Genomic DNA, 57,671 nt, shown 5'->3' with positions numbered 1-57,671 from the left:
ACACCTGCTGGTTTTCCTGAGTGCGTACCGGTCGTCCCTGAGGATAATCAATACAGCAGGTCTGGCACTCATCTTTGCTGCGGTTTTCAGAACGGGCAGTAAAGCAGCGTGCAGACCAGGCCAGCGGCAGATGGCCGTAGCTCAGGACCTCCACTTCAAACTGCCGGCGAATGCCCAGTTCTTCGCACTGCTTCAGCAGCTGTTCCAGCCAGTCACGCGACAATTCGACCGGCATACACCAGCGAGTCATACCCATTTTCAACAGAAGCTGCAGCGCAACGCCGTTATAGACGTTGAGCGCAGGCCCGGCAACAAACGGTATGCCGGCTTCGTTAGCCAGCGTCACTGCACCCACATCGTTGGCTTCGATAAGAAACTCACCGTTATCGATATAGCGCTTGAGTTCCGTCAGCTCGGAAGGGGACTGCACCAGCGCCAGAGTACTGAGCACCACCTGTTTCCCGGCGTCTGCCAGCGACTTAGCCATGCTGAGCCAGTCCCCGCTTTTGGTGGCGCGGCGCTTGCTGCATACCGACTCACCCAGATAGATCACATCCGCTTCGCTGGTGGCTGCGGCCTGATAAAATGCCGCCAGCGTTTCTTTCGGCCAGTACCACAGTACCGGCCCCAGTGAGTATTTCATCATTCCTCCTACTGCCACTGGCGGTGATAAGCGCCGAGTGTTGTCTGCGTACCCTCACTGAGCGCACTGAGCGCCGCCATCCACTGAGGATGTGCGGTGAAATGGTCGGGGTCAGCTTTACAGCGGTCGATAGCCTGACGCCAGATCCGCGCGACCTGCTCAACATAAGCCGGGCTGCGTTGACGTCCTTCGATTTTGACGGAGACGATATTTGCCGCCATCAGCTCAGGCAACAGCGCCAGCGTGTTCAGGCTGGTGGGCTCCTCCAGGGCATGATAGTGCGCTTCGTCAACCTTATAACGGCCCTTACACAGCGTGGGATATCCCGCGTTTTCTCCGGCGTCATAACGGTCAATCAGCACTTCATTCAGCCGCGACTCCAGCCCGGCCGGCGTTTGCTGCCAGCGAACAAAACGTGCGGGAGAGCAGGCTCCCACGGTATTAGGGGATTCACCGGTCAGGTATGAGGAGAGGTAGCAGCGGCCTTCCGCCATAATGCACAGGCTGCCAAAAGCAAACACTTCCAGCGGAACCGGGGTATCGCGCGCCAGCTGGCGCACCTGGTGCATCGACAGCACACGCGGCAATACCACGCGGGATACCTCAAAGTTACGCTGGTAGAAACGCACGGCGGCCGCATTGGTGGCGGAGGCCTGCACCGAAACATGGCGTTCGATATGAGGATATTTTTCAGCGGCATACGCCAGTATGGCAATATCTGCCAGGATTAAGGCATCGGCGCCGGCCTCGGCCGCCATATCCACGGCGCGCTGCCAGCGCACATAGCCGTCGGGGTGGGCAAAGGTGTTAATCGCGACGTGCAGTTTGCGCTTACGCTGGTGGACGTAGCGTGCCGCCTCCTGCAGGCGTTTATCGGTGAAGTTCAGGCCCGCGAAGTGGCGGGCGTTGGTCTCATCTTTCAGGCCGATATACACCGCGTCGGCACCATTTTCGATAGCCGCCTTCAGTGCCGGAAGATTTCCGGCCGGGCAGAGAAGTTCCATAAGGGTCGGTCCAACTAATCAGAAGAGTTGATGAGTTTAGTGAGGAAGACGGTGACAAATTTTGATTTAAGGCAGCTAATGGCGTATTGATGGGATTCAGATTCCCTGATAAAACTCCTGTAGTTCGCACACTTTGTTGATCCAGCCGTCAGACGCATTTTGCTGATGTGGCAAAATAGCTGAAATTTATTCGTAAGGAGTAATAATGGTGTTGAACCCACTACGCACCCACTGCGTCCGAAAAGGGCCGCAGCTGCTGCGCTTCCCGCTCCGGCTTACCCCGTTTGCCGTGAAGAAGCCGCTGTTGCGGGCGCTGTTACGCTGGCAGTTTCAGCAGGCACTGGCTGAAGGTGAGCTGGACTTCCTTGAGGGGCGCTGGCTTGGGGTCGAGGTCACGGATCTCGGGCTGCGTTGGTCAATCACGCTGGAGCAGGGGCAACTTCAGGTTGCCAGTCGCGAAGACGCCGATGTCTGGTTTCGCGGCAATGCCAACGATCTGTTGTTGATAGCTGCCCGCAGGCAGGATCCGGATACGCTGTTCTTCCAGCGCCGCCTCCTGATTGAAGGTGATACCGAGCTGGGTCTGGAAGTGAAAAACCTGATGGACGCGATTGATCTGGAATCCATGCCGACGCCGCTGCGCATCGGACTTATGCAACTGGCTGATTTTGTTGAGGCCGGAATCAAAGAGGACGCGATTTCCCCGGCGGGTCGCGCAGGTGCAACATGTTAATTCGTTCAGAAATTGGTATCGATGCAGCGAGCATCGACAGCCTGCTGCGTCGCAGTTTTCCGACCGCAGCAGAAGCTGAGCTGGTTCAGCAACTCCGTGAAGACGGGTTGCTCACCCTCGGCGTGGTGGCGACCGATGATGAAGGTCAGGTGCTCGGCTACGCCGCCTTCAGCCCCGTCACTCTCAACGATGAAGATAAACAGTGGGTGGGTCTGGCGCCGCTGGTGGTAGACGAAAGCGTGCGCAGGCAGGGCGTGGGCAAGCAGCTTATTTATGAGGGGCTCGATACCCTGAATGAGTTTGGCTATGCCGCCGTCGTGGTACTGGGCGACCCGGCCTACTTCGGGCCTTATGGCTTTGAACCGGCTGCCCGTCATCAGCTGCACTGCCGCTGGGAGGGCAGCGAAGCGGCTTTCCAGGTGTACAAACTGGCAGATGATGCGTTTAGCGAAGTGGAAGGGCGTATCGCGTTTTCTGCGCCGTTTAACCGTTTCTGAGCGCGGCAAGCCACTGTTCTAATGAGACAGGCTGGTGTTCGACCAGCCTGATCTTCTGCGGCTTTTTCAGCTGCTTGACCTGATATTCCAGCTTAGACGCCAGCGATCGATCCCCTGCCTCACAGTGATACATCAGCTCCAGCGGCCCTTTACCGCGCAGCGCCTTCGCGCCTTTTCCGCTCTGATGCTGGGCAACGCGTCGTTCCACATCATTGGTAATGCCGGTGTACAGCATCCCGCCGGCGGTTCGCAGAATATAAAGACGCCAGTCGGCAGATGTAGCAGAACTCATAGCGCTTTCCGGTTCAGACAGTGATGGGGCTACTTTAGCGCATATTGGAGGGTAGCGGGAATCTCAGAAGAGGAAACAGGCCAGCCGCAGCTGGCCTGGTACAGCATCAGGACGCGTTCAGAATACGCAGAGATTCACGATTAAAAGCGGGCAGGTCGTCCGGCGTCCGGCTGGTCACCAGCCTGTCGTTATCGACAACCACCTCTTCGTCATAAAAATCGGCACCGGCATTTTTCAAATCAATCACCACCGGCTTCACCGTGGTCATTTTGCGTCCGCGTACCGCATTCGCACTGATCAGCAGCTGCTGGCCGTGGCAGATGGCAAAGACCGGCTTACCCAGCGCAACAAAGGCTTGGGTAAATTCAACGAACCGATCGTCGCCGCGTAGCGTATCCGGCGAGTGGCCTCCGGGCAGCAGCAGCGCATCAAATTCTGCCGGATGAACATCATCGATGGCTTTATCAATCGTCACCGTCGCCTGACCCTGTTTACCGGTAATGGTTTTACCCGCTTCAGTATCAATCGTCACCACCTGATGACCGGCTTTGGTATAGGCCCCTGCGGGAGAAGTAAATTCTGAGTCTTCAAATTCATCGGTGATCAGCACCGCAATCTTCTTGCTCATATTTCCTCCTGTCAGCTTTTGTTGAGAGCGGGGATAAGTGTGGTTCACTGACACTGAAAATCAACCCGGTACAGCCGGTAAATTTATAGGTTCATGATTTTTCGGGAAATGCAGGGGCACAGAAAGGTAAAGAAGATGCAGCCTGCTGGTGTTTACCTGTACAGCCCCTTATGATAATCCCCCTATTTAGCTCCCTTAATTCAGGACGATTTCATGGCTACGCTGCATCTGTTACTCGCTTTCGGCTCTTACTTTTTAACCAGCTGTGCAATGGTGCTGATATTTCTGTTTATCTACACGCGCATCACTCCACATAACGAATGGCGTCTGATTAAAGAGAATAATCTTGCTGCATCTCTGGGGTTTGTTGGCGCACTTTTAGGTTATATTATTCCGCTGGCAAGCGTGGCGATTAACTCCGTTAACCTGGTCGACTATGTCGTATGGGGGGCGGTGGCGCTGGTCGTTCAACTGCTGGTGTTTGGCCTGGCGCGCATCTATATGCCGAAAATCAGCCAGCACATTGAAGATAACCATCTGGCTGTCGGACTGTTCCTCGGCGGGGTTTCCCTGGCCGGAGGCATTATTAATGCGGCCTGTATGACCTACTAAAACTCCTGACGCAGGGATGCAGTTTACGTGAAAAAGAAACGTCGCCGTTCCAGGATAGCGGTAAAAAGTTCGGAGCAATTGAAATCTTATTCACGCGGGGTGGCTTTAGATAAAGCCCCGCGCAAAAGCCCCTCGTGGCTGACGCTGGCCATTATGGGCGGTGCGGGAGTGGCGATACTGCACAGCTGCCACGATGAAAAAAGTGAAAAAGACACCCTGTTTGCCAATAGTAACGAGTGTGTTCAGGCGGGTTACTCCGTCAGAGTCTGCGAGGCGCGGGAACAGGCGGCGCAGGAGCAACTGGATGCCAGCTCTCAGGCGTTTGATGACAGCTATGCCTGTCAGAACTGGTACGGCGTTGGTAACTGCCATTACAGCCTGGCTCGCCATCAGTTTCTGCCGCTGCTGGCCGGCTTTTCAATGGGGAAACGCCCGCAGGAAGAGCAGCAGGGCACGTCCTCTTCGGGGGGCGGTTACTACGGCGGCGGGCGGGCCTTCTATCGCGATCGCGATGACCGCAGTGCGCTGAGAACGCCGGACAGCGAGACGCGCTGGACGCGTTCCGCCAGTGATTCACACAGCATCAGCGGACGTACCGTATCCCGCGGCGGTTTTGGCGGTGGCTCGCACCGTTCAGGTGGCTGACGGTGATCCGCATTACCTGTGCCCCACGGCGCGACCTGCCCGCCATCGCCGCCCGTTACGGTTTTAACTTTCATATCATTGACGATGAAGTGTACTGGGATGAAACCCGCGCTTATCGCTTTACCCTGCGCCAGATTGAACAGGATATTGAAGCGCCGACCGAAGAGCTGCACCAGATGTGTCTCGATCTGGTGGATCGCGTAACCGGCGACGAAGAGCTGCTGACCGCGCTGGCAATCCCGCCGCTCTACTGGGATGCGATTGCCCGCAGCTGGCAGCGTCGTGAACCGTCACTCTACGGGCGGATGGATTTCAGCTGGGGTGGTCAGGGGCCGGTTAAGCTACTGGAATATAATGCTGATACGCCCACTTCGCTGTATGAGGCCGCCTTTTTTCAGTGGCAGTGGCTGACCGATGTGGCAGGAAAAGGGCCTGTCCCGCATGATGCCGATCAGTTTAATTCGCTGCAGGAAAAGCTGATTTCCCGGCTGGCCCTGTGGCGCAATCAGCACCCGTTGTATTTTTGCTGCTGTCAGGGGTCGGCGGAAGATCGCGGCACGGTACAGTATCTGGAAGACTGCGCAAAACAGGCGGGTCTGGCGACGCGATTTCTCTTTCTGGAAGAGATCGGGATGGGGGTTGGCGGCGTGCTGACCGATATGCAGGACCGGGTGATCGAACAGGCCTTCAAGCTCTACCCGCTGGAGTGGATGCTGCGTGATGAGTTCGGGCCGCTGCTGCGCAAGGGGCGCGAGCAGTGGATCGAACCCTTATGGAAAACCGTTCTCAGCAACAAAGGGATTTTGCCGCTGCTGTGGCGTTGGCATCGCGGGCACCCTAATCTTCTTCCGGCCTGGTTTGCCGGTGAAGTGGAAAAACCCGGCTGGCGGCTGGCGGAAGAGATGGGCAGCCAGTGGCAGGGGTTTGTCAGTAAGCCGCTGTTCTCACGCGAAGGGGCGAATATCACGCTGTACGCCGATCGCGATGGCCGGCAGACGCTGGCCAGTGAACCAGGAGAGTACGGCGATGAACCGCGCATCTGGCAGGCCAGCGCACCGCTACCGCGTTTCGGCAACGACCACACGCTGATTGGCAGCTGGATTGTCGGGGACAGTGCGGCGGGCATCGGCATTCGCGAGGATAACGGCCCCATCACGAAAGACAGTTCGCGTTTTATCCCCCATTTTATTGCCGGTTAAGCTCCGCGTAGCTGATGGATGACCTGGTTGCTGCTGCCGCGCCACAGCAGCGCCGGGTCTCTCAGCGCCTGAATGTATTTTCCGTCAATCAGCACGTCCACCTCCGCCACCACACGCTGCTGCTGCGCACTTAACGCCTCCAGCCGGTAGCCGGTCCACATCCAGATATCCTTTCCTGCACATTCGCGCCTGACCCGGCGCAGCAGCCGCCCGACATCAGCGAGATTGGCGGGATGCAGCGGGTCACCGCCGGACAGCGACAGTCCCTGGCGCGGAATACGCGTATCGTTCAGATCGGCAATCAGCTGTTCTTCCTGCCCGATGGTAAACGGTACGCCGGAGTTCAGCCGCCAGGTGCTTTTGTTATAGCAGCCGGGGCATTCGTGTTCGCAGCCGGAGACAAACAGCGTACAGCGCGTACCGGGGCCGTTAACGATATCTACCGGATAATACTGGTGGATGTTCATAGCTGACCGTTGTGCAGATGTTTCACCCGGCGTTTCACCTCTTCCTGTTTCCCGGCGTTAAACGGTCGCGCATCCGGGCTGCCGAGATAGCCGCACACCCGGCGGGTGACAGAGACGCGGGTGCTGTCATGATTGCCGCATTTCGGGCAGGTAAAGCCTTTACTGGTGCAGTCGAATTCGCCGGTGAAACCGCACTCATAGCACTCGTCGATCGGCGTATTGGTGCCGTAATAAGGCACCCGGCTGTAGCTGTAATCCCAGACGTCTTCCAGCGCTTTCAGGTTGTGCTGAATGTTGGGATACTCGCCGTAACAGATAAAGCCGCCGTTAGCGACCGGAGGATAAGCGGCCTCAAAGTCGATTTTATCGTACGGATTCACCTTTTTCTCCACGTCGAGGTGGAAGCTGTTGGTGTAGTAACCTTTGTCGGTCACGCCCGGCACCACGCCGAATTCGGCGGCATCGAGGCGGCAGAAGCGGTCGCACAGATTTTCGCTTGGCGTACTGTACAGGCTGAAGCCGTAGCCGGTTTCCTCTTTCCAGGCGTCCACGGCGGCGCGCAGGCGGGTGACAATCGCCAGACCTTTTGCCCGCAGCTGCGCATCATCGTAAGGATGAACGCTACCGCCGCTCAGCGCATTCAGCGTTTCATGGATGCCGATATAGCCAAGAGAGATCGACGCCCTGCCGTTGCGGAAAATAGAGGCCACCGGGTCATCGGCTTTCAGACGCACCCCGCAGGCCCCCTCCATATAAAGGATCGGTGCCACGCGGGCTTTCACATTTTCCAGCCGCGCAATGCGCGTCATCAGCGCCTTTTTCGCCAGCAGCAGGCGCTGGTCCAGCAGCGCCCAGAAGCGCTCTTCATCTCCCCGGACCTCCAGCGCAATACGCGGCAGGTTAAGGCTGATCACGCCGATATTGTTGCGCCCCTCGTGGATCTGCTCGCCGTTCTCCTCATACACGCCGAGGAAGCTGCGGCAGCCCATCGGCGTTTTAAACGATCCGGTGACTTTCACCACCTGATCGTAGTTAAGGATATCGGGATACATGCGCTTGCTGGCACACTCCAGCGCCAGCTGTTTGATGTCATAGTTGGGTTCGCCCGGCGAGCGGTTCAGCCCGTCCCTGATGGCAAACACCAGTTTCGGGAACACCGCCGTTTTGTGATTTTTCCCCAGCCCGGCAATGCGGTTGCGCAGAATGGACTGCTGAACCAGCCGCGCCGCCCAGCTGGTGCCAAGACCAAACCCGAAGGTGACAAACGGCGTCTGACCGTTGGCGGTATGCAGCGTATTGACTTCATACTCCAGCGACTGGAAGGCGTCATAGCACTCTTTTTCAGTACGCGAGCGGGCATAGGCTTCGACATCCGTGACCTGCCACTGCTGTGCGGTAGCACGGTGCTTCACCAGGCTGGCCTCCACAAACGGGGCCAGCACTTCGTCGATACGGTTGATGGTGGTGCCGCCGTAAATATGGCTGGCAACCTGTGCGATGATCTGCGCGGTGACGGCAGTGGCCGTCGAGATCGACTTAGGCGGTTCGATCTCGGCGTTGCCCATCTTAAAGCCGTGCGTCAGCATGCCGCGCAGGTCGATCAGCATACAGTTAAACATTGGGAAAAACGGTGAGTAGTCGAGATCGTGATAGTGGATCTCACCGCGCTCATGGGCGCTGACCACGTCGCGCGGCAGGATATGCTGGCGCGCATAGTGTTTCGCCACAATCCCGGCTAACAGATCGCGCTGGGTCGGGATCACCTTGCTGTCTTTATTGGCATTTTCGTTCAGCAGCGCCGGGTTACTCTGCTCAATCAGACCGCGAATTTCATGGTTCAGCCGGCCGCGCAGTTCACGCGCCACGTCGCGGTCGTGACGATACTCAATATAGCGGCGCGCCAGCTGCGGATAGCGGCCCGCCATCAGCTGGTTTTCCACCGCCCGCTGCACTTCGGCGATGTCCACATGTGGGCGGGTTGTCAGCAGATCGCTAATCTGGCTGGCGGCGGTGGCACAGTAATCGTCATCGTCAATTTTGGCGGCCTGTGCGGCGGCGCGGATTGCCGCGTTAATACGCGCTGGATCGAAGGCGACCTGACAGCCGTCCCGTTTGATTACCTGAGTTGCCACCGCTGTTCTCCTGTGTGGAAGACTATATGTAGTTTGCGATGGCTATGTTAATCGCTATATGTAGTGTTTGCGCGTGGAATAATGGCGATTTTATTGATTTGCAGCAAAGAACATCCGTGTCGGGAATTTCTTTCAGCGGCCGACCCGCATGATGGCAGTTGTTACTGCGCCTGAGATTTTTTGCCGCTCTGAAGTGCTGTCGCGGTTGCATTCAACCCTGAGGAATTACTACTATTGTCGGTTGCTGTGGAGCGAACCCTGCTTCGCTCTGGTTACTCAGGATACTGCCCGATGTCGTCCGTCGCTTATAACGAAAAACAGATCATGCGCTGGCTCGGTGCCCGCACCGTTGCCCGTGCGCGCGATCTGGTCGCCAGCGTACAGAACTTACAGTGGCAGAATAACCTGCTGACCGCGGAAGTGCCGGGGCGTAAAGCCGAACCTTTCAACGTGATCGTGCATTTCAGCCGCCCGCAGGGCAGGCTGCTCGCCAGCGGTGAATGCAGCTGTGCGGTGCAAAACAACTGCAAACACGTCGCGGCAGTGATGCTGGCTAATCTCCAGCCGCGCCAGCCTGAAACTGCGGTCGCACTGAAAACAATCCAGGCGACGCCCGTGCCGGTGCTGCAGCTGCAGTCGCGGGCAAAATTTATCAGCGGTTACGGCCACTATGGTCACCGTCAGAAACGTCTCGACTTTGCCTCAGTAAGCTTTGATTACGCCGGAGTCAGCGTGGATGCCTGCAGTCGCGCAGAGAGCTTCACCGACCGCACGGGGCTGCGCTATCACGTCCGGCGCCAGACGGATGAGGAACAGTCCTGGCTGGCACAGATCGATGCCGCCGGACTGAACGCCATTCCTGCCGGGCATATCTATACGCCGGCACCGCTGCCGCCCGCTATCTTTGCCCCGGCCACGGCACCCCAGTGGCGCGATTTCATCAAAAAAGGTCTGCCCGCGCTGCGTAAACGCGGCTGGCGCATCAGCATGGATGACGACTTTACCTGGAATGTTTCCGAGGTGGACGCGATAGAAGGGCGTGCCATTCAGGGGGAGGATGGCTGGTTCGATCTGGAACTGGCGATGAAAATAGGCCGTCGCCGCGTGCGCCTCGAACCGCTGCTGGCGAAGCTGTTTGCCCGCGATCGCCGCTGGATGTCGGGAAATCTCAGCCTGATTGACGATGATGAACAGTTTGAACTGCGCGATGACCATAACCAGCGCCTGCTGTTCCGTGCCGCGCAGCTGAAGCCGCTGGTGGGCAACCTGATCGATCTGTTTTCCTCACCGCAGCCGCTGCGCCTGGCTGCCTGGGATGTGGGCCGGCTCAGCGAGTCTGGCGATCGTCAGCGCTGGATTTTTGACGGTGACAACGCCGTGCATCAGCTGGCGGAACGGCTGAACGGCCACAGCGGCGTTCAGGCGATTGCTCCCCCGGCGGGTTTGCAGGCCACTCTGCGAGATTATCAGCAGCAGGGGGTCAACTGGATGCAGTTTCTGCGTCAGCATCAGCTGGCGGGCGTGCTGGCTGATGATATGGGGCTGGGGAAAACCATCCAGACGCTGGCGCATCTGCTGCTGGAGAAAGAAGCCGGGCGTCTCGACCGCCCGGCGCTGATCGTGGTGCCCACCACGCTGGTGCACAACTGGTGCTGCGAGGCCAGACGTTTTACACCCGGCCTGCGCGTGCTGGCGCTGACCGGCCCGCAGCGCAAAGATTTCTATGACCAGATGGAACAGTATGACGTGGTGATCACCACCTACTCTCTGCTGTGGCGCGATCAGCCGCAGCTGGTGGCGCACTATTATCACATGCTGATCCTCGATGAAGCCCAGTACGTCAAAAACAGCGCTTCCCGCGCCGCGTCGGTGATCCGTACCCTGAAGACGCGGCACCGCCTGTGCCTGACCGGGACGCCGCTGGAAAATCATCTCGGCGAGCTGTGGTCGCAGTTTGATTTTCTCCTGCCCGGCTTCCTCGGTAGCGAACGCGACTTTACCCAGAACTGGCGAATTCCGGTAGAGCGTAACGGCGATAAAGCGCGTCGCGAACTGCTGGCAAAACGCGTGCGGCCCTTCATGCTGCGCCGCCGCAAACAGGAAGTGGCGAAAGAGCTGCCGCCAAAAAATACCATTGTACGCAGCGTGCCGCTGGACGGGGCGCAGCGCGATCTGTATGACCAGGTGCGGGAAGCGATGCAGGACCGGGTGCAGCTCGCCGTGCAGCAGCAGGGGCCGGGCCGCAGCCACCTGCTGGTGCTGGATGCGTTGCTGAAACTGCGGCAGATCTGCTGCGATCCGCGCCTGCTGTCCGACCCGCGTGCGGAACGGGTGAAGCAGTCAGCCAAGCTGGCACTGCTGCGCGAGATGCTGCATGACCTGCTGGCAGAAGACCGGCGTATCCTGATCTTCTCGCAGTTCACCACCATGCTGGGCATTATCGCGGAAGAGTTACAGAAAGCGCGCATTCCTTATGTGATGCTGACCGGCAGCACCCGCGACCGAAATGAACCGGTGCGCCGTTTTCAGGAGGGGGAGGTGCCGGTGTTCCTGATCAGCCTGAAAGCGGGCGGCGTCGGGCTGAACCTGACGGCGGCAGATACGGTGATCCACTACGATCCCTGGTGGAACCCGGCGGCAGAAAATCAGGCTACCGACCGTGCGTATCGCCTCGGACAGGACAAGCCGGTGTTTGTTTACAAGCTGATCGCCGCCGATACCATCGAAGAGAAGATCGTCGCCATGCAGCAGCAGAAAGCGGATCTGGCTGGCGAGATCCTCGACGACGAGCTGAGCGAACCGGGCCAGTTCAGCCCCGACGATCTGACGGCGCTGTTTTCCTGAATCATGCGGGGCGACCGGAAGAGAAGGTCGCCCCTGCGGCATCCCCTAATGGGTTTTCTGATACCACCATACCGCTTCCCACGGGCGCAGCATCACTTCGCCGGGGGTGACGTGCGTATCCGGATAATTACTGATTAACACCTCCCAGTGTCCGCTCCAGGCGGGCGGATGCCAGACCTGCGTTTCGCCGCTAAAGTTGGTCGCCACCACCAGCGTTTCTCCCTCTGCGCGGCGGCAGTAACACCACAGGCGTGGATGTTCAGGCAGCAGGTCGAGATAATCCCCGTAGGTCAGAATGTGGTAGGTTTTGCGCAGCGCAATCAGCTTCTGATAGCAGTAAAACACCGAGTCGGGGTCAGCCAGTGCGGCCAGCGCATTCACGCTGTCCACATTGTCGCCCATACCAATCCACGGCGTGCCCTGGGTAAACCCGCCGTTGTCACTGCTGTCCCACTGCATCGGTGTGCGCCCGTTGTCGCGCGACTTGCTGGCGAGAATGGCCAGCAGGTTATCGCTGTCACGCCCCTGAGAACGCAGCTCGGCATACATATTGTGGCTTTCAATATCGCGATAATCGATGATGCGGGTGAAATGCGGATTGGTCATTCCCAGCTCTTCCCCCTGGAAAATATACGGCGTGCCCTGCATGCCGTGCAGCGCCAGGGCCAGCAGCTTGGCCGACTCCACCCGCCAGGTTACCTCATCGCCCCAGCGCGACACCACCCTGGGCTGATCGTGGTTACACCAGAACAGCGCATTCCACGCCTGGTTGTGCATACCCTGCTGCCAGTGGGTAAATATTGCCTTCAGCGCCACCAGGTTGAGCGGCGTCAGCGTCCACTTCTGGCCCTGGTAGAAATCCACTTCCACATGGTCGAAGCTGAACACCATCGACAGCTCTTCGCCACTCAGCGCGCCGTATTGCTGGCAGTGTTCCAGGGTCGCCGATGACATTTCGCCCACCGTGACCAGCTGGCGGGGAGTAAACACCTCGCGGCTCATCTCCTGCATAAATTCATGAATACGCGGGCCGTCGGTATACAGCCGCAGGCCATCGCCACCGGGATCGTCAGGGAAGTCCTGCTGCTTGGAGACCAGGTTAATCACATCCAGGCGCAGCCCGTCGATGCCGCGGTCGGCCCAGAAGTTAACCACCTGCTTCAGTTCCGCCCGCACGCTGTCGTTTTCCCAGTTCAGCTCCGCCTGCTCCGGTGCCCACAGGTGCATATAGTACTGACGGCTTTCAGGGTGCCAGCGCCAGGCGCTGCCGCCAAACTTTGACAGCCAGTTATTTGGCAGCTGGCCGGGAGCGCCGTCGCGCCAGATATAATAAGAACGATAGGGGCTTTGCGGATCCAGCGCCTCGTGGAACCAGTGATGCTGAGTTGAAGTATGGTTAAACACCATATCCAGAATAATGCGCATCCCGCGACGGTGAGTTTCTGCCACCAGATTATCGAAATCATTCAGGGTGCCAAACTGCGGATCGATGGCGGTGTAATTTGCCACGTCATAGCCGTTATCCACCTGCGGTGAAAGATAAAACGGCGTCAGCCAGATGGCATCGACGCCCAGCGTTTGCAGATAGTCCAGCCGCTGGATCACGCCCTGCAGGTCGCCCGTACCGCTGCCGGTAGTGTCCTGAAAGCTCTTGGGATAGATCTGATAAATCACGCCGTTCTGCCACCAGTGGGGAGCGTTTGTCATTAATAAATCCTGATATCCGGTAGGTTGCTGAGAGCGTTGTTCCCTAAGATTAGCCACAGAGAGACAATTACGCACAGTATGTACCGATATAAGACAGCGCTGAGCAGGAATCGGGTGCCGGGGCCGCTTTGATGATGTGTAACTTGATGTGAATCGCGAATTATGTTTTAAGAGTGCATCACAAAAAAAGGATGTTCTGATATGCCATGGTCCCTGCGCCCCCTGCTGCTTACCTGTTCTCTGCTCCTGTCGTTCACCGTCTCTGCCAGCCCGGCAGGATCGCTGCCGCTGATGCCGTGGCCGCAGCAGGTGGAACAGCCGCAGGGTGGGGGAGAGCTGGCCCTGACGACCCCGCTGGCGATTCAGGTTCAGGGCGACAATCTGCAGGAAGCGCTGCCGCGCTGGCAGAAACGGCTGGCGCGCCAGACTGGCAACCCGGACCTGCCGGTTTCCGCCAGCGCCACGTCATTACAGATTCGTATCGCGCATCAGGTCGCGCCCATCCCGCAGCTGGAGAGCGATGAGAGCTACCGGCTGGTGGTCAGCGCCGACGGCATCGTACTGGAGGCGGCAACCCGCTTTGGCGCGATGCGCGGCATGGAAACGCTGCTGCAGCTGGTGCATAACGGCAGCGTACCGCTGGTGACGATTAACGACCGTCCGCGCTTCCCGTGGCGCGGTATCCTGATTGATTCTGCCCGCCACTTTTTGCCCGTCGAGACGCTGAAGCGCCAGATTGACGGCATCGCTGCGGCGCGTATGAATGTCTTCCACTGGCATCTGACCGACGACCAGGGCTGGCGCTTTGCCTCAACCCATTATCCCCAGCTACAGGAAAAAGCCAGTGACGGCCAGTGGTACAGCCAGCAGCAGATGCGCGACATCGTCAGCTATGCGGCCAGACGCGGCGTGCGCGTGGTACCGGAAATAGACTTCCCCGGCCATGCCTCTGCGCTGGCGGTGGCGATGCCGGAGCTGATGTCAGCACCGGGACCTTACCAGATGGAGCGCGGCTGGGGCGTATTTACCCCGCTGCTCGACCCGTCAAATGAGCAGGTTTATCAGTTTATCGATACGCTGGTGGGGGAAGTGGCCGCCATATTCCCTGACCCCTGGCTGCACATCGGCGGCGATGAGGTTAATCCCAGCCAGTGGAATGAATCCGCCACGATCCGCCAGTTTATGCAGCAGAAAGGGCTGGAGGACAGCCATGCGCTACAGGCGTACTTTAATCAGCGGGTGGAGAAGATCCTGGAAAAACACCAGCGGCGCATGGTCGGCTGGGATGAGATTTACCATCCCGACCTGCCGCGCAGCATACTGATCCAGTCCTGGCAGGGGCCGGATGCGCTGGGTGAAGTGGCAAAGAATAACTATCGCGGCATCCTCTCTACCGGGTTCTACCTTGACCAGGCGCAGTCAGCGGCCTTCCACTACCGCAATGAGGTCTGGCCGCAGGGGCTGAACGACGCGGACCGGCTGCGGGACGGGGAAACGGCGCAGAGCTGGCAGTTTACGCTGCCCCGTCTGAAGGGCAATCCGCTGAGCGGCAGCTTTACCCTGATCGATGCCGTTGGCGGCTGGCGCGGTTTTATTGATTTTGACGGCCGCGCGCGCCGCATGGTGCGGGAAATTCGCTGGCTCTCGCCCACTCAGTTGACCTTCCGCGTTGACAGCTGGATGGGGGAGCTGCGTCCGGTGATGACCCTGACCGGGGACAGAATGAGCGGCTACTGGCGCATTGCTAACGTGCGTTACCCGACGGTCGGTAGCCGTCTGGCGACGGTTCCTGCGGGGATCCGGCCTGCGCTGCCGGACGACGCGCAGCTGAGGAATAATCTGCTGGGCGGAGAGGCGGCACTGTGGAGTGAAATGGTCGATGAGAACGTGATTGACGTGCGTCTGTGGCCCAGGGCGTTTGTGGTCGCCGAACGCCTGTGGTCGGCTTCTGACGTCACCGATGAACAGAATATGTATCAGCGCCTGGCGGCGGTGGACGGCTGGTCGGCGGTATCGGTCGGGCTGCAACAGCATACGCAGGCGCAGGTGCAAATGACGCGGCTGGCCAACAGCAGTGACACCCTGGCGCTAGAGATTTTCGCCCAGGCGCTGGAACCGGCGCAGTGGTATACCCGCCAGCATCTGAAATATCGCGCCGGGCACTACACTCAGGCAGAGCCGTTAAACCGGCTGGCCGATGTGTTACCGGCCGAGAGCAACAGCGTGCGCGAACTGGACCGTCAGGTGGATGCGTTAATCGCTAACCGGGGGGACACCAGAGCGGCGCAGGCCATCCGGCGTCAGCTGGAGCAGTGGCGGCAAAATATTCCCCAGGTTGCCCCTGTGCTGACCCGAAACCCGCAGCTGCGGCCGCTGATGCCGGTGGCCGGGCAGGTAGCAGAAATCAGCCAGATCGGCCTGTCACTGCTGGATGCGATGGAAAATGAGCGAACGTTCGGGGCGCGTGAGGTGGCTAAAATGCATCAGCGTCTGGATCAGGCCGCGCTGGTGCAGGATGAAGTGGTGGTCGCGCTGGTCTATCCGATCGAAAAATTACTGCGCTACGGGAAATAACGGCGGGTCGATCGTTGATCGGCCCCTACAAAGGGGCCGTGAAGCAAGCGCCGCTTAACGACGAACGGCAATCGCTTCGATTTCGATTTTCACATCTTTCGGCAGACGCGCCACTTCCACGCAGGAACGCGCCGGGAAGCTGGCCCCGTGCCCGGTAAAGAAGGCTTCATAGGCGGCATTCATCGTGGTGAAGTCGTTCAGATCCTTCACAAACACCGTCGTCTTCACAATATCGCCAACTTTCAGGCCTGCGGCTTCCACAATCGCCCGCACATTTTCCAGCGACTGGCGGGCCTGAGCGGCAATATCGTCCGGCACAGTACCGGTTTTGGGATCGACCGGGATCTGACCGGAGGTGATAATCATGCTGCCAAGATCGACACCCTGAACGTAAGGACCGATAGCGGCTGGCGCGTTTTCTGTACTGATTTCGCGAGACATAGTTTCTCCTGAATGTGTCTGATAGTCGTGGGCGTTCCCATCCTGCCCACCGTTGCGGGGAAATGCAAACGGCTTCAGCCGTTCGCCATCACCACATAGTGTGCGAATTCTTTCTCGCAGTATTTGCACTTCAGGTGCAGTTCATCCTGACGCTGTTTCACCGCAAAGCTGGAAAACACCGGTTCCGTGCGGCTGATGCAGTTGCTGTTCGGGCAGGTCAGCACGCGCTCAATACGATCCGGCAGCGTCGGGGCAATCTTCGCCACCACGTTGTAATCATCAATGCGGTTAACCGTGGCATGCGGGGCATAGACCGCCAGCTGGTTGATCTGGTCATCGGTCAGGAAGGTGTTCTCGATTTTGATTAAATCTTTGCGTCCCAGCTCGCCGGAGGGCAGATTCAGGCCGATGGTGATGCGCTGGTCGGTTTCCGTCAGGCGGAACAGGGACAGCAGCTTAAAGCCGACCTGGGCCGGGATATGGTCAATCACCGTGCCGCGTTTAATCGCTTCAACCTGTAATTTATTATCTTGAGTCATGTGGTTATCCCCTTACAGAACCGGTTCGCTGTTCAGTACCAGCGCCAGAAGCGCCTGGCGTGCATAAATCCCGTTACCCGCCTGCTGGAAATACCAGGCGTGCGGCGTGCGGTCAACGTCGGTGTCGATTTCGTCAATGCGCGGCAGCGGATGCAGCACCTTCATATTTTCACGGGCACCGGCCAGGTCGGCGGCGCGCAAAATAAACTGGGCTTTGACGTTGGCGTATTCGGACGGATCCAGACGCTCTTTCTGCACGCGGGTCATGTAAAGAATGTCCACCTGCGGAACCACTTCTTCAATACTGTCGTGACGCGTCCAGATAATGCCTTTTTCGTCGAGCATATCGGTGATGTAGGCGGGCATCGCCAGCGCATCCGGGGCGATAAAGTAGAAACGGTTGCCCTCAAACTTCGCCAGCGCCTGCGTCAGCGAGTGTACGGTGCGGCCATATTTCAGGTCACCGACCATGGCCACACTGAGGTTGTTCAGGCGGCCCTGGGTTTCCTGCAGGGTAAACAGGTCGAGCAGCGTCTGTGTCGGGTGCTGGTTAGCACCGTCACCCGCGTTCAGTATGGGCACGCCGCCGGAAAACTCCGTGGCCAGACGCGCCGCGCCCTCCTGCGGATGGCGCATGACAATCGCATCGACATAGGTGCCGATAACCGAGATGGTGTCCGCCAGGGTCTCGCCCTTCTTACCCAGCGAGGTGTTGCCGCCGTCGGCAAACCCGACCACCGACGCGCCAAGGCGGTGCATCGCCGTTTCAAATGAGAGGCGGGTACGGGTAGAGGCTTCAAAGAAGCAGCTGGCGATCACGTTATGTTTCAGCAGCTCAGGCTGTGGATTCGCCTTCAGGCTGGCGGCGGTACGCAGCACCAGCTCCAGCTCTTCACGGTTGAGATCGTTAATTGAAATAATATGTTTGTGATACAGGGGGTTAGCCATTTCCACTCCTTACTCTACGCGGGCGGGCCTGAAATTCGGGCAAAAAAAAGCCCCTCAATGAGGGGCTTTTCTTAACGATCGTTCATGCTACGGGAGGAAAAACGGTGCTGCCCGCCGGTAAAACGGCGCGTCAGTACGGCTTGATTAACGTGACTCAGTTTCATGCATCCTCCCGGCAAATCGCCGCAAAGTATACGTCATTTATCGCCGACTTCAAGATGCAAACTCACGGTTTGTTGACGAGTCATGCCAGGTCTGGCTGCCCGTCGGGGGCATAACCAGTGCCAGAACCGCGCGCTGGAGCTGAAGGGTTCTGAGCGTATTACGCGGGGCGATCCAGATACTGTTATTAGTGGCCACAATACCCAGCACATCCTCTAAGTGAGCATGTTCAATCACTCTGGCGACGGCGCGAGCGTAGCCAGGTACCACATGAGCGATAACAAATTTTTCGTTGTAATCGACACTCAGCACCATCGCGGACAGCGGGCTGATAGCGTCAGGTTTGCTCTGGAAATGCGGGCTGAGAGTGTAAGTCCGCTCTCCTCTGGCGTTGACGGTTTTAATGACGTCAAGCAGCGCCAGTAATCTTGATACGGTGGACTGGCTGATCTCAGGGTAGCCCTGCTGCTGAAGGGCCAGCCTGATTTGCTGCTGGCTGTGAAAGCTCTGGTTCGCAATCAGCTGGCGACAAATCATCAGCTGAGCCTGCTCTCTCTCTCGTGTTGCCGTAGATTTTTTAGACATAACATTCAGGCTCGCTTATCAGGCTAAAGGACAGCCCCCAGAGAAAGAACGGCAAGAAGTAACACCAGCAGGATCAATAACAAAGGGAAAACCCATTTCACCCAGCGCACATAAGGCACGCGGGCAATGGCCAGCCCCCCCATGACGACGGCTGAGGTGGGGGTGATCAGATTGACCAGGCCGGAAGCGGACTGATAGGCGGTGACCACCAGCTCCCGGCTGATGTGCGCAAAGTCGGCGAGTGGCGCCAGGATAGGCATAGTTAATACGGCCAGACCGGAGGAAGAGGGCACCAGAAATGAAAGTACGGCTTCCAGCATAAACATCACGCCGATAAAGGAGACCGATGGCAGCCCTGTGACGACCTTTTCTGCAGCATGTAACACGGTGTGGGTAATCATGCCGTTGTCCATCACCACCACGATGCCCCTGGCAATACCGATGATGAGCGCCACGCCCAGCAGATCGCGTGCGCCATCAATAAAGGTGCCGGTGAGCTCCGCTTCGCTCATTCTGGCAATCAGTCCGATGATGATAGCGGCCACCAGAAAGACGCCAGAAATCTCGGCCATCCACCAGCCTTGAAAGGACACGCCGTAAATCATCACGGCAAAGGCAATGGCGAAAATCAGCAGAATAAGCTTGCGGGTGGGGGTAAATTCCAGCGAACCGCCAGAGAGCGGAGTCCGCAGAAAGAACGCGCGATGTTCTTCCTGAAGATCGGCAACGATCGACTGCGAGGGATCGTGGCGCACTTTTTTGGCATAGCGCATCACCCAGGCCACACAGATGACCCAGCCCACCACCAGTATTACCAGGCGTAAACCGCTCCCGGCGGTGAAAGAGATACCGGCTGCATTGGAAGCAATCACCGTGGCGAAAGGATTGATGGTCGATCCCAGCGTGCCAATCCCGGCCCCCAGCATGACGGTAGCGGCGGCGACGACCGAATCAAAACCGGCGGCCAGCATGATGGGAACCATCAGGGAGTAAAAAGGCAGCGACTCTTCGGCCATGCCGTAAATGGTGCCTCCCGCGGCGAAAAGAGCCATCAGGATCGGTATCATCCACTCCTCTTTACCGCGCAGGCGCTGCGTGACTCTTTCAATCCCGGCATCAATCGCGCCGGTTTTGTTGACGATGCCTAGAAATCCCCCGATGAACAGGATAAACAGCGCGACGTCAATCGCCCCGGCCTCGTTAGTTTTATGGTTGTAGAATCCATCCCCAGGTGCCAGGACAATGTCTGCCAGCCCCTGAGGTTGCTGAACGACAGGTTGCCAGGTTCCTGCAATCGGGACTTCCTTATTCAGAACCGTGTTCATCTCCATCTGGTATTGTCCCGCCGGAACAATCCATGTCAGACCGGCGACCAGCGCAATTAACACCAGCAGAATGCTGTAGGCCGACGGAAAAGTGAATTTATGCATAACGTCTTATCCTTTGTCGTTATCCTGACGCCACTGCGGCACATGTCGCAGTGGCGACGAACAGGCATTACATGCCCAGCGTGGCGACCATCACGGCCTTGATGGTGTGCATACGATTTTCGGCTTGTTCAAACACGATGGAGTGGGGCGATTCAAACACCTCCTCGGTGACTTCCAGTCCCTTCAGACCAAAGGTCTGCTCGATCTCCCGCCCTGTCAGGGTGTGTTCATTGTGGAAGGCTGGCAGGCAGTGCATAAACTTCACCTGCGGGTTTTGCGTTGCCTTGAGAACGCAGGCATTCACCTGGTAAGGTTTCATCAGCGCCACGCGCTCAGCCCAGGCGCTTTTGGACTCACCCATCGACACCCAGACGTCGGTGTAGAGGAAATCAACGCCGCGTACCCCTTCCTCCACCTGGTCGGTCAGGGTGATTCTGGCGCCCGTCTGTCTGGCTATCTCCTGGCAAACCGTCACCAGCTGTTCGTCAGGCCAGAATGATTTCGGTGCCACCAGGCGGATATCCATGCCCATTTTGGCGGCCCCGACCATCAGTGAGTTACCCATATTGTTTCGGGCATCGCCCAGGTAGGCAAAAGCCATGTGATCGAGTGTCTTGCCGGGGGCATGTTCCAGCATGGTCATGAAGTCGGCCAGGATTTGCGTCGGATGAAATTCGTCAGTCAGTCCGTTCCACACCGGTACACCGGCATGGGCGGCAAGCTCTTCAACAATCGACTGACCAAACCCGCGGTATTCAATTCCGTCATACATGCGGCCGAGCACGCGGGCGGTGTCTTTCATCGACTCTTTATGGCCAATCTGCGAGCCAGACGGGCCGAGATAGGTTACCCGCGCCCCCTGATCGAACGCGGCGACTTCAAAGGCACAGCGGGTCCGTGTCGAGGTCTTCTCAAAAATCAGGGCGATATTTTTGCCGGCCAGTTTTTGCACTTCCTGCCCGGAATATTTGGCTTTTTTCAATAAGCACGACAGATCGATCAGCTGCTGGATTTCCGCCGGAGTAAAGTCCAGCAGTTTCAGAAAGTGACGGTTATGCAGAGAAGCAGACATGATTATTTCCTTATATCACTGGGTGTGGGGATGGATGACGGGCAAATCAGCGTGCCTTTATCACCGCGCAGGATCCCGGCGGCATCGGCCAGCGAACCAATTCCGGCGATGCGGTTTTGCTGTTCAACAAACTCACAGGCTGCGGCGATCTTTGGCCCCATTGAACCGGCATCAAACTCAATCCCTTTCAGGTCTGAGGGCGTGGCGTGGTGCAGCGAACGGCAGTCGGGTTGGCCCCAGTTGAGGTACACGGCGTCAGCATCGGTGAGGATCAGCAGCGCATCAGCGCCAATCTGCCTGGCCAGTAATGCCGCAGAGCGATCTTTATCAATCACGGCTTCCGTTCCGCACAGCCGGTTATGGCTGCGTGTCACGGGAATGCCGCCGCCGCCGTTACAAATCACCAGATGCCCTGACGCCGTCAGAGACTGAATAGCCTGGAGCTCGACAATTCGGACGGGGAGCGGAGAGGGCACCACCCGCCGGGTAAAATTGCCGTCTTTTTTCATCGACCAGCCATGTTCTTCCGCCAGCAGACTGGCCTGCTCCGGGCGATAAACCGGGCCGATATATTTGGTTGGATGACTGAATGCCGGATCGTCTGCATCGATCTCAACCTGGGTCAGCAGTGTGCTGATGTGCAGGTCGGGCAGGCGATTTTGCAACGCCTGTTGCAGCATGTAGCCAATCATTCCCTGCGTTTCAGCCACCAGTACGTCAAGGGGGTAGGGGGAAACGGCCTCGTAAGCGCTGTTCTGCAGGGCAAGCAGGCCAACCTGAGGGCCGTTGCCATGAACCAGAATAATGCGCCACTCTTGCGTCAGCGCCGCAATCGCGCTGGCGGCGTCTTCGATATTCCGGCTCTGAATATCCGCCTCCAGGGGTTCACCCCGCTTTAACAACGCGTTGCCGCCCAGCGCGATGACTAATAAAGGTTTGTTCATTGATGCCTCCTTTTGGGCTTTAAAGGCCATCCCGTTCCAGCGGACAGCTCATGCAGCGTGCGCCACCGCGCCCTCTGCCCAGTTCGTTACCGGGAATGGGCAGCACGGTGATCCCGGCTTTGTCGTATTTTTCATTGGTATAGATATTGCGCTCGTAGCCGATGACGACGCCGGGACGCACGGCAAGCACGTTGTTGGCATCATTCCACTGCTCGCGCTCTGCTTCGAAACGGTCGCCCCCGGTGGTAATCAGATGGATCTGGTCTAAGCCCAGTGCCTGCTCAATCGCCTTCAGCAAGCTGCTTTCTTCTTTGCGGTGCAGGCCGCCCTGACCATCGCTGGTGATTGTCCAGCAGCGGGTCTGAGGACCGATGGCTTCGGGGTAGACGGAAAATGTATCCCGATCCAGATGCGTCATCACCGTGTCGAGATGCATGCAGGCGCGCTGTTTAGGCAGTTCAACGACGATGACTCTGCTTGCCTGCTGATGCCCGAACAGCGCGCGTGCGAGAAATTCAACGCCGCAGGATGTCGTGCGTTCAGACAGACCAATCATGACGGTGCCGTTCCCCAGCACCAGCACGTCTCCGCCTTCAAGCGTGGCATCTTCGTAGTTGGTCTTTTCATCATCGAAATATTTAATAAAGTCGCCCTTTGAGAAGGACGGATGCCAGCGATAGATCGCTCTCAGATTGTTGCTTTCCCTTTGCCGGACAGGTTTAGCCATCGGATTGATCGACACACCGCCGTAAAGCCAGCAGGAAGCATCACGGGTAAACAGCTGGTTGGGCAGCGGAGCCATAATGAAATCATCCGGCTGGTGGAGATCGATGGCCATATTGCTGAAATAAGAGGGTATTTCTTCATATGTTAAGCCCCCGGAAAGGTAACGAGCCAGCTGGCGGTCGGTGGTGTCTGCCAGCCAGCCGCGTATATCTGCCGCAAATGAAGGACTGAGGTGATAATCAGAGACCTGCGTTTTAAGCAGCCACTCTTTGGCCGTGGGCAGCGCTAAGGTTTCTGTTAACAGATCGGTAAAAAGTAAAACCTCAACGCCCTGTTCACGTAGCGTGGCCGAAAAGATATCGTGTTCTTCCCCGGCTTTTTCGACAGACAGCACATCATCGAACAACAGATCCTGACAGTTCGAAGGCGTCAGCCTTTTTAAACTTAAATTAGGGCGATGAAGCATCACCGAGCGAAGCTGGCCTATTTCCGAGCCGACATAATGTCTGTTCATATTCATTTCCTTTTTTAGGGCGATAGCTGTCCGCAGTGAAAGCGATGTTCACGTTGTCTCAGTCAGTTACGTTCAAAATTCCCTGACGATAGTAATAGCCGAATGAATCGTGAATGTGATTTTTATCACGTAAAGCCCACTGTTCCGTGTAATGTGATCTGAAGTTGATGATGGTCATTTTTATCGCGATTTTAATCATCGCCAGAGTGAATAGTTAACGGTAATTTCTGACTTAGTTTTTATTTTCGGCGTAACTTGTTGTGTTTAGTGTTTTTTACGATTTTTTAATTGACTGTTTTTAAAGGTTTTTAATTTTATAATGCATAGGTATTCTTTTATTCTGCTAGTTAATCGCAATGAGCATGAGAATTGTGAGATATTTATTCTGCTAAGTGCGTTTGCCAGGGTTTCTATTTTTGTGATGAATGGATAAGCGTTGTTTTTTATTTGCGGCATTCAATAGGTTACATTTGTCATTTTTAAAAAAGTAAAATGAATTATGTAATGTGAATGGATTCTTATTCAGCAACAGAGCGCGGCAGTGCTGTTTTTTTGAAATAAGTATATTTAACGGGGAAGGAAAGATCAGAGAGGCAGCGAATCAGGTTAATTCGCTGCCGGCCAGTCTGATTAGTGGCTGGAGGAGAGGGTGGCGACCATCACCGCTTTAATGGTGTGCAGACGGTTTTCGGCCTGGTCGAACACCACGCTGTGCGGGGACTCAAACACCTCGTCGGTCACTTCCATGCCGCCGTGCAGGTCGTACTGCTGCGCCATCTGCTGGCCAAGCGTGGTCTGGTCGTCGTGGAAGGCAGGCAGGCAGTGCAGGAACTTCACCTGCGGGTTGCCGGTGGCCTCCAGCATCGCCATATTCACCTGGTAAGGGCGCAGCAGAGCAATACGCTCCTGCCACACTTCTTTCGGCTCACCCATCGATACCCAGACGTCGGTATAGATAAAGTCAGCGCCTTTGACACCGGCGGCAATCTCTTCGGTCAGGGTGATTTTCGCCCCGGTTTTTTCCGCCACTTTCTGGCACTCGGCGACCAGCGCGGCATCCGGCCAGCAGCTTTTCGGTGCAATCAGGCGCAGGTCGAGGCCCACCAGCGCGGCGGCTTCCAGCAGGGTGTTGCCCATATTGTTATGGGTGTCCCCGACGTAGGCCAGCGTCATCTGGCTGAAGGCTTTTTCCGGCAGGTGTTCCTGCATGGTGAGCAGGTCGGCCAGCAGCTGGGTGGGATGGAACTCATTGGTCAGCCCGTTCCACACCGGCACACCGGCGTGTTCGGCCAGCGACTCAACCAGCGCCTGGCCGTGACCACGATACTGAATGGCGTGATACATACGGCCGAGCACGCGGGCGGTATCCTTCATCGACTCTTTATGGCCGATCTGACTGCCGCTCGGGCCAAGATACGTGACGTTCGCGCCCTGATCGAATGCGGCAACTTCGAAAGAGCATCGGGTACGGGTCGAGTCTTTTTCGAAGATGAGCGCAATATTCTTACCTTGCAGGTGCTGAATTTCTTCGCCGTTTTTCTTATCGGTTTTCAACACAGACGCCAGCGCCAGTAAGCCGTTGATTTCAGAAGGGGTGAAATCGAGCAGCCTGAGGAAGTGACGTTGATATAACTGACTCATAAAGCACTCCAGGTAACTTTTATTGAATTAAAATTCAATTTAACCGTATTAATATTCACTTTCAACCCCGGTGAGCAGAAACTTGCTTTTAATGGTAGTGGCGCAGAGAGCACTGTGGGAAAATACGCGAAATAACGCCCTAATGAGGAAGAGATCATGGCTAACGAAGCATTGTTGGAAGAGCAGCGTGAAGAAACACGGCTGATTATTGAAGAGCTGCTGGATGACGGCAGCGATCCGGACGCGCTGTACACCATTGAGCATCACTTCTCCTGCGACAGCTTTGACGCGCTGGAAAAAGCGGCGGTGGAAGCCTTTAAGCTGGGTTATGAAGTCACCGAACCGGAAGAGCTGGACCTGGAAGACGGCACGAAAGTGATGTGCTGCGATATCCTGAGCGAAGGCGCGCTGAACGCCGAGCTGATTGACGCGCAGGTTGAACAGCTGATCGACGTGGCCGGTAAATTCAACGTTGACTACGACGGCTGGGGCACCTATTTCGAAGACCCGGACGCGCAGGATGAAGACGACGAAGACGGTGAAGATGGCGAAGCCATCGACGGCGAAGATAACGGCATTCGTCATTAATCACTCCCTGTAAATTCTGGCCGGGCATGCCCGGCCACTACGTGATCTGTATTGTATGAACATCGAACACCTGCTTGCCCCGGTCCTGGAATTCCTTCACTGCCGTACGCCACAAGCCTGGATTGACGAAGCCCGTCAGCCGCAGCATCTGTCTCTCCTCCTGACCGACCATCTGGTGTGCGAACTGAAAGCCGCGCAGACCGCAATGTGGCTGATCCGTAAATATGTTGCCGATAAAGCCAGCGGCGATGCCTTACTGGCGTGGCTGAAGCCCTGGGAAAACTTTGTCCATAACGACCAGGCCGACCTGGCGTTCCTTGAACAGCACAAAGGCCTGTCGAAAACTATCATCAGCCGCGAAGAGGTGCCGTACGGCGATGAGCTGGTGGATAAGATGGTGCTGCTGATCAAAGAGGAGCTGCACCATTTTTATCAGGTGCTGGAAATTATGCAGGCGCGCGGTATTCCCTATATGAGGATCACCGCCAGCCGCTATGCGAAAGGGCTGCTGCGTGAGATTGCCACGCACGAACCGCAAACGCTGGTGGATAAGCTGATCTGCGGCGCGTACATCGAGGCGCGCTCCTGCGAGCGTTTCGCCAGCCTGGCACCGTATCTGGATGAGGAGCTGGCGGCGTTTTATGTCTCTCTGCTGCGCTCTGAGGCACGTCACTATCAGGATTATCTGGCGCTGGCCGCGCTGATCTCACCGACCGATATCAGCGCGCGGGTGCGTAAAATCGGGGAAACAGAGGCGCGGCTGATCGGCGAACCGGATACGCAGCTGCGTTTTCACAGCGGCGTGCCGGTGTTAACCTGACGGATTACAGGGTTTTCAGCATCGTGACTTCGCAGTCTACGTGGCCGGTTGACCCCATCGGCCCGTCGATGTGTGTAAATCCGAGGTGTTCATACAGGCGAATGGCGCGCGTCAGCGAGGCGGTGGTTTCCAGATAGCAGCGTTTGAATCCCTGGCTGCGGGCAAAGTCCATCGCCTGGAGCGCCAGCGTTCGCGCCAGACCCTGACCGCGCACCGACGGCATAAAATACATTTTCTGCAGTTCGCAGATGTCCGCATCGCTGCACGCCAGCGGTGCCACGCCCCCGCCGCCGACCACTTCGCCTTCCAGCTCAACCACCCAGTAAGCGCAGTTCGCTTCACTGTAAACCTCATATAAGTGGTCAAGATTTGGGTCGGAAACGGTGTAGCCTTTATCTGCCGTCAGGCCAAATTCTGCCGATACCGCGCGGATCACCGCAGCAATATGCGGATTGTCAGCGGGAGCGATCGGGCGCACGCGCAGGGTAGTCTGAATTGCGGTTGTCATACATTTCGCTCATGGTCGGTCGGTTGCAGGTAGTGTAATAACATTGCCGGCGTGCGGATGCAATGGCCTGCACGTGGGCGCGCAACTGGTCTTAGGACGATTCTAAATGATAATTATTTATTGTCGGGTTTCCATTGCCATGCTTAAATAGCCCGGCTATTTATTACGCTTTTTATTTTCTGCTTTGCAGAAGACTATTTCTATTTTCAGGAAGAAAAACAAATGGAAAACAATACCTCGAATCAGCAACGCCATGCGGTGCTGTTCCACGGGCGTTCTGGCGAATATTTTTCTATCTGGCTGGTCAACGCACTGCTGACCCTGGTTACGTTAGGCATTTATTCCGCATGGGCAACCGTCCGTCGCCGTCGCTATTTCTTTGGTAACACAGAAATTGCCGGTGACCGCTTTGATTATCACGCTCGTCCTGTCGACATCCTGAAAGGCCGTATCATCGTCTTTGTGGGGCTGGTGCTGTTCTTTATCCTCTCCTCTGTTTTACCGGCTATTTCTCTGGTATTCCTGCTGGCATTCTGTGCACTGATCCCCTGGATTATCATCCGCAGCTGGCGCTATAACGCGCTGATGAGCAGCTTCCGTGGCGTGCGGTTTAACTACCTGTGCCGCGTGGGCCGTGCCTACTGGACGATGTACCTGTGTCCGATGCTGCTGATTGTGGCGCTGTATGTGGTCATGGCGCTGATCGGCATGGCGGCGATTAACATCGGCAATATCAGCGTCGCGCTGATCCTCGGCATCATTGGTTTTGTAGCGTTCCTGGCCGGTATGGCTGCGGTGCATGGCACCGTGGCTGCACTGAACCACGATCTCTATATCAACAATATGTCCTACGGTTCGCTGCCATTTAAAGCCGAACTGAGTAAAAAAGCCTTTATCAAAATGGTGCTGATCAGCTTTCTGATTATGCTGCCTTTCCTGATTATTTCGGGAATGTTGATTGGTACGCTGTTTGTTTCGATCTTTTATTCCATCGCCATGGGCGTGACCGATCCTGAGATGCTGAACTCACTGATGGCGGGGAATATGTTAAATATCTTCCTGACCTTCCTGGTATTACTGTTCGGTACTTTAGTTTCTTCTGCTTATTTAGTTGTGGCGCAGCGTAATTACGTGTTTGGCCAGACTAAACTTGGTGAAAAACTCCGCCTTAAGTCAACTATGTCTACCGGTTCTTTCCTTGGACTGACGCTGACCAATACCCTGATTGTGATTTTCACACTGGGTCTGGGTACGCCAGTCGCGGAAGTTCGTCTGGCACGTTATATGGCCAAAAGCACCGAGCTGGAAGGGGATATTTCTCTGCTGGACGTGCAGGCGCATAACGAAGGTGCCGGTACGGCCGTTGCTGAAGAAGTGGCTGCCGCATTCGATCTGAACGTTGGCATCTGACTTGCAACTGAACGGCTTTTATCAGTACCCAGGACGGGCAGCTCGCGAGGCTGCCCGTCTCACATTGGGCGAACAGCATCTGACGCTGCAGCTGGATAACCACCGGCAGCTGGTGATGCTGAAGGATGTCACGGTGTCTGACGCGCTGGGTTCCATCCCGCTCACGCTGTCATTCCCGGACGGCGGGCGCTTTGTGCCGGATGACGATGCGGCGTTTCGTCAGTGGTGGCAGCAGCGGCGCCGGCCTGGCCTGGTTCACCGGCTGGAGCAGCACCGCCGCGGCGTTGCGCTGACCCTGCTGGCGACGCTGGCCGCTATCGCTTTATGGATCTGGGTAATACTGCCCGCGACCAGCATCGTGCTGGCGCAGCATATTCCCTCTTATGTGGAACGTCAGGTCGGGCAGCAAACGTTTACCCTGTTGCAGAATTCCGGCTTCAGCGCCGGGCGTCTGACGCCTGAGCAGCAGCAGCGCATTAACCGGCTGTTCCGCGACAGCATTCCGGCGGAGATGAAAGAGGATCCGACGCCGCTGCGGCTGAAGATCATGCATTTTTCCGGCGGGGCAAACGCCTTTATGCTGGCGGACGGTACGCTGATTGTCAGCGATGATCTGGTGCGCATGGCAAAAAGTGATGACGCGATAGTGGCGGTGATGCTGCACGAGATGGGGCATCATCAGCACCGGCACGTCATGCGCATGCTGGTACGTTCGTCGCTGGTGTCGCTGAGTTATCTCTGGCTTACCGGAGACGTCAGTGGGATTGGCGATACGCTGTTGCAGTCAGCGGCCTTTATTGACCAGCTGCAGTATTCGCGCAGCATGGAGCGTGAGGCGGATGACTATGCGATTGCGCAGATGAAAGCTCAGGGACGTTCTCTGGCCGCGATGGCGGAGATTTATCGTCAGCTTGAGCAGTCAGCAGAGAAGGGTAACAGCGGGATCAATCTGCCGGAGTGGATGAGTACCCACCCGGATATGCCGGAAAGGATAAAAGCCGTTCAGGCTGCGCAATAACGCCATAAAAAAGGGCGACCGAAAAAGAAGGTCGCCCCCTACGAGGGTGTTGTAGGGGCGGACCATCTTTTCCGGTCCGCCCGCCTGCCACCCTTACAGCGCGGCGATCACCGCCTGCTGCTCAATCAGTTTGACCTTCGCCTGCTCAAAGTCTGCCAGACGCTCACGCTCTTTCGCCACCACGGCTTCCGGTGCGCGCGCCACAAACCCTTCGTTGCCCAGCTTGGTGGTGATCTTCTCCATCTCCACGTCCAGCTTCGCCACTTCCTTCACCAGACGCTCCAGCTCGGCGGTTTTATCCACCAGGTCGGCCATCGGGATCAGCAGCTCGGCACCGTCAACCAGCTTGGTCACGGAAACCGGACCTTTCTCGCCTGCCGGCAGCAGCTCCAGCGTTTCCAGACGCGCCAGGGTTTTCAGGAAGTTATGGTTGTCGTTCACACGACGCACCACATCAGCGCTGGCACCGCGCAGCATCACGTCCAGCGGTTTGGCCGGAGAGATGTTCATATCGTTGCGAATATTACGCACCGCGACGATAGCCTGCTTCATCCATTCGGTATCGGTCATGGCAGCCGTATCCACACGGCTCTCGCTGTACTCCGGCATCGGCTGCAGCATGATGGTGTCGTCGCTGATGTTTTTTAGGGCTTTCACCTGCTGCCAGATGGTTTCGGTAATAAACGGAATAATCGGGTGCGCCAGGCGCAGCAGCGCTTCCAGTACCGTCACCAGCGTGTTGCGCGTGCCGCGCAGCTGGGCTTCGGAACCGCCGTTCATCACCGGCTTGGCCAGCTCCAGATACCAGTCGCAGAACTGATTCCAGGTGAACTCATACAGGATGTTAGCCGCGATATCGAAGCGGTAGCTGTCCAGCGCGCCACGGTAAGCTTTCACCGTTTCGTTGAATTCCGCGAGGATCCAGCGGTCCGCCAGCGACAGCTCCAGCTCGCCGCCGTTGAAGCCGCAGTCGTGCTCTGCGGTGTTCATCAGCACAAAGCGGCTGGCGTTCCACAGCTTGTTACAGAAGTTACGGTAACCTTCCAGGCGTTTCATATCCCAGTTGATGTCGCGGCCGGTAGAGGCCAGCGCCGCCAGGGTGAAGCGCAGGGCATCGGTGCCGTGCGGCTCAATGCCGTTCGGGAACTGCTTCTCGGTGCGCTTGCGGATTTTTTCCGCCAGCTGCGGCTGCATCATGTTACCGGTGCGCTTCTCTAACAGGTCTTCCAGCGAGATGCCGTCTACCATATCCAGCGGATCGATGACATTTCCCTTCGACTTGGACATTTTCTGCCCTTCGTCGTCGCGGATCAGCCCGGTCATGTACACGGTTTTAAACGGCACCTGCGGCTTACCGTCTTCGTCTTTGATGAAGTGCATGGTCAGCATGATCATGCGCGCAATCCAGAAGAAGATGATGTCGAAGCCACTGACCAGCACGCTGGTCGGGTGGAAGGTGCGCAGCGCTTCGGTATTCTCCGGCCAGCCGAGGGTGGAGAAGGTCCACAGCCCGGATGAGAACCAGGTATCCAGCACGTCTTCGTCCTGAGTCAGCACCACGTCGGCGGCGATATTGTTTTCTGCACGCGCTTCGGCTTCATTGCGCGCCACATAGACGTTGCCTTCGGCATCGTACCAGGCCGGAATGCGGTGGCCCCACCACAGCTGGCGCGAGATACACCAGTCCTGGATATCACGCATCCAGGAGAAGTACATATTTTCATACTGCTTCGGTACGAACTGGATATCACCCTGTTCCACCGCTTCCACTGCGACTTTCGCCAGCGGGGCGGTACGCACGTACCACTGGTCGGTCAGCATCGGTTCGATCACCACGCCACCGCGATCGCCGTAAGGCACGGTCAGGTCGTGAGGTTTGATCTCATCCAGCAGGCCGAGAGCGTCAATTGCCGCGACAATCGCTTTACGCGCGGCAAAGCGCTCCAGCTTCTGGAACTCCGCCGGGATGGTGGGATCGCAGGCGTCAGACTCTTCGCCGTTGGTGTCGTACACCTGAGCGGATTCACGGATATCACCGTCGAAGGTCAGAATGTTGATCATCGGCAGCTTGTGGCGACGGCCCACTTCGTAGTCGTTGAAGTCGTGCGCCGGGGTGATCTTCACGCAGCCGGTGCCTTTCTCCATGTCGGCATGTTCGTCACCGACGATCGGAATGCGGCGGCCAACCAGCGGCAGCACGAGGAACTTGCCGATCAGGTCTTTATAACGCGGATCTTCCGGGTTGACCGCCACGCCGGTATCACCGAGTACGGTTTCCGGACGGGTGGTGGCGACCACCAGGTAATCCTTCCCGTCGGCGGTTTTCACGCCGTCGGCCAGCGGATAGCGGATATGCCACATGGAGCCTTTCGACTCGCGGTTTTCCACTTCCAGGTCAGAGATGGCGGTGCGCAGTTTCGGGTCCCAGTTCACCAGGCGCTTGCCACGGTAAATCAGGTTCTCTTTATGCAGGCGAACGAACACCTCTTTCACCGCGTTGGACAGGCCTTCATCCATGGTGAAGCGCTCGCGCTCCCAGTCCACGGAGTTACCCAGACGGCGCATCTGGCGGGTAATGGTGCCGCCGGATTCGGCCTTCCACTGCCAGATTTTTTCGATAAAGGCGTCACGGCCATAATCTTTACGGGTTTTACCCTCTTCGGCGGCGATTTTACGCTCGACCACCATCTGCGTGGCGATGCCCGCATGGTCTGTACCCGCCTGCCACAGGGTGTTTTTCCCCTGCATACGCTGGTAGCGGATCATGGTGTCCATGATGGTCTGCTGGAAGGCGTGACCCATATGCAAGCTACCGGTGACGTTCGGCGGCGGGATCATGATGCAGAAGCTTTCCTGGCTCGTGTCGCCATGCGGTTTGAAATAGCCCTGTTGTTCCCAGTGCTCGTAAAGCGGCTGCTCGATATCTTGCGGGTTATATGTCTTTTCCATGTCTGCTATGTCTTAGGCAAAGGGGGCGTTGCCGTATTCAAGTGGAATCCAACGCTGCGATAGGCTTTATAGCGGTCGCGCGCCAGCTGTTTCAAAGATGTTTCATAGGGAACGAAGTCTACCACTTCATAGAAAGCGGTGGCAAAATCTGCAAACTGCGGCAGCAGGCTGATCAGCAGGTCGCGCGGGGAATTGCCGCGGCGCTGAGGCCAGGCCAGCTCCACCGGCGCGCCATATTTCGGGCCTTCACCGGCCAGATTATGCGGCACAAAGGCATCGGCCGGGCGCTGCCACAGGGCTTCGTCCAGCCGGATGGCCTGCGCTTCGTCTTCACAGGCGATCAGCACGCGTTTCCCGTCACGCCAGCGGGCCTCGGCCAGATCGCAGACCAGCGCTTCCTGAGCGCTCAGCCCGTCAACCGGGGTGTCGGTTTCCAGCAGATAGAAAGTTGCGTTTTTCATAATGATGCCAAATGATTGCGTCAGGACTGTAGGGGGCGACCTTTTTCGGTCGCCCCACCGGGCTTAATCGTCGCCGTTCAGGCCCGCACGGTTCAACAGGAACTGTGACAGCAGGGCAACCGGACGACCAGTGGCGCCTTTCGCTTTGCCTGAACGCCAGGCCGTACCTGCCACATCCAGGTGGGCCCAGTTGTACTTGCGTGTAAAGCGCGCCAGGAAGCAGGCGGCGGTGATGGCACCGCCAGGACGGCCGCCAATGTTCGCCATATCGGCAAAATTGGAATCCAGCTGCTCCTGATACTCATCGGCCATCGGCAGACGCCAGGCGCGGTCGCCAGCCTGCTCAGATGCGCCAATCAGCTCGTGCGCCAGCGGATTATGGTTCGACAGCAGGCCGCTGATATGGTGGCCGAGCGCAATCACGCAGGCACCGGTCAGCGTGGCAACGTCGATCACCACATCCGGGTCGAAGCGCTCGACGTAGGTCAGGGCATCGCACAGCACCAGACGACCTTCCGCATCAGTGTTCAGCACCTCAACGGTCTGGCCGGACATGGTGGTCAGCACGTCACCCGGACGATAAGCGCGGCCGCCCGGCATGTTTTCACACCCGGCCAGTATGCCCACCACGTTCAGCGGCAGATTCAGTTCCGCCACCATGCGCATCACGCCATAGACCGAGGCCGCGCCGCACATATCGTACTTCATTTCGTCCATCGCTTCGCCCGGCTTGAGCGAAATACCGCCGGTATCAAAGGTGACGCCTTTGCCGACCAGCACGATCGGGCGCGCTTCTTTGTCCGGGTTACCTTTGTACTCAATCACCGACATCAGCGATTCGTTCTGCGAACCGGCACCGACGGCGAGATAGGCATTCATCCCCAGCTCTTTCATCTGCTGCTCGCCGATCACGCGGGTGGTGATGTTCGCCCAGGTATCCGCCAGCTGACGCGCCTGGGAAGCCAGGTACGCGGCGTTACAGATGTTCGGTGGCATATTGCCGAGGTCTTTCGCGGCCTTCACCCCGGCGGCAACCGCCAGCCCGTGCTGAATGGCGCGTTCACCGCTGGTCAGTTCGCGGCGCGTTGGCACGTTGAACACCAGCTTACGCAGCGGACGGCGCGGCTCGACTTTGTTGCTTTTCAGCTGGTCGAAGCTGTACAGCGTCTCTTTCGAGGTTTCCACCGCCTGACGTACTTTCCAGTAGGTGTTGCGCCCTTTGACGTGCAGCTCGGTCAGGAAGCACACCGCTTCCATCGATCCGGTATCGTTGAGCGTGTTGATGGTCTTTTGAATGACCTGCTTATACTGACGCTCATCCAGCTCACGTTCCTTGCCACAGCCAATCAGCAGGATACGCTCAGAGAGAATGTTCGGCACATGATGCAGCAGCAGCGTCTGACCGACTTTTCCTTCCAGTTCACCACGGCGCAGCAGGGCGCTAATGTATCCATCGCTGATTTTATCCAGCTGTTCAGCAATCGGTGACAACCGGCGCGGTTCAAACACGCCCACCACAATACAGGCACTGCGCTGTTTTTCCGGGCTACCGCTTTTTACACTGAACTCCATGCACTCTCCTGAATCTTAAAGACAACAGCGCTTGCTGCGGCTAGAATGGACCGCTTTCGTACTGTATAGCGCTGGCGCAATACGCCGTTGTCAGATTGAGTTTTGGTGAGAATTATTTTTTTTTGCATCACCAGAACGCGGTTGTTGTCATACTATTTTAGCTATGACTTGAGCCATTGATGATAAAAAATGGCGTATAAGCGATGAAACTAGCGATTTTCCTGCAAAAAGACAAGTTTTCACAGGCGTACTCAGCGTGATCATTATTAGATATCTGGTTCGGGAAATGCTCAAAAGCCAGCTGGCTATCCTGTTCATCCTGCTGCTGATCTTCTTTTGCCAGAAGTTAGTCAGGATACTGGGAGCCGCGGTCGATGGCGAGATTCCTACAAATTTAGTCCTGACGCTATTGGGTCTTGGCGTGCCTGAGATGGCGCAGCTGATCCTGCCCTTAAGCCTCTTTTTAGCCATTTTGATGACGCTCGGCCGGTTATATACCGAGAGCGAGATCACCGTTATGCACGCCTGCGGTCTGGGCAAAAGCGTGCTGGTGAAGTCGGCGATGATCCTGATGCTGTTCACGGCGCTGCTGGCAGCGGTCAACGTGAGCTGGCTGGGGCCGTGGTCGTCGCGTTATCAAAGTGAAGTGATGCAAAATGCCAAAGCCAACCCCGGTGCGGCTGCGCTGGCTGCAGGCCAGTTCCAGCAGTCCGGCGACGGTCAGTCTGTGTTGTTTATTGAAAACGTTAAAGGCAACACCTTTGGCAACGTTTTCCTCGCGCAGCTGCGGCCGAAAGGCAATGCCCGTCCTTCCGTCGTGGTGGCTGACCACGGCAATATGGAGCAGCGCCGCGACGGTTCACAGGTGGTGACCCTGGATAACGGTACGCGTTTCGAAGGCACCGCACTGCTGCGTGACTTCCGCATTACCGATTTCACCAACTATCAGGCTATTGTCGGGCATCAGGAAGCGATCCTCGATCCTAATGACTCTGAACAGATGAGCTTCAAAGATCTGTGGTCGTCGGATAAGCCTGATTTCCGCAGCGAGCTGCACTGGCGCCTGACGCTGGTGTTCTCCGTACTGATTATGGCGCTGATGGTGGTGCCGCTCAGCGTGGTCAACCCGCGTCAGGGACGCGTGCTGTCGATGCTGCCGGCGATGCTGCTCTATCTGGTGTTTTTCCTGCTGCAAAGTTCGCTGCGCTCCAGCGGTGGCAAGGGACGCATCGATCCGGCACTCTGGATGTGGGGCGTTAACCTCGGTTACCTGGGGCTGGCCGTACTGCTGAATGCATGGGATACGGTGCCGCTGCGCCGGATACGTGCGCGTTTCACTCGCGGAGGATCGGTCTGATGTTTGGCGTTCTCGACAGATATATCGGTAAAACGATTTTCAACACCATCATGGCGACGCTGTTTATGCTGGTGTCACTCTCCGGCATCATCAAGTTCGTCGACCAGCTGCGTAAAACCGGGCAGGGCGAGTACACCGTGATGGGGGCCGGTCTATACACCGTGCTCAGCGTACCTAAAGACATTGAGATCTTCTTCCCGATGGCGGCGCTGCTCGGCGCGCTGCTGGGGTTAGGGATGCTGGCGCAGCGCAGTGAACTGGTGGTGATGCAGGCTTCCGGCTTTACGCGTATGCAGATTGCCGCGTCGGTGATGAAAACTGCCATTCCGCTGGTGCTGCTGACCATGGCGATTGGCGAGTTCGTCGCCCCGCAGGGCGAGCAGATGGCGCGTAACTACCGTGCGCAGCAGCTGGTGGGCGGTTCGCTGCTCTCCACGCAGAGCGGGCTGTGGGCGAAAGACGGCGATAACTTTATCTTTATCGAACGTATTCGCGGCGACAACCAGCTGGCGGGCATCAGCATTTACACCTTTAACAAAGAGCGCCGTTTGCAAACGGTGCGCTATGCCGCCTCTGCGGAGTACAGCGCGGAGAAAAAACTGTGGAATCTGACGCAGGTTGACCAGTCCGATCTGACCGACCCGCAGCAGATTAAAGGCACCCAGACGCTGACCGGCGAATGGAAAACCACACTGACCCCGGACAAGCTGGGCGTGGTGGCGCTGGACCCGACGGCGCTGTCGATTACCGGGCTGTATAATTATGCGAAGTATCTGAAGCAGAGCGGGCAGGTGTCTGGCCGCTATGAGCTGAATATGTGGAGCAAGATCTTCCAGCCGCTGTCGGTAGCGGTGATGATGCTGATGGCGCTGTCGTTTATCTTCGGCCCGCTGCGCAGCGTGTCGATGGGAATGCGCGTGGTCACCGGCATCAGCTTTGGCTTCCTGTTCTACGTGCTGGACCAGATTTTTGGTCCGCTGAGCCTGGTGTATAACATTCCGCCGATCCTCGGCGCGCTGCTGCCAAGCGCGGCGTTCTTTGCGATTAGTGTGTTTATGCTGCTGAAGCGGCGGTAATACTTCTCCCTACATGGGTCGACCGGAAAAGAAGGTCGACCCCTACGCCGTACCCGTTGATTCCGCAGATGTGCATACCCGACCCGATACACGTAGGGGCTGACCTTCTGTTGCGGTCAGCTCGTAATGTTGCCCGGGACGTTGTGCATACCATGCCACGCCAGATACGTAGGGGCTGACCTTCTGTTTCGGTCAGCCCGCAATGTTGACCGGGACGTTGTTCAGGCCGTTGGCACGGGTCGACCGGAAAAGAAGGTCGACCCCTACATCGTACCGATGACCCCGAACGCCGCACCCGTGATTCCGGACGCTGTGCATACCACGTCACACCAGATACGTAGGGGCTGACCTTCTGTTTCGGTCAGCCCGTCATGTTGACCTGGACGTTGTTCAGGCCGTTGGCATGGGTCGACCGGAAAAGAAGGTCGACCCCTACAGCAGCTGCGGAACCAGCGACAGCAGATACAGAATCAACCCAATCACCCCGCCGACCAGCGTGCCGTTGATGCGGATACGCTGTAAATCGCGACCGATATTCAGCTCCACCTGATGCGACATCTCTTTTGCATCCCAGCTTTTTACCGTATCGCTGATATGGCGGCTGAGGAACGCTGAGAACTCCGGTGCGACGGTGCTGGCCGCCTCTTCCATATGCTGATTGAGCGAGTTGCGCAGCGGCTCATCCTGCATCAGGGTTTCACCGAACCACAGCCCGGCCGCGCTGACTCTGGCGTGCAGCGCCGAGTCGGGGCGCTCCAGATCGTCCTTCAGCCAGCTACGCAGGTCATTCCACAGCTGGCCGATATAGCGGTTCAGCGCCTCATCCTGCTTGAGGTACGCCTTGATCTCTTCGGCTTTCTCCGCCATCTCCGGGTCGGTGCGCAGGCGGGTAATCAGCCGCTGTACGGCACGGTTAAAGCCCTGTCGCAGCTGGTGTGCATCGTCATGTTCGATCTCCGTGAGGATCGACTGCACCGCGTTGGCTGCCAGCTCGGCGCTCTTCTCACCCAGCCATTCGCTGGGCAGCATCTTCTCTTTCAGCGGATGTTCGCGCTTCAGCCAGCCAACCACCTGGTGAGCGATAAACTCGTGGGTGCCGGGCTTGTTGACCAGCTGCAGTATCTGCGCCAGCGCATCGTCCAGCAGTTGCTGGTGGCGGTTATTTTTGGTCAGGCTTTCAAGGATCATCGCGGTCGACTGGCTGAGATCGACCTTATCGATCGCCTTGTGAATGGCGCGGCGCATAAATGCCTGGATGCGCTGGTCATCGGCCAGGTCGAGGAAGCCGCGCACCGTTTTCAGCACCATCCCGCTGAGGCGGGCGGCATTGTCCGGGTGGCTCAGCCAGCTGGCAATGATCTGCGCCGGATTATGGCGACGGATCAGCGCCAGCAGAGACTCGGTGTTGAGGAACTTATCCTGCACGAACAGCGCCAGATTATCGGCGATACGGTCCTTATTCCGCGGGATAATCGCCGTATGGCGGCCTGCCAGCGGAATGGGAACGTGGCGGAACAGCGCGCTGACCGCAAACCAGTCGGCCAGCGCCCCGACCATCGACGCCTCTGCCACCGCCTTCAGCCCGGCGACCCAGGGACTGGGTGGCCAGTACAGCGGCCAGAGAATGGTGGCGATAAATAACAGCGCCGCGCCCGCCAGTAACAGCAGCGGCAGGCGTTTCGCCCGAATTAACTCACGTTCCTTATCCATAACTGCCTATCTTTTCCTTCCGCCCATAATGCTGCCTAACAGGCCGCGAATAATCTGGTTAGTGATCTGCCGCGCTGCGCTTTTGGCCACGCTCTGCACCACGCCGTCATGCTTACCGCCGCGCGGGCCGGTGGTGCCGAACAGAATGTCCTTCAGACCGCCGAGAACGCCGTTATCCACCGCCACGCCGCCTTTAGCCGGGGGAGCACTGCCGCTCTCGCTGGCGTTCTGCACCCCTTTTTGCAGCATCTCGTAGGCCGATTCGCGATCGACGGCTTCCTCATACTTACCGGAAAGCGCCGAGTGGTTGATCAGCCCGTTTCGCTCGTCGTCGGTCACCGGGCCCATGCGCGAACCGGGAGCAATCACCATCGCGCGCTGCACGACCGACGGGCTGCCTTTCTCATCGAGGAAGGAGATCAGCGCTTCACCGGTGCCCAGCTCCTGAATGGCGGCCACGGTATCAAAGTCCGGATTGGCGCGCATGGTCTGCGCGGCGACCTTCACGGCCTTCTGGTCTTTCGGGGTAAAGGCGCGCAGGGCGTGCTGCACGCGATTACCGAGCTGGCCGAGCACCGCATCCGGCACATCCGACGGATTCTGTGAGACAAACCATACGCCGACGCCTTTGGAGCGGATCAGGCGGATCACCTGCTCGATCTTATCCAGCAGCACGGCCGGAGCATCGTCAAACAGCAGATGCGCCTCATCGAAGAAGAACACCAGCTTCGGTTTGTCCAGATCCCCCGCCTCCGGCAGCTGTTCGTACAGCTCTGACAGCAGCCACAGCAGGCTGGTGGCGTACAGCTTCGGCATCTGGTACAGCTTCTCAGAGGCGAGGATGTTGATCACCCCTTTGCCGTTTTCGTCGGTGCGCATCCAGTCTTTGATATCCAGCATCGGCTCACCGAAAAAATACTCTGCCCCCTGCTGTTCCAGCGACAGCAGACCGCGCTGGATGGCCCCGACGGAGGCACTGTTGATGTTGCCGTACTGGGTCTGGAACGCTTTGGCGTTCTCGCCAATGTACTGCGTGGCGGCGCGCAGATCCTTAAAGTCGAGCAGCAGCAGGCCCTGATCGTCGGCGACGCGGAAGATAATCTGCAGTACGCCGCTCTGTACCTCGTTGAGGTTCAGCAGACGCGCCAGCAGCAGCGGGCCGAGGTCGGATACCGTGGCGCGCACCGGGTGGCCGCGTTCGCCGAAGATATCCCACAGCGCTACCGGGTTATCCTGCGGTGACCAGTCGCTGACGCCAATCTTCGCCAGGCGGGCGAGCAGCTTCTCTGACGCTGCGCCGGGTTTGGCAATCCCGGTCAGGTCACCCTTTACGTCGGCCATAAAGACCGGTACGCCGATATTGGAGAAGCTCTCGGCCAGCTTTTGCAGCGTGACGGTTTTACCGGTGCCGGTGGCACCGGTGATCAGCCCGTGGCGGTTAGCCATACCAGGCAGCAGGTGCAGCTGGCGTTCGGTGGTCTGGGCAATCAGCAGCGGCTCGGTCATGATCAACTATCCCTTTGGTTGTAAAGCGGGGGGCATTATTTGTGTAAGCATAGCAGGCCACGAATCCACAAGGATTTGCGGCAGTGATGCCTGAAGTCATTGCAATCAATAGTAATACATCCAAAGGAACAAAAGAGGCAGCATCCGCGTAAAAAACCGACTCATGCTTAACCCCGGCCTCTCATCTGAACGAGGTAACACGATGTCGATTAATGGGAAAGTGGCGCTGTTCACCGGCGCGGGTCAGGGCATTGGCCGCGGGATTGCTTTAAGGCTGGCACGGGATGGCGCAGATATTGCGCTGGTGGATGTGAACGACGATAAAATCAGGCAGGTAGCAGAGGAGATTGCCGCCCTGGGCCGCCGCGCCATCACTATCACGGCCGATATCAGCGAGCGCTGACACAGGCGGCGGCGAAGGAGCTGGCGGCGTTCGGCATCACGGTGAATGCCTACTGCCCCGGCGTGGTGGGCACCGATATGTGGGTGGAGATTGATAAACGCATGGCGGAAGAGACCGGCGCAGCGCCGGGTGCGACCTGTGAGAAGTACGTTTCCGGCATCGCGCTGGGCCGCGCCGAGACGCCGGACGACGTGGCGGCGTTTGTCTCGTTCCTTGCCGGGCCGGACTCTGACTACATGACCGGCCAGGCCCCGCTGATTTCCGGCCGCCCGACGCTTAGTGGCGGGTATCCTGCCCGCCAAAAATATTGGCACGACTGCTTGAGGTCGTGCCGTCGCTGTACTGCGTGTCCTGGCCTTTAAAGATGTTTTCTCTGCTGGTCGAGCGGTGACCGTCGCTGTAGCTGGTATCCTGCCCTTTGAAGATATTTTCACGGCTGGTGGAGGTAGTGCCATCGCTGTAACGCGTATCCTGTCCGCCAAAAATATTGCCCCGGCTGGATGAGGTACGCCCGTCGCTGTATGTGACATCCTGCCCGTTAAAGATATTGGCGCGGCTGGTGGAGGTGGTGCCGTTATCATAGGTGCAGTCATAGCCATCAAAGATATTCTTACGGCAGCTGTCTGCCTGGGCAGTGGCGCAGGCGCCAGCCAGCAGCAGTGCGGATAACAGCGGGAGCGTACGACGTTTCATTGTGTTTCCTTCACGCAGGCCGGAATGGCATAACGCCAACATAATCAAACAGTGTGCAGAAAGTATGGAGACGGGGCGGGGGAAAAATAAAAAAAAGGCCACACAGCGGCGGCCAGGTAAGGAAGACGGTGAGGGGACAGCCTGACCGCCTTAGAGAGAAATTATGAGATAAACTGTCTGCCCTGTTTCAGCACCAGATCGCAGGCTTTGGTTTTGACCTTTTTGCCCATCGGCGTGTCGCCCAGCGCCTTCAGGTTGACCTGCTGATTGTTGCCGGTATTCAGCAGGCCCATCAGGCCCTGCTTATAGTCGGTGGTTTCCTGCTGCTTTTGCGCATCTGCCAGACCCAGCTTGCCGAGCAGCTGGTCCTTCACCGATGACACATTGTTATCGACGATATTGTTCTTTACGCAGTACTGCAGCACGCCTGCCGCATTGGTCATGGTGCCCGCGCTGAGAGACTGACTGCCGCCGTTCAGCAGGCCGGTGAGCGCACCCAGCGAGTTACCGGCAGGGGCCGCGTTATTCCCGGAGGTGTTAGTAGTGCTGTTGCCGTTCTGACCCAGTGCGCTGGCGGCCGAGTTAAGCTGATCCTGCCAGCTGGCGGCACCCGCAGCGGCGCTGAACAGCGCGGTGGTAACAGAACATGCCAGAACCCATTTCATTGCAGCTTTCATTGTGAACCTTATTCGATGTGATGTGACGCACGTTGCCCTCCTGGCCGCGCGCTGATATCTGCTTATTCCGACTGCCGGATAGCAGGGGAGTTCCACCGCACCTCATACATCAGCCATTATGGTTCAAGGTTTGGGAATTATCCGTAGGGGACGACCTTCTTTTGCGGTCGCTCTGACCCCCCCCGCATGTCGCCAGTACGACCCCCAGGGGGCGACCTTCTTTTGCGGTCGCCCCAAAGGCAACGCGCGTATTTTTTCAGCACTCAGACACAGGTCATGCGCAAGGGGGTTGCGTATGCAGAGGGTAACGGTATAATCCACAACGTTTTCCGCATACTCTTCAGTGCCGAAGTGGCGAAATCGGTAGACGCAGTTGATTCAAAATCAACCATCGAGAGATGTGCCGGTTCGATTCCGGCCTTCGGCACCATAAGTATGTAAATAGACCTCAACTGAGGTCTTTTTTTATGCCTAAAATCCAGTCCCCGCAAGGCTCCTCTCTAGCTTTACCACTCAAACTAAGTGACCTGACTCAATCTACATCAACTTACTGATGCGGGTACAAATGCGGGTATATCGAGGTTCGATAATGTTTGTACTTACACAGAATCCTCGGATGAATACTCATCATAGCTCTGAGTGATATAGCTAAGTCTAGGGCGGGCCAGTAACTCTGTACGCGCGGCTTATATTCATAAGGCCGAGCACTTGGGGGAGCGCAGGCTGATGGAGCAGTGGTGGGCTGATTTTTTGGATGCGAATCGTGAGAAGGGAGTTAGTCCTTTTGACTTTGGGAAATGGGAGTTCTCCAGAGATTAACTGGCTGAGTTTGTATGAGTTTGTGATGCAGGCTTAAGTATTCCGTTAAGGGCCTGTCAGTTTGTTGTGGCAAACTGACAGACCGAATTTAGTGACCTACGATAGTAAGGCTTACAACATGCGAATGGTGAGACATGGTTTTCCCACGCGATGAGTGCCATCCTGCATGCGTAGATCTATGTTAGACCAAGATTAAGATACAATTCTGAAAATCAGCTAGCCGCTTAAAGCTTAGAAGTAACTGAAACGTATTATTTCGATAATGATAACTTTAGGTGTCTTTTGTTAAAAAATAATTATGTAAATCATTTTCGATTTTTTCTACAGCCAAATCAATCAACTTAGTAATATTAGGATTGGGTTCCTTTTTTGAATATTTACGGTATAAAAGTACAGATTGTGAAATACTATCAACAATTTCCCAGTATTGAAATGCAGTCATCTCATTTTCTCTACAGGAACTCAACGCCTTCATCGTTGAACCCTCATGGTAAATATGATGAATATCTTGTGAGATGTAATATAATTTTTTGTCGTTTGTTCCAACCCAATGTTCAGTCTCAAACTTTACACCATTTAAATTGATGAAGGAACCTATATCTTCTGAAAAATTAGCTCCCGTAAGCCAGTGTAAATCCATCGCTGCATCAAATGCATACCATCGACATTTATCAAGATTGCTTCCGTTCTTATAAAAATTCTCTTTTATATATTTTCGACGCGTATGTATACTCTCTGGCAGCTGGTTAATGGTTTTTGAGTCAAGATCCCAAAAAGCATATTTTGCTATTTCCAAATCATACGCACTAATCATGTCAATGAAGCTTATCATGCTATAAAGATATACTTCGAATCTTTTTTCAGGCGTGAGAGAAGAATAGTTTAATTTTATATTTTGAATTTGAAGCATAGATATATAATGGAGACCATATACTGTCCTTGCTTCAATGGAAAGTTCCTGGAAATTAATTTTCTTATTTTTAGAGTCTGGGGCGTAATCCCTAAAAGTCGCCTCGGGATCGTCAATATGACCAGGCCAGAATCGGTGGCAAAAGTTCTGATAGGCCATCATTGATTTCTCAACCCATATATCAGGCATTTCATTAACACCAATTGCGGTTAAACATACATTTCCTGATTGTAATAAATTTACTAACGGCAATAGGCCAACTCGTTTTACATCCTCCAGAGTTGATGTCGATGATAATTCCTCCATTCTTTGTAAGGAGCAATTATCTAAGTTTATCTGAACCACTTTTTTCTGCGTCAAACGCTGCAAAGTATAAGCTGGGGTCAATACCTTATTATTTTCATATATAGAGAGGCAAGGTCTTATGAATTTAATTTCAGAGCGTTTTACCATATGTAGCCTCTTCACCTTTTAGAAAAATGGTTATAATTCTAATTGACACCCAACGCCTTATAAACTGCATCTACAGGTTCAGAGTAAAAACTGACCTGGAATTTGGTAAACAACTCGGCTGGCACAGTCGGAATATCTACTGCGGAAGACATCGGCAGAAGTATCTTTTTTGCGCCGCTGTCAAAGGCTAGTTGTAAGCTAGCCGCCAGATCCTGAACAGGGTTGATTACTCCACCGAGCGTCATGCTGCCTAATACGACCATTTGTTCTTGGACGGGTTTTGCCAGTAAAACGGAACACAGGGCAATAAGTGCAGCAAGACTGGTCGCGGTACTTGGTCCGGTATTGTGTAATTCGACTACGTGCAGGTGGTATTCATGTTCAGAAAATTTCGCTGTTGCGCTAACGCGGCTGAGGTTTCCTTTGAAATAATCAAAACCCACGCGGATAGCTTCTTTAGCGCCGGTATTTGAACCAATCCCGGAAACCGAATGTTTACCGTTCCCCGCTGTCATCTGTGTTTCAAAACGATACAGCCCGGTCATTCCCCCCTCGGCTTGAGTAACCAGATGGACAACGCCCGGTTTAGGCATACCAGCAGGAATTAATTCGCTGCCACCCTGTTCTGGCACGCTGACGAAGAATTCTTCCAACGTCTCGTTATCGATGTAACTGAAATTCACATCAAAGAACTCCAGTCCACCCAGCTTTTTAAGCTGTTCTTTGACACGGCGGCGAGCTTCCATGGCGTAGGTCAGGCAAACGCGGACATCTTCTTTGCTGTAGGCTCCATTAGGATGCAGCAGCTTCAATAAACCTGAAACTGTGCGCCTTACCGCGATAACGTCGCGCTGGTTGAGGTTATTACCCAGCTTGTAGAATTTATCAATGGCATCGGAGAAGCTGCGTTTGCGCATTTCCCGCATGTATTCGGCGAGATAATCGGTGATAAGACCGTAGCGGTTGGTAAAGAATTCCGGACGCATTTTCGGGATTTCCCAGCCGGGGATATAGGCATGGAAGCGGTCGAAAAACGCCGTGTCGATCATGGCGGCAGGGAAGGGGGCTAAAAGATGGCTGGTTTTGACTAACGTTTCAACGCTTTGATTGATGTTGCCGACGAACACCATCGATGCTTTACCTTCAATCGAATCTCTACCGCGGGAAAACGAGCCAGACGCCATGTAATCTTTCATGATTTGCACGCCGTCTTTATCTTTGAAAGTGATCCCCGCCACCTCATCGAATGCCACTACGTCCCACATTCCTACCAAGCCGATCTGGCGGCTGGCCATGTTGTAAAACAGGTTTGCAACGGTGGTTTGCCCACCGGAGACTAACAGTGAGTTAGGTGAACACTCTTTATAAACATGGCTTTTACCGGTACCGCGTGGACCCAGTTCGCAGACGTTATAGTTGTTTTCCACGAAAGGGATCATGCGGGTGACAAGGTGCCACTTGGTTCGCTGCTCAATGTTAGCGGGTTCCATCCCCACGGAACGTAGCAGGACATCAATCCACTGATCGCGGTTGAAGTGCGCGCGCGCGGTGAACACCTCTTCCATATCCATATTGGGCATCTGGATAGGTTTGATGGTCATCAGGGAGAAGGGCGAGGTTTTCTGCCCTTCCTCAAAGAAATAGTTCACGGTGATCATGCACCAGATACCGCCGGTCAACAGCTTCTCATTGTCCTTTACCATCTGCGGCGGCACCAGCGCATCTTTAATACCGAGGTTAGAGAGCTGAGCCTCGTAAACGTCTTTCTTCTGATTGAGCTTTACCGACACCTTGTCGATGATCTTGTAGGATCCGCGTTCGCGAATCAGCGATTTCACCTTTTCCGCCTCATCAGGCCGGACGTAGTTATCAGCCAGAATGCGTTTAACGTTCTGCAACCCTTGCTCAACGATCTGGTCATCGTCGGAAGCACAATACATACCGAGCAGATACTCCAGCACATAAACCGGAACGTTAGCCCCTTCCTTGAGCTGCTTGGTCAGGTCCTTACGCACCACGCGTCCGCGGAAATGCTGATTCAGCAAAGCGTCCAGATCGTAACCTTCTGCGACGAGTTCCCCTTCGGATATCACTGGAACGGGTAAGTCATGATGGGTTTGCATATCGCCTCACTTAAAAGAAATCATCCTGAAACGCCAGATCGATAATCACAGGGTACTTCTGGTAACCCGTTTCCGTTTGTGCATCTTCAAGAATTAACCAGTACTCATTACGGCGATTGAAATTCGCGCCAATCAGCTTCAGGGTAACTTCACGTACGCGTTTTTCCATGGTGTTATTATCGCTGTCAAAACTGATTCGTTCTTTGCTGGAAACCATGTTATTCGCACTGTCGACGATGAAAATATTCAGGATGCGTGTTTCGTACAGCTCACTTACCGGGTGGGTCTGGAGCAGGCTGACCTTATCAATGTTGTTCACCAGCTTGATCATCGGATGATACGCAACAATATCAACCGGGCGACGCTGAGGTTGTTTGTCGGCTGCGGTTTTCTGCAGCGCTTTCACCTGCAATACCGGCACGCAGATTTCCTGCAACATCGCTCCACCGTGCACAAACCGCGCACCACCTGAGAAATGGAAACGCTGGATCCCTTTAGGGATCAGGAACTCGCTGTTATCACTGACGCCTGCGGTATCCGCCACTTTCCCTTTCCAGCAAAAGTCATCTGCAGGAAGCTGATGGCCAATAATAAAGCGTTTATGGTTTTTAATCGTATTGTCCGGCTTGATCTGCAGCGTGGTTTTATCCTGACCGGAAAGGGGCTGCTGCTGGAACAGGAAACCGTGGTCGGCTGTTACGATAATGCGTGTACCGTGCAGACGGTTTATCACTCTGGTCACCAAATCTTTTAGCTCGACCACTGCATTGCGGCATGCTTCAAAGGTTTTTTCCTCTGTCGATGCGCTGTCGCCGATGGCATCAATAGTGTTATGCCAGATATAAACGACCTCGTAATCGCGAATAAGATCCCGCCCTTCCTGATTTTTCCATTTCAGAAGATCGTCGGATTTTACTGCCATTCCTTTACATTTCTTGAGAATGGTATTGCGATTAGGCGTACCGGAGGTGGATAAACCGTCCGAATAAACGATGTCGCCATTACCCGGTTGATAGCCCATCTCGTCATGAGGCAGTAATGCTGCCATGCCTAGTTGGGTATAGCTGGGCAACACGCCCAACTGGGAACGTAGTTCGGCAGTAAAACGTTTCTCGGTATTGATCTGGTTACCCAGTTCTTCTGCCACTTCATAACGTAGCGCATCGGAGATAATCACGAATACGCGCTTGATCTGCGGATGGTTAAACTGTGGTTTGACCGCTTCATTGTAGAAGTTCTGCTGTGACGGAACGCCTGGAATACGCCACTCCTGCATACGATTTTCAGCTGCCAGAACCTTATTCCAGCTGCGGCTCAGTTCCGCCAGATACCAGTTGGAATACAGCGCTTCGATATAGTCATCCAGGCTTTTCAGGATCATTGCGCCTTTGCTGTGAACCAGCAGCGCGTATTCATTAAACAGGCGGTAGGCCTGATCAAAGCGGAACAGCTCTTCGCAGTACGCTTTCCAGAATGTTGCGCTGTCCTGATAGTGGAAGCCGTCAATGTGACGATTACGCAGATTCAGCAGCCGTTCTGCCTGACGCAGTGCATCATAAATAGCGTAGTATTCCTGACGTGTCTGGCACCAGTACTTACTCTGACGTTCGGACAGAAGCTTCTTAAAGGCTTCGCGGTCGAGCGTGGTGCTTTCTTCCTGAAGCTGCGTCACCAGCGCATGAATGATGGTCTGTTCAATGCTCAGCGTGGTTTCGCACGCGTACAAATCATAGGGCGAGCTGAGACGAAACTGGTCTTCTGGTCGCAGCGCATCCTGCATCTGCAGTGCGCAATAATCATAGACGTCTTTATAGCGACGGTCGGCACGCCATGTAACCATAAACGCCAGCGCGGAGGCTCTGCCTGACGGCGTGGCCAGCACGTTTTTTTCCAGCCATGCGCGTTTCTGCGGGTCTGCCTGCGCGGAGAGGTCGGTACAGAACAGCTTGAGGATCAGGTTTTCCAGCGAAGCATGTTCGGCCTGGTAGCCCATTTCCTGATCCAGAATGCCCCACAGCACGCCTTGCAGATCGTGGCGTTTCAGCATCGCCAGGGTGTTTTCCAGATCGCTGTCGTCATCTTTCTGCAGATTTACGTATTGGGTTATCAGGCTGAACAGGATTTCTTCCGTTTTTGCTGTTTTTACGCCAGCTATAACCGCAATCATCTTTTTATCAAGAGAGGCTTCATTTTCCTGCTCTGTCACCAGGCCTTTCAAGGCAGAAAGACGCCTGGTGCTGAAAAATGCCTTGCGGCGTTGAATATGCTCGCGCAGGCCAAGCAGCGGAATGCCTAGCGTATTCAGCGTGATGGCGGCGAAATCGGCGTGAAACTCCGCGCTGTAAAGACGAATGTCCAGCAGCCAGTCGAACTCTTTTGCGGGCACCTCGTGGGGAAACCACAGCAAAAACTGCTGTTCCGGCTCTTCGATTTCAATGCGCTTTTTCACCGCCAGCTGTGACTGGTCGGTCATATTGAGCAGCGTGACGTTATCCAGTTCGAGATTATTCAGCTCCTCAAGGAAACGCTTATCAGGATCGTGCCAGAAAACGATGCGATGTTCGGCGAATTTAGCTTTAAGGCCGGCAATAAATTCCTGATTTTGCAAAGTCACAATCCCATGTTGATTCGGTAAATTTGAAGAGTTCTGAACGCCTGGAAACCGTGTTCCGCGTTCTGACACAAGGCAGCATTTTATCATGAACTGGAGGTGACGGATGCCTGAATAAGGCCGGTTTCCCGTATCGAAATCACCACCGGGCTAAAGTCCGGTGGTGTGGGAAGGAATGCTATCTGACTTAAATCACCTCAGGCGCATTGCCGGTAATGGCTTTTACATCCGCCAGCAGATCGCCAAACTTACCGTAGTTAACCTTAACGCCGTCGTCGAGATCAATACTGATTCTCATATCAGCATAGTGGCGCAGGCGATCGTCGAAGCTACGCAGTTCGTTGAATTTTTTGCTCAGGCTATCACGCTCACGCTTCAGACGCGTGGCTTCACCGCCGGAGGCATCATCGACCTGTTCATTCAGGCGATCGATATTGGCCTGGTAGCGAGCCAGCAGCGGGACGACATATTCGGTACGCATTCTCGCCAGCGTGGCGTCGTTGTAGCGATGCAGATAAACCAGGCACTCAAAGGCTTTCTCTTTGCCGGAGCTGAACAGCCAGTAGATCGGGCGCTTTTTATACATCTTCATGTGATCTTTCCAGAACTGAGTGGAAAGATAGCGGCGGATGGTATCGAGTGCAGATTCGCCTTTTTTCGGCTTGATCGCATATAAACAAAGACTTTCGGCGATAAATTCGAGATTTTCCTGCAAGTGCTCTTCGCCCCAGACTGTGCGGACAAACTCTTTGACGCGAGAGGTGACGTCATCGTCAAACCACTCGTCATCCATCAGCGTCAGGATGCTGTCGTTATCCGCCGGGAAGGTTTTGTATGCGCCTTCAGCGACCAGCTCAGCAAAGCCTTTATTGCCTTCATGGGCATAGACCAGACCTTCGCGATCGAGGGAGTAGCGGCCCATTTGGCAGCCGATGCAATAGGAGATAAAATCACTCAGAGTTTCAGAACGATACTTCATCTTTTTGATATCACAGTGTTCATAAGAGGGATATCTAAAATGTATATTCCTGTTTAAAGTAATATCCTCTTTGAATTGTTTAGATGGAAGATTTTCAAATCTAAAAGCATTATTGATTAATGTATTATTTTCTGTTTCAATCTCAATTAGTTCATCGGTGATCTTTTCAGAATAATCATTATAAAATTCAAATGAGTTTTTTAACGAATTGTTTTTTTTGTTTTTATGATAATTTAGCAATGGATTTCGTAAAAAACCCCAAGATATTTCAAATGAATCCCAGTCATTTTTTGAAATTTCAATAGCGCGTAATGCTATATTTTTAGCTTTGGAGGGATCAATTTCAGCATAAGGTAGTCTGGCGACATCTCCTGGATTTGCATGTAGGGTAGGGTTTATTATCTTCATGCTATTGATTGAAACTTTAGAAATCATATTGCATAACAAAATCCAAATAGAAGTATTTGTTTCATAAACCGAATTACCAACGCTACTTAAAATAGACCCAGTAGGGTAATATCTAGCACCAAAATCACCACTTGTAACATCTGACCATGTAATGCATTCTTTAAAGTAAAATTCTTCGGATGGACAGCGGTTTCCTGATTGTTTTAATATAGCATACGATTTTTTATCATAGTTAATCAAATAGTCTTGGTTGCCGTACCATTTTCGCTGTTCTCCGCCCTTATTAAAAGGAACCCATTTTTTGAGCGGTTTCTGCCAAATATCATCTCGATTAGTAGCATTGAAATATGATTTTTTATGATCTATTTCAAACCAAAGGCGAATATGTGAGTCATTATCACCTGTAGCCATCCCCGCACGAATAATAGACTTATCAGATAATTTTCCACTTACTTTGAAAATATTGTAGTAATCATTGCTTATCCAGTATGCGACAGGTGAACCAGGTATTACAGTAAAAAAATCAGTAGCATCAATTGTATATTTTTTCACTCCCCTAAGTAAATTCTCTTTTTTTTGCTGTGAATTCCCGTCCAAAAGCCCGAAAAAATCGCTTAAAAAACCGTTATGTTTATTGTTTTGCATAATCCATGCACAGGTTTGAACGATCTCACCTGAAATTGTTTCAAATGCACGAGAACCAAAGTGCGCTAGGCTTATTATGTTTTTATCTTTTATTAGTGAAGTTCTCAATTTCTCAAATCCGGACAAAAACATCCATGTTTGCATATTCACTTGCGCATTAAATCCATTTTCTTTCAGTAAAGAAAATGCGTGCTGCATAAACATCGCAAATAAATCAGATTTACTTTCCGGGAAATTATTTTTAGCAAAATCTTTTAGCTCACCATTCATCCCCTTGCCGCCCATATACGGCGGATTCGCCACCACCGCATCATACCGCTGCGCCAGTATCCACGCCTGATGAACATACGTAATAAACGCCTTTGCCGCCGTCTTCTGCTGGAAATCCCCTTCCTGCTCCAGGCGATATAGCGCATCGAGAAACGCCTTCAGCTCAGCTTCTTCTTCCTGCGGTACTTGGATCAGCGAGCCCAGCGTTTTGGCGTTTACAAAGCGCTTCAGCGTACGCATCAACAGCTGATATTCCGCGCTGTCGGTCTGAGTTAGTGCGGTGTTTTCGGCAAACATATCCCCCACGCTGCCGGTCTGGTTCTGCTGGTGAAGATTCAGCTGCTGCCACAGTTTAGCAATATCCAGATGCAGGCTCTCCTGCAGGGAGACAATATTCAGGCGCACGTCGCGGGTGAATATCCGGCGGTCATCCTGACGGGCCATCATAAATAAGGAAAAGCCAGAAAGCTGGGCGGCACGGTCGTCGATATCGAGACCGAAAATATTATTTTCCAGAATCAGCTGTGGAATATCACGGGCGCGATAGCCACGCTCTTCGTAGATATTTTTCAGCACGTTATAGGCTTCAATCAGAATATGCCCGGAGCCGCAGGCCGGGTCGAGCACCCTGATGCTTTCTGGTTCAATGCTGGCAGGCGTAATGGCTGCCAGCTGCGCCTGGACTTCCGGCGTCTGTTCGGCCGGCTCAATGTAATAGTCCATTTTGCCTTTCAGCGGCGAGTCCGGGTAGGTCTGTAGCCACTGGCGACCAACGGAGTTCTGCACCAGATACTGCACAATCCAGTTTGGGGTAAACAGCTGGGTGGCGGCTGGAATATCTTCGCTCTTCACCACTTTGCCGATCACGGCATCCTTTTTCTCAGAAATATAGAACTGATACAGCCAGCCGATAACTTCGACCTCTTGCCAGTCATCTTCCGGAATGTTGTCTACCAGATCGCGCAGAATAGAGTCGGTACGGGTCAGGTTATCCGGTAAAAGCAGCTCGGCTTCATCATCCACTGCTTCAAACAGAAACGGCATGGCGCGGTGCAGCGCATGACACTGTGCCAGCAGCAGTTCTCGGTAAAGCGCTTCATCCTGGTTGCCTGAAAGCTTCATCTCAATCAGCTGTGCCTTCTTCTCAGGCAGCAGGGCTTCCGCCACTTCCGGCACATGGTCCAGTACTTCAAAGCCGGTTGGGCTATCCGGGTGCGAGAGCACACGGAGACCGTGATCCAGGTAACCCTGGATTTCCATATAACGAATGGCACACAGGCGGTTAAACCAGGTGTAGGCGCAGTGTTCGACTAGCACGTCAAAGCCCTGCTCGTGAGCGCGTTTGACCAGGCGGTCACGGCGAGTAAGGGTGGATTTAGGATAGTCGAACTGACCGTAGCGCACGGTCTCGCCGAGGATGTCGGCATCCACAATCTGCAAAGCACCTTTTTTATCGATGGAAATCCCAAGCGTGGTCAGCTTCTGGATCACCGCTTCGCGGAACTGATTACGGGCCTGTGGCGCGTACTTTTTGATGTTATTGGTATTCATAGAAAATCCTGCAAAGGGCAGCGGAGCGCTGCCCTGAAGTGGGGTTACTGAAGACGGATCCGGTCACCTGCCTCAATGGCTGCCAGCAGCGCAGCGCGAAGCGTATCCAGCGCTTTTTCCACCTGCTCGGTGGTTTCCAGCACTTCGCCACCGGTGGCTTTGCGCATCTCACTGGCAACATTCACCAGATGCGTTTTTTTCGGTACCGGTTGGATAACGGGTTTTTCAGCAGCAACGTAAGAGTGCTGTGGTTCTGCGGCCTGTTTGGTCTCTTTAGTCTCTTTTACGGCCCGTAGCTGGGCTTCCTGCTTTTTACGCAGCTCGTCGATCCACTGATTTATTTTCTTCTCTGCATCCGTTTGCAGCGCCATCGTCTCTTGCTGTTCCGCCAGAATTTCCGGGATCGACTGGCTGACCTCGGCGCGTTTTCTGGCTTTTTGCATCGGTAGCAGAACGCTGTTTTGCAGCTCTGCGGTAGCATGCGCTTCCTGCAAACGTTGACGGCTCTCTTCAATACGTACGTCAATGCGTTCCAGGGCATGCTGACGATGCTGTTCGACTAACTGATGGTTGACGTTTTGCACCTGTTCAGTCAGTGGCGTGATGCGATTGAGATGTTTGTAAGGCTCCGGCATCTGCCAGATGCTTTCCAGCTCACCCAGCGCTTTTACCGCCACGGCATCTTTTTCCAGCGCGCTGCGGTTGGATTTGAAGCTGCCATTCAGCGCAGCGCCCAGCTTTTGCCAGGTGGCAAACTGCTTACGGTAGAAATCGACCAAATCTTCGCGATCTTCGCTAAACTCCAGCAGTTCATTGGCCTGAGTTGTGAGCTTCTCAATCAGGGCAAAATCTTCTTTTTCGCCAAGAATGGAATTCACCAGGCGCAGCCCTGATTCAATTTCATCTTTTCCTGGATTGTTTCCACCTTCCGCTTTCGCTCTGAAGAGATTCAGTTCCTGTTTCCAGTCATTGAAGACCAGGCGGATATGTTCAACCAGTGCGGGTTCTTCACGCTCGCTAAACGGCTGCTGGGCAATCTGCGCCATAGTTTGCGCGGCTTTGCGAATTTGTGATTCATCGTGACGGCGAATTTTGTGCAGGCGCAGCTCGCTGTGGCGGCGGCTGTTGTTAAACAGATCCCACGCCTGCTTACGTTCGATATTGTTCTTCTGCTGGCTGAAGCTGAATTTACCTTTGCGCGCCAGACGGGCAACCAGCAGCTTCATTTCCTCTTCCGGCCATCCATACGGGCGACGAGCAAAGTGGTTCAGGATATCGCGTAAATAGACCGGCTTGTTGTATTCAATGTTCATGCTGACCCAGGTTTCCACCTCACGCATCGCGTCGTGATTGGATTCTCCTGTGTCGCCAAGATCAAGTTCGGTGTCATTTTCTAACGTAAGCTGTTCATGAATCTCACGTGCGATTTCGCCATTGTAAGGACGCAGCTTTTTTAGTTTGCCGAAGGTATTTTCAATCACGTAGCGGCAGGCTTCATCCACAATGCTGGACGGTGTCGAGGATTTTTTCGGTAAGCGCTCGCCAATTGCCCAGATGTCTGCTTCGGCAAGGAGTGACTCCAGCTGTACGCGAAGCATTTTCTCACGCACGCTGTTCTCGCGCGCCTTTTCTGAAAGCAAGCTGGCCTGTTCCGGTCGCTGACCTGCATTGTCTCTGAGGAATTTTTCAGTCTGGACGACTAAATCGATATCCGTCCAGGTCCGGGCATCGGCAGGTAAACGAATTAAAATGCAGCCATCACCTTCTGAGGTGTATGGGCGGCACGCAGCGTCGTTGTTATAAAAATCATAGGTCGGATCTTTTGGCGTGAGGACTTTCACCACCAGATCGTTAAGCATTGCACCGTCTAACGGGTGCCCGTTCAGGAAGCGGCTGATATCGAAGTCCTGCTTGTTTGCCGGGTAGCGATATTTGCGGTTTTTCAAAATATCATCAAAGATGATCGAAGCCAGTTTCTTGTTGATCGCGGAGAAGTCGACTTCAACGTTACGGATTTCGTTCTCGATCTCTTTTTCTTCATTGGTCAGGAAAACGTGTTTGTCTTCAACACGTGCAATCAGCATTTCCCGTTCCAGCTTGTTCAGACTTTTTTCGACACGACGGCGCAGTTCAACTTTATCGGTATCGATTTTGTCTATCGAAAGGGTGACCAGGTTGTCTAATGTGCTTTTCAGTACATCGACATAGCGGATCAGGAACAGCGTTTTAAGCAGGTTACCATCGAACTCATCAAGGATGCCATTCTGGCAGGCCTGAGTAATGGTGCGGCTGACGGCTGGCTCCAGGAAGCTCTCAATTGCCGCATAAAAACGCCAGAACGGAACCAGAGAATCCAGGCCTTGCGGCGCGATTTGCTGTGCCGCAGTCTGGAAGGCTTCGAGTTGTGAACGTTCACCCATCGCTAACTGTTTACCGGCGGCACCTTTAGTACGAATAGATTCAAAAACCTTTTGCAGAATCTGATAGTGCCACGGGACAAACGGGTAGTTATCAATAAATTCATCTTCACTGGTGTAAGGGCGTAATGAAGCGCTGGTTGTGGGATCAAAGGCAAGCTGGTTACGCAGAATGTCGCCTTTTTCTTGCCAGACTTTAGCGAGTGCAGGTTTTGCCGCATCGTTTTTTACCAGCAAACGTTTTTGAATAACTTCTGAGGTATTGGAGCTTGAAAGTTGCAAACGAGTAGAGAAACGGCCCTGGATTTTAGAGAAGTCTTGTCCGTCACGGCTGCTCATACCACCAATGGCCGCATCGATATCCGCCTGAGAGGTGACAATAACCCATGCACGCCCCCCGCAGATAACCCCCAAGTTTTCAGTGATGGTCTGCAGCTTCAACATCATCTGCGTATTTTTACCGATAAACTGGCCGACTTCATCCACCATAAAGAGGATGTTTTTGCCGTTCTCATCCAGCCACTCTTTAACCCATTGGCAAAAATTATTGATATCCAAGGGGAAATTTTTATCAAGCTGTTCTACCCACTGACGCGAGGCGTCAACGCTTTGACCCGTGGCCTGGCTTAACGCTTCCGCCATTTCATCGCTGATGAAATAGTAGGAGTCGCGCTCTTTTTCCCAGCTCTTGCCAGTGATACTTGAGAAGGCCGTTTTAAACGTTTCATATTGCCCGCGTTTAGCCAGTTCGCGCTCAAGATGGGCGATGTGTGGGAAATCAGCACAGTAACCAATCCGGTCGTTAAACACCTTCAGGAAGACTTTAAGGATGGCATCTTCTTTGTCGTCGACGTTAGCGCGAGAATCAATATTGAACAGAATCACTTCCGTCGGATGGTGGACCGCTTTATTGATATCAGCAAGGAACAGCGGATCTTTGATTTTGTCTTCAAAGAAGGCGTATGCATGACGTTCCGTACCGTTATGGCTGACTTTGCGGTTAGACAGCAGATAAGACAGAATCTTGATAAAGTGCGATTTACCAGAGCCAAAGAACCCTGAAACCCATACGCCAATTTTGTTTTCCATGCGTATGCGCTCCGGGCCGGTTGCCGGAACATAAGATTCAAAGAAATGGCGAAGATGCCCTTCCAGTTCCCGAGTGATGACGTATTCATCCATCTCAATCCAGGCGCTGGAATCGTCCGTCTGTTCGGCTTTTACAACGCCATTAATATTTCGGTCCAGACGTTTCTCAAAGATCTGTTCAATATTCATTGCTGTGCTCTTTAACGAGGATTCAATGTCGCCGATGGTCCACTGTCGGGTACCAGCCTGAAGGCGCGATAATAATTCCGGGAGTCAATATCTGTTAACGGGGCCAGGTTATGTCCGCTGTACTTTCCCGGGTAAAACATTAACAGCGGGGTAAAGCCCATTACGTCCTGCAGGGCGCTCATAAGCTCATGTCCACGAACAACGGGCCAGGCATTACCCATACCAGTAAGGATGACGAAATCCTGAATTTTAAGATCGACTTTTTTTGCTATGTAATCGGCGATCTTCTTTTGATTGAGCAGGCCTACAAGCTGTTTTTTCAACGCTTCTGTGCCCACTTTCACTTCCTGCTGACAGACACGCTCAAGTAACCCACGTTCAGTGAGCATGTCGATAATGACCTGAAAGATATTAAGGTGCGCGAACGTGTGGTCTTTTTCCAGATTACGGAACAGATATTTCAGGTGTTCACGCACCTGCAGCTCATTCTGCGCAGGGTAATCAAAAATCCAAAACCCAATCTCGTTTCCGGAACCGTTATTTTTGAGAAAGCGTTCTTCGCTAATGCGACTCTGAACCTGTGACAGGCGGTACTCAAGCACGGGATCGATCACCGTTGCCCCTCCAGAATGGAAACCAGTTCATGTTGCCCAAGGCGCTGCAAGGTTGCCTGGGTTTCTGGTAAAAGAAAGACGGACTGGAGATTACGCCGGCGCGGCGTATCCAGATATCCCGCTTCAGCTAATGCCTTGATGAGGTTGTTACCCATTTTTTTGATGGATGAATCTGAGTAACTGGTGAGTACGGGCTGATGAGGAAGGTGGCTGGCCACAAACTCATCCCAGCTAGCCATAGGGAGCTTTTCTTTAAACTGTCTGCGTAGGTCATTCACCACTTCTGACAAAAAGTCCTTAACAACCGGTGAGTGGAGGATCAGAGCAACAAACAGCAATTGCTGGCGTTCGCGCTCGCTCCCCTCTGCAATGAGCATCCATGCTGCGTTATCAAGCGTATTCAGGCGTAGTTTTATTGTTGTCGCGTAACGCTTTGCGGTATTGGTAGTGGAGGCTTGTAAAATGTTATGACCCACGATCTGTTTTTGCCAGGTCTGTTCATCCGGGTCGGCAAGCAAGAGCTCAGCGATGATTCGACTTTCCCTGCTCATCAGCGGCCCGCCCAACAGGTCACCAATCCATGTTTTGTCGTTATTCATCGTCATTTCTACCCTCTGAAGACTGCCATGCAGCTCGCAAAAAACAAGCGATGATTGTAATGGGGGAAGAGGCGGGATGCCATGAGAAAAGGCAATTTGTAAGAGGTAAGGGCTCCAATGAGGAGCACTTATATCTTACCTTGACCCTGACCCAAAATCCTGCTCCATTCAGCAACAGAATTCCGGCATGATAAACACTCCCCTGAACGGAGGTGGTGCCGATGAAAAAGTCACGATTCACCGAAGAGCAGATTGTCTTTGCCCTCA

44 protein-coding genes, 1 tRNA gene and 2 pseudogenes (1 of these 47 running past the window's edge) are annotated in these 57,671 nt (G+C 54.8%); 16 read left to right on the top strand and 31 right to left on the bottom strand.

The genetic code is table 11. The features are described from left to right. Both ABEH87_RS17955 and ABEH87_RS17950 read right to left on the bottom strand, forming a co-directional pair. Positions 1–643, bottom strand: partial view of a U32 family peptidase gene (locus ABEH87_RS17955; RefSeq protein ID WP_346578473.1) — the 5' portion only. The gene continues 236 nt to the left of window position 1, outside the view; only the first 643 of its 879 coding nucleotides appear in the window; the start codon lies at positions 641–643; the stop codon falls past the left edge of the window. 8 nt (positions 644–651) lie between these two features. Next, a complete protein-coding gene (locus tag ABEH87_RS17950) occupies positions 652–1,647 on the bottom strand; it encodes a peptidase U32 family protein (protein WP_346578312.1) in 996 nt (331 codons plus the stop codon). Positions 1,648–1,852: 205 nt separating this feature from the next. Here ABEH87_RS17950 and ABEH87_RS17945 point away from each other — a divergent pair, with 205 nt between their 5' ends. Together ABEH87_RS17945 and ABEH87_RS17940 are read left to right on the top strand one after the other, a co-directional pair. Further along, a complete protein-coding gene (locus tag ABEH87_RS17945; protein ID WP_346578311.1) occupies positions 1,853–2,380 on the top strand; it encodes an SCP2 domain-containing protein in 528 nt (175 codons plus the stop codon). Next, positions 2,374–2,877, top strand: a complete 504-nt coding sequence (locus ABEH87_RS17940; RefSeq protein WP_346578309.1) for an N-acetyltransferase — start codon at positions 2,374–2,376, stop codon at positions 2,875–2,877. The genes ABEH87_RS17945 and ABEH87_RS17940 overlap by 7 nt, the downstream gene beginning before the upstream one ends. On the opposite strand, the gene ABEH87_RS17935 is transcribed toward ABEH87_RS17940, so the two are convergent. Next, on the bottom strand, positions 2,864–3,169 hold the full coding sequence (locus ABEH87_RS17935) for a GIY-YIG nuclease family protein (protein ID WP_346578307.1): 306 nt from the start codon (positions 3,167–3,169) through the stop codon (positions 2,864–2,866). The genes ABEH87_RS17940 and ABEH87_RS17935 overlap by 14 nt on opposite strands. 106 nt (positions 3,170–3,275) lie before the next feature. Next, positions 3,276–3,797 carry a type 1 glutamine amidotransferase domain-containing protein gene (locus ABEH87_RS17930; protein WP_346578306.1) on the bottom strand — a complete coding sequence of 174 codons (522 nt, stop codon included), beginning with the start codon at positions 3,795–3,797 and terminating at the stop codon, positions 3,276–3,278. Between the two features lie 213 nt (positions 3,798–4,010). On the opposite strand from ABEH87_RS17930, the gene ABEH87_RS17925 reads away from it, so the two are divergent. From ABEH87_RS17925 to ABEH87_RS17915, 3 genes are read left to right on the top strand one after another with little or no spacing between them, the layout of a single operon-like run. Then, a complete protein-coding gene (locus ABEH87_RS17925; RefSeq protein WP_346578304.1) occupies positions 4,011–4,409 on the top strand; it encodes a DUF350 domain-containing protein in 399 nt (132 codons plus the stop codon). Between the two features lie 27 nt (positions 4,410–4,436). Continuing rightward, the gene (locus ABEH87_RS17920; RefSeq protein WP_346578302.1) at positions 4,437–5,054 is read left to right on the top strand and encodes a DUF1190 domain-containing protein; all 618 of its coding nucleotides are present in this window, start codon (positions 4,437–4,439) and stop codon (positions 5,052–5,054) included. 2 nt (positions 5,055–5,056) lie between these two features. After that, the gene (locus ABEH87_RS17915; protein ID WP_346578300.1) at positions 5,057–6,253 is read left to right on the top strand and encodes a glutathionylspermidine synthase family protein; all 1,197 of its coding nucleotides are present in this window, start codon (positions 5,057–5,059) and stop codon (positions 6,251–6,253) included. Here the strand turns inward: ABEH87_RS17915 and nrdG are convergent. Together nrdG and nrdD are read right to left on the bottom strand one after the other, a co-directional pair. Continuing rightward, positions 6,250–6,720: an anaerobic ribonucleoside-triphosphate reductase-activating protein gene (gene nrdG / locus ABEH87_RS17910; protein WP_346578298.1), complete on the bottom strand. Its 471-nt coding sequence runs from the start codon at positions 6,718–6,720 to the stop codon at positions 6,250–6,252. The genes ABEH87_RS17915 and nrdG overlap by 4 nt on opposite strands. After that, the gene (nrdD, locus tag ABEH87_RS17905; RefSeq protein WP_346578297.1) at positions 6,717–8,852 is read right to left on the bottom strand and encodes an anaerobic ribonucleoside-triphosphate reductase; all 2,136 of its coding nucleotides are present in this window, start codon (positions 8,850–8,852) and stop codon (positions 6,717–6,719) included. The genes nrdG and nrdD overlap by 4 nt, the downstream gene beginning before the upstream one ends. Before the next feature lie 291 nt (positions 8,853–9,143). On the opposite strand from nrdD, the gene ABEH87_RS17900 reads away from it, so the two are divergent. Further along, on the top strand, positions 9,144–11,696 hold the full coding sequence (locus ABEH87_RS17900; protein WP_346578295.1) for a DEAD/DEAH box helicase: 2,553 nt from the start codon (positions 9,144–9,146) through the stop codon (positions 11,694–11,696). Positions 11,697–11,741: 45 nt separating this feature from the next. On the opposite strand, the gene treC is transcribed toward ABEH87_RS17900, so the two are convergent. Next, positions 11,742–13,403, bottom strand: coding sequence for an alpha,alpha-phosphotrehalase (gene treC, locus ABEH87_RS17895; RefSeq protein ID WP_346578294.1), 1,662 nt, complete (start codon positions 13,401–13,403; stop codon positions 11,742–11,744). Between the two features lie 201 nt (positions 13,404–13,604). Between treC and ABEH87_RS17890 the strand changes: the two genes are divergently transcribed. Next, on the top strand, positions 13,605–15,977 hold the full coding sequence (locus ABEH87_RS17890; RefSeq protein WP_346578293.1) for a family 20 glycosylhydrolase: 2,373 nt from the start codon (positions 13,605–13,607) through the stop codon (positions 15,975–15,977). Between the two features lie 54 nt (positions 15,978–16,031). Here ABEH87_RS17890 and ridA read toward each other — a convergent pair whose 3' ends face one another. The 9 genes from ridA to argF (ABEH87_RS17845) all read right to left on the bottom strand — a co-directional run bounded on the left by ridA (position 16,032) and on the right by argF (ABEH87_RS17845) (position 24,979). Beyond that, positions 16,032–16,418, bottom strand: coding sequence for a 2-iminobutanoate/2-iminopropanoate deaminase (ridA, locus tag ABEH87_RS17885; RefSeq protein ID WP_346578291.1), 387 nt, complete (start codon positions 16,416–16,418; stop codon positions 16,032–16,034). 74 nt (positions 16,419–16,492) lie between these two features. Next, entirely contained in the window at positions 16,493–16,957 is a 465-nt protein-coding gene (gene pyrI, locus ABEH87_RS17880; RefSeq protein WP_346578289.1) for an aspartate carbamoyltransferase regulatory subunit, read from the bottom strand. A gap of 12 nt (positions 16,958–16,969) precedes the next feature. Further along, positions 16,970–17,905 carry an aspartate carbamoyltransferase gene (gene pyrB / locus ABEH87_RS17875; RefSeq protein ID WP_346578287.1) on the bottom strand — a complete coding sequence of 312 codons (936 nt, stop codon included), beginning with the start codon at positions 17,903–17,905 and terminating at the stop codon, positions 16,970–16,972. A gap of 213 nt (positions 17,906–18,118) precedes the next feature. Further along, positions 18,119–18,652 carry an ArgR family transcriptional regulator gene (locus ABEH87_RS17870; RefSeq protein ID WP_346578286.1) on the bottom strand — a complete coding sequence of 178 codons (534 nt, stop codon included), beginning with the start codon at positions 18,650–18,652 and terminating at the stop codon, positions 18,119–18,121. Positions 18,653–18,675: 23 nt separating this feature from the next. Next, entirely contained in the window at positions 18,676–20,082 is a 1,407-nt protein-coding gene (locus tag ABEH87_RS17865; protein WP_346578284.1) for a YfcC family protein, read from the bottom strand. Positions 20,083–20,149: 67 nt separating this feature from the next. After that, positions 20,150–21,154, bottom strand: a complete 1,005-nt coding sequence (gene argF / locus ABEH87_RS17860; protein WP_346578283.1) for an ornithine carbamoyltransferase — start codon at positions 21,152–21,154, stop codon at positions 20,150–20,152. Positions 21,155–21,156: 2 nt separating this feature from the next. After that, complete coding sequence (gene arcC / locus ABEH87_RS17855; protein WP_346578281.1) at positions 21,157–22,098, bottom strand: carbamate kinase; 942 nt, start codon at positions 22,096–22,098, stop codon at positions 21,157–21,159. A gap of 19 nt (positions 22,099–22,117) precedes the next feature. Next, positions 22,118–23,338: an arginine deiminase gene (arcA, locus tag ABEH87_RS17850; RefSeq protein WP_346578279.1), complete on the bottom strand. Its 1,221-nt coding sequence runs from the start codon at positions 23,336–23,338 to the stop codon at positions 22,118–22,120. Positions 23,339–23,968: 630 nt separating this feature from the next. Beyond that, on the bottom strand, positions 23,969–24,979 hold the full coding sequence (argF, locus tag ABEH87_RS17845; RefSeq protein WP_346578278.1) for an ornithine carbamoyltransferase: 1,011 nt from the start codon (positions 24,977–24,979) through the stop codon (positions 23,969–23,971). Between the two features lie 156 nt (positions 24,980–25,135). On the opposite strand from argF (ABEH87_RS17845), the gene rraB reads away from it, so the two are divergent. Both rraB and miaE read left to right on the top strand, forming a co-directional pair. Beyond that, positions 25,136–25,567 carry a ribonuclease E inhibitor RraB gene (gene rraB, locus ABEH87_RS17840; RefSeq protein WP_346578276.1) on the top strand — a complete coding sequence of 144 codons (432 nt, stop codon included), beginning with the start codon at positions 25,136–25,138 and terminating at the stop codon, positions 25,565–25,567. A gap of 55 nt (positions 25,568–25,622) precedes the next feature. After that, positions 25,623–26,387: a tRNA isopentenyl-2-thiomethyl-A-37 hydroxylase MiaE gene (gene miaE / locus ABEH87_RS17835; RefSeq protein ID WP_346578274.1), complete on the top strand. Its 765-nt coding sequence runs from the start codon at positions 25,623–25,625 to the stop codon at positions 26,385–26,387. A 4-nt stretch (positions 26,388–26,391) separates the two neighbouring features. Here miaE and ABEH87_RS17830 read toward each other — a convergent pair whose 3' ends face one another. Continuing rightward, a complete protein-coding gene (locus ABEH87_RS17830) occupies positions 26,392–26,895 on the bottom strand; it encodes a GNAT family N-acetyltransferase (protein WP_346578273.1) in 504 nt (167 codons plus the stop codon). Between the two features lie 222 nt (positions 26,896–27,117). On the opposite strand from ABEH87_RS17830, the gene ABEH87_RS17825 reads away from it, so the two are divergent. Beyond that, positions 27,118–28,305: a YjgN family protein gene (locus ABEH87_RS17825; protein ID WP_346578272.1), complete on the top strand. Its 1,188-nt coding sequence runs from the start codon at positions 27,118–27,120 to the stop codon at positions 28,303–28,305. Between the two features lies 1 nt (position 28,306). Continuing rightward, complete coding sequence (locus ABEH87_RS17820; protein WP_346578271.1) at positions 28,307–29,323, top strand: M48 family metallopeptidase; 1,017 nt, start codon at positions 28,307–28,309, stop codon at positions 29,321–29,323. Positions 29,324–29,416: 93 nt separating this feature from the next. Here the strand turns inward: ABEH87_RS17820 and ABEH87_RS17815 are convergent, their stop codons facing one another. From ABEH87_RS17815 to pepA, 3 genes are all read right to left on the bottom strand, one after another. Next, entirely contained in the window at positions 29,417–32,272 is a 2,856-nt protein-coding gene (locus tag ABEH87_RS17815) for a valine--tRNA ligase (protein WP_346578269.1), read from the bottom strand. A gap of 5 nt (positions 32,273–32,277) precedes the next feature. Continuing rightward, a complete protein-coding gene (locus ABEH87_RS17810; RefSeq protein WP_346578267.1) occupies positions 32,278–32,733 on the bottom strand; it encodes a DNA polymerase III subunit chi in 456 nt (151 codons plus the stop codon). Between the two features lie 63 nt (positions 32,734–32,796). Continuing rightward, positions 32,797–34,305: a leucyl aminopeptidase gene (gene pepA / locus ABEH87_RS17805; RefSeq protein ID WP_346578266.1), complete on the bottom strand. Its 1,509-nt coding sequence runs from the start codon at positions 34,303–34,305 to the stop codon at positions 32,797–32,799. Between the two features lie 256 nt (positions 34,306–34,561). On the opposite strand from pepA, the gene lptF reads away from it, so the two are divergent. Both lptF and lptG read left to right on the top strand, forming a co-directional pair. Further along, on the top strand, positions 34,562–35,662 hold the full coding sequence (gene lptF, locus ABEH87_RS17800) for an LPS export ABC transporter permease LptF (RefSeq protein WP_346578265.1): 1,101 nt from the start codon (positions 34,562–34,564) through the stop codon (positions 35,660–35,662). Beyond that, the gene (gene lptG / locus ABEH87_RS17795; RefSeq protein ID WP_346578264.1) at positions 35,662–36,738 is read left to right on the top strand and encodes an LPS export ABC transporter permease LptG; all 1,077 of its coding nucleotides are present in this window, start codon (positions 35,662–35,664) and stop codon (positions 36,736–36,738) included. The genes lptF and lptG overlap by 1 nt, the downstream gene beginning before the upstream one ends. A gap of 432 nt (positions 36,739–37,170) precedes the next feature. On the opposite strand, the gene ABEH87_RS17790 is transcribed toward lptG, so the two are convergent. Then, the gene (locus tag ABEH87_RS17790) at positions 37,171–38,448 is read right to left on the bottom strand and encodes a DUF445 family protein (RefSeq protein ID WP_346578263.1); all 1,278 of its coding nucleotides are present in this window, start codon (positions 38,446–38,448) and stop codon (positions 37,171–37,173) included. A 6-nt stretch (positions 38,449–38,454) separates the two neighbouring features. Then, positions 38,455–39,954, bottom strand: a complete 1,500-nt coding sequence (locus tag ABEH87_RS17785) for a helicase HerA-like C-terminal domain-containing protein (protein ID WP_346578261.1) — start codon at positions 39,952–39,954, stop codon at positions 38,455–38,457. A gap of 202 nt (positions 39,955–40,156) precedes the next feature. On the opposite strand from ABEH87_RS17785, the pseudogene ABEH87_RS17780 reads away from it, so the two are divergent. Beyond that, a pseudogene (locus ABEH87_RS17780) lies at positions 40,157–40,623 on the top strand (SDR family oxidoreductase); the annotation flags it as partial. A gap of 10 nt (positions 40,624–40,633) precedes the next feature. Here ABEH87_RS17780 and ABEH87_RS17775 read toward each other — a convergent pair. Then, positions 40,634–41,050, bottom strand: a complete 417-nt coding sequence (locus tag ABEH87_RS17775) for a hypothetical protein (RefSeq protein ID WP_346578260.1) — start codon at positions 41,048–41,050, stop codon at positions 40,634–40,636. A gap of 161 nt (positions 41,051–41,211) precedes the next feature. Continuing rightward, entirely contained in the window at positions 41,212–41,727 is a 516-nt protein-coding gene (locus ABEH87_RS17770; RefSeq protein ID WP_346578259.1) for a DUF2501 domain-containing protein, read from the bottom strand. A 345-nt stretch (positions 41,728–42,072) separates the two neighbouring features. Here ABEH87_RS17770 and ABEH87_RS17765 point away from each other — a divergent pair. Together ABEH87_RS17765 and ABEH87_RS17760 are read left to right on the top strand one after the other, a co-directional pair. Next, a tRNA-Leu gene (locus tag ABEH87_RS17765) sits at positions 42,073–42,157 on the top strand. 239 nt (positions 42,158–42,396) lie between these two features. Further along, a pseudogene (locus tag ABEH87_RS17760) lies at positions 42,397–42,546 on the top strand (integrase); the annotation flags it as partial. 271 nt (positions 42,547–42,817) lie between these two features. Here ABEH87_RS17760 and ABEH87_RS17755 read toward each other — a convergent pair. The 7 genes from ABEH87_RS17755 to ABEH87_RS17725 all read right to left on the bottom strand — a co-directional run bounded on the left by ABEH87_RS17755 (position 42,818) and on the right by ABEH87_RS17725 (position 57,404). Next, entirely contained in the window at positions 42,818–43,909 is a 1,092-nt protein-coding gene (locus tag ABEH87_RS17755) for a hypothetical protein (protein WP_346578257.1), read from the bottom strand. A 38-nt stretch (positions 43,910–43,947) separates the two neighbouring features. Then, positions 43,948–46,032 (bottom strand): protease Lon-related BREX system protein BrxL, encoded by a 2,085-nt coding sequence (brxL, locus tag ABEH87_RS17750; protein WP_346578255.1) that lies wholly within the window; start codon positions 46,030–46,032, stop codon positions 43,948–43,950. A 10-nt stretch (positions 46,033–46,042) separates the two neighbouring features. After that, positions 46,043–48,640 (bottom strand): BREX-1 system phosphatase PglZ type A, encoded by a 2,598-nt coding sequence (pglZ, locus tag ABEH87_RS17745; protein ID WP_346578253.1) that lies wholly within the window; start codon positions 48,638–48,640, stop codon positions 46,043–46,045. Positions 48,641–48,830: 190 nt separating this feature from the next. Then, positions 48,831–52,496, bottom strand: a complete 3,666-nt coding sequence (pglX, locus tag ABEH87_RS17740) for a BREX-1 system adenine-specific DNA-methyltransferase PglX (protein WP_346578251.1) — start codon at positions 52,494–52,496, stop codon at positions 48,831–48,833. Between the two features lie 44 nt (positions 52,497–52,540). Continuing rightward, positions 52,541–56,191, bottom strand: coding sequence for a BREX system P-loop protein BrxC (gene brxC / locus ABEH87_RS17735; RefSeq protein WP_346578250.1), 3,651 nt, complete (start codon positions 56,189–56,191; stop codon positions 52,541–52,543). Between the two features lie 11 nt (positions 56,192–56,202). Further along, complete coding sequence (locus tag ABEH87_RS17730; protein WP_346578248.1) at positions 56,203–56,805, bottom strand: DUF1788 domain-containing protein; 603 nt, start codon at positions 56,803–56,805, stop codon at positions 56,203–56,205. Continuing rightward, on the bottom strand, positions 56,802–57,404 hold the full coding sequence (locus tag ABEH87_RS17725; RefSeq protein ID WP_346578472.1) for a DUF1819 family protein: 603 nt from the start codon (positions 57,402–57,404) through the stop codon (positions 56,802–56,804). Before ABEH87_RS17725 ends, ABEH87_RS17730 begins: the two co-directional genes overlap by 4 nt. Positions 57,405–57,671: the final 267 nt, after the last annotated feature.

It is taken from the genome of Erwinia sp. Eh17-17 (genome assembly GCF_039675725.1).
In the GTDB taxonomy this organism is placed as follows: Bacteria; Pseudomonadota; Gammaproteobacteria; order Enterobacterales; family Enterobacteriaceae; genus Erwinia.
The sequence above is the reverse complement of the archived record's forward strand: the minus strand, read 5'-3'. Positions and strand labels throughout refer to the sequence as shown.

Bases quoted from the DNA above. Each gene is read 5' to 3' on its own strand.
- ABEH87_RS17755 (WP_346578257.1), bottom strand. From the start codon at position 43,909: ATGGTAAAACGCTCTGAAATTAAATTCATAAGACCTTGCCTCTCTATA.
- nrdG (WP_346578298.1), bottom strand. From the start codon at position 6,720: ATGAACATCCACCAGTATTATCCGGTAGATATCGTTAACGGCCCCGGT.
- ABEH87_RS17930 (WP_346578306.1), bottom strand. From the start codon at position 3,797: ATGAGCAAGAAGATTGCGGTGCTGATCACCGATGAATTTGAAGACTCA.
- lptG (WP_346578264.1), top strand. From the start codon at position 35,662: ATGTTTGGCGTTCTCGACAGATATATCGGTAAAACGATTTTCAACACC.
- ABEH87_RS17870 (WP_346578286.1), bottom strand. From the start codon at position 18,652: ATGTCTAAAAAATCTACGGCAACACGAGAGAGAGAGCAGGCTCAGCTG.
- ABEH87_RS17785 (WP_346578261.1), bottom strand. From the start codon at position 39,954: ATGACCGAGCCGCTGCTGATTGCCCAGACCACCGAACGCCAGCTGCAC.
- ABEH87_RS17725 (WP_346578472.1), bottom strand. From the start codon at position 57,404: ATGAATAACGACAAAACATGGATTGGTGACCTGTTGGGCGGGCCGCTG.
- ABEH87_RS17935 (WP_346578307.1), bottom strand. From the start codon at position 3,169: ATGAGTTCTGCTACATCTGCCGACTGGCGTCTTTATATTCTGCGAACC.
- ABEH87_RS17770 (WP_346578259.1), bottom strand. From the start codon at position 41,727: ATGAAAGCTGCAATGAAATGGGTTCTGGCATGTTCTGTTACCACCGCG.
- ABEH87_RS17945 (WP_346578311.1), top strand. From the start codon at position 1,853: ATGGTGTTGAACCCACTACGCACCCACTGCGTCCGAAAAGGGCCGCAG.
- miaE (WP_346578274.1), top strand. From the start codon at position 25,623: ATGAACATCGAACACCTGCTTGCCCCGGTCCTGGAATTCCTTCACTGC.
- ABEH87_RS17775 (WP_346578260.1), bottom strand. From the start codon at position 41,050: ATGAAACGTCGTACGCTCCCGCTGTTATCCGCACTGCTGCTGGCTGGC.
- brxL (WP_346578255.1), bottom strand. From the start codon at position 46,032: ATGCAAACCCATCATGACTTACCCGTTCCAGTGATATCCGAAGGGGAA.
- ABEH87_RS17790 (WP_346578263.1), bottom strand. From the start codon at position 38,448: ATGGATAAGGAACGTGAGTTAATTCGGGCGAAACGCCTGCCGCTGCTG.
- pepA (WP_346578266.1), bottom strand. From the start codon at position 34,305: ATGGAGTTCAGTGTAAAAAGCGGTAGCCCGGAAAAACAGCGCAGTGCC.
- ABEH87_RS17890 (WP_346578293.1), top strand. From the start codon at position 13,605: ATGCCATGGTCCCTGCGCCCCCTGCTGCTTACCTGTTCTCTGCTCCTG.
- ABEH87_RS17810 (WP_346578267.1), bottom strand. From the start codon at position 32,733: ATGAAAAACGCAACTTTCTATCTGCTGGAAACCGACACCCCGGTTGAC.
- argF (WP_346578278.1), bottom strand. From the start codon at position 24,979: ATGAGTCAGTTATATCAACGTCACTTCCTCAGGCTGCTCGATTTCACC.
- ABEH87_RS17925 (WP_346578304.1), top strand. From the start codon at position 4,011: ATGGCTACGCTGCATCTGTTACTCGCTTTCGGCTCTTACTTTTTAACC.
- pyrI (WP_346578289.1), bottom strand. From the start codon at position 16,957: ATGACTCAAGATAATAAATTACAGGTTGAAGCGATTAAACGCGGCACG.
- treC (WP_346578294.1), bottom strand. From the start codon at position 13,403: ATGACAAACGCTCCCCACTGGTGGCAGAACGGCGTGATTTATCAGATC.
- arcC (WP_346578281.1), bottom strand. From the start codon at position 22,098: ATGAACAAACCTTTATTAGTCATCGCGCTGGGCGGCAACGCGTTGTTA.
- ABEH87_RS17815 (WP_346578269.1), bottom strand. From the start codon at position 32,272: ATGGAAAAGACATATAACCCGCAAGATATCGAGCAGCCGCTTTACGAG.
- ridA (WP_346578291.1), bottom strand. From the start codon at position 16,418: ATGTCTCGCGAAATCAGTACAGAAAACGCGCCAGCCGCTATCGGTCCT.
- ABEH87_RS17940 (WP_346578309.1), top strand. From the start codon at position 2,374: ATGTTAATTCGTTCAGAAATTGGTATCGATGCAGCGAGCATCGACAGC.
- pglX (WP_346578251.1), bottom strand. From the start codon at position 52,496: ATGAATACCAATAACATCAAAAAGTACGCGCCACAGGCCCGTAATCAG.
- argF (WP_346578283.1), bottom strand. From the start codon at position 21,154: ATGTCTGCTTCTCTGCATAACCGTCACTTTCTGAAACTGCTGGACTTT.
- ABEH87_RS17950 (WP_346578312.1), bottom strand. From the start codon at position 1,647: ATGGAACTTCTCTGCCCGGCCGGAAATCTTCCGGCACTGAAGGCGGCT.
- arcA (WP_346578279.1), bottom strand. From the start codon at position 23,338: ATGAACAGACATTATGTCGGCTCGGAAATAGGCCAGCTTCGCTCGGTG.
- pyrB (WP_346578287.1), bottom strand. From the start codon at position 17,905: ATGGCTAACCCCCTGTATCACAAACATATTATTTCAATTAACGATCTC.
- ABEH87_RS17865 (WP_346578284.1), bottom strand. From the start codon at position 20,082: ATGCATAAATTCACTTTTCCGTCGGCCTACAGCATTCTGCTGGTGTTA.
- ABEH87_RS17825 (WP_346578272.1), top strand. From the start codon at position 27,118: ATGGAAAACAATACCTCGAATCAGCAACGCCATGCGGTGCTGTTCCAC.
- rraB (WP_346578276.1), top strand. From the start codon at position 25,136: ATGGCTAACGAAGCATTGTTGGAAGAGCAGCGTGAAGAAACACGGCTG.
- brxC (WP_346578250.1), bottom strand. From the start codon at position 56,191: ATGAATATTGAACAGATCTTTGAGAAACGTCTGGACCGAAATATTAAT.
- ABEH87_RS17830 (WP_346578273.1), bottom strand. From the start codon at position 26,895: ATGACAACCGCAATTCAGACTACCCTGCGCGTGCGCCCGATCGCTCCC.
- ABEH87_RS17900 (WP_346578295.1), top strand. From the start codon at position 9,144: ATGTCGTCCGTCGCTTATAACGAAAAACAGATCATGCGCTGGCTCGGT.